Origin of the sequence: Flavobacterium cellulosilyticum (genome assembly GCF_004349355.1) — a bacterium.
Lineage (GTDB): Bacteria > Bacteroidota > Bacteroidia > Flavobacteriales > Flavobacteriaceae > Flavobacterium > Flavobacterium cellulosilyticum.
In genome coordinates this window covers 1-57,671 of sequence record NZ_SMFK01000004.1, presented here as the reverse complement: position 1 = coordinate 57,671, position 57,671 = coordinate 1, and the positions used below count along the sequence as shown (strand labels likewise).

50 protein-coding genes, 2 tRNA genes, 3 rRNA genes and 1 pseudogene (1 of these 56 running past the window's edge) are annotated in these 57,671 nt (G+C 34.5%); 31 read left to right on the top strand and 25 right to left on the bottom strand.

Going from position 1 to position 57,671, the window contains the following annotated elements; genetic code table 11:
* Both E0F76_RS08380 and E0F76_RS08375 read right to left on the bottom strand, forming a co-directional pair.
* Window positions 1-233, bottom strand: partial view of a MerR family transcriptional regulator gene (locus E0F76_RS08380; protein WP_132004169.1) — the 5' end (the start) only. The gene continues 664 nt to the left of window position 1, outside the view; only the first 233 of its 897 coding nucleotides appear in the window; the start codon lies at window positions 231-233; its stop codon lies beyond the left edge, outside the window.
* Between the two features lie 55 nt (window positions 234-288).
* Window positions 289-1,248, bottom strand: coding sequence for an ion channel (locus tag E0F76_RS08375; RefSeq protein WP_132004166.1), 960 nt, complete (start codon window positions 1,246-1,248; stop codon window positions 289-291).
* A 206-nt stretch (window positions 1,249-1,454) separates the two neighbouring features.
* Here E0F76_RS08375 and E0F76_RS08370 point away from each other — a divergent pair, with 206 nt between their 5' ends.
* The 10 genes from E0F76_RS08370 to E0F76_RS08330 all read left to right on the top strand — a co-directional run bounded on the left by E0F76_RS08370 (window position 1,455) and on the right by E0F76_RS08330 (window position 8,973).
* Window positions 1,455-2,795: a TIGR00341 family protein gene (locus tag E0F76_RS08370; protein ID WP_181954036.1), complete on the top strand. Its 1,341-nt coding sequence runs from the start codon at window positions 1,455-1,457 to the stop codon at window positions 2,793-2,795.
* 96 nt (window positions 2,796-2,891) lie between these two features.
* Window positions 2,892-3,500, top strand: a complete 609-nt coding sequence (locus E0F76_RS08365; RefSeq protein WP_132004163.1) for a YkgJ family cysteine cluster protein — start codon at window positions 2,892-2,894, stop codon at window positions 3,498-3,500.
* A gap of 114 nt (window positions 3,501-3,614) precedes the next feature.
* Window positions 3,615-4,508, top strand: a complete 894-nt coding sequence (locus E0F76_RS08360; protein ID WP_132004160.1) for a dienelactone hydrolase family protein — start codon at window positions 3,615-3,617, stop codon at window positions 4,506-4,508.
* Window positions 4,509-4,538: 30 nt separating this feature from the next.
* The gene (locus tag E0F76_RS08355; RefSeq protein ID WP_132004157.1) at window positions 4,539-5,222 is read left to right on the top strand and encodes a nitroreductase family protein; all 684 of its coding nucleotides are present in this window, start codon (window positions 4,539-4,541) and stop codon (window positions 5,220-5,222) included.
* A gap of 144 nt (window positions 5,223-5,366) precedes the next feature.
* Window positions 5,367-6,257 carry an AbiTii domain-containing protein gene (locus E0F76_RS08350; protein ID WP_132004154.1) on the top strand — a complete coding sequence of 297 codons (891 nt, stop codon included), beginning with the start codon at window positions 5,367-5,369 and terminating at the stop codon, window positions 6,255-6,257.
* Window positions 6,258-6,418: 161 nt separating this feature from the next.
* Window positions 6,419-7,417, top strand: coding sequence for a hypothetical protein (locus E0F76_RS08345; RefSeq protein WP_132004151.1), 999 nt, complete (start codon window positions 6,419-6,421; stop codon window positions 7,415-7,417).
* 157 nt (window positions 7,418-7,574) lie between these two features.
* Window positions 7,575-7,745, top strand: a complete 171-nt coding sequence (locus E0F76_RS19285) for a hypothetical protein (RefSeq protein ID WP_165932667.1) — start codon at window positions 7,575-7,577, stop codon at window positions 7,743-7,745.
* A gap of 36 nt (window positions 7,746-7,781) precedes the next feature.
* Window positions 7,782-8,105 carry a hypothetical protein gene (locus E0F76_RS08340; RefSeq protein ID WP_132004148.1) on the top strand — a complete coding sequence of 108 codons (324 nt, stop codon included), beginning with the start codon at window positions 7,782-7,784 and terminating at the stop codon, window positions 8,103-8,105.
* A 204-nt stretch (window positions 8,106-8,309) separates the two neighbouring features.
* Complete coding sequence (locus tag E0F76_RS08335; RefSeq protein ID WP_132004145.1) at window positions 8,310-8,669, top strand: type II toxin-antitoxin system RelE/ParE family toxin; 360 nt, start codon at window positions 8,310-8,312, stop codon at window positions 8,667-8,669.
* Entirely contained in the window at window positions 8,662-8,973 is a 312-nt protein-coding gene (locus E0F76_RS08330; RefSeq protein ID WP_132004142.1) for a helix-turn-helix domain-containing protein, read from the top strand. The genes E0F76_RS08335 and E0F76_RS08330 overlap by 8 nt, the downstream gene beginning before the upstream one ends.
* A gap of 197 nt (window positions 8,974-9,170) precedes the next feature.
* On the opposite strand, the gene E0F76_RS08325 is transcribed toward E0F76_RS08330, so the two are convergent.
* A complete protein-coding gene (locus E0F76_RS08325; RefSeq protein ID WP_132004139.1) occupies window positions 9,171-9,638 on the bottom strand; it encodes an Lrp/AsnC family transcriptional regulator in 468 nt (155 codons plus the stop codon).
* 173 nt (window positions 9,639-9,811) lie between these two features.
* Here E0F76_RS08325 and E0F76_RS08320 point away from each other — a divergent pair, with 173 nt between their 5' ends.
* The 13 genes and pseudogenes from E0F76_RS08320 (at window position 9,812) to E0F76_RS08260 (ending at window position 27,794) form a co-directional block, all read left to right on the top strand.
* Window positions 9,812-11,065, top strand: coding sequence for a Glu/Leu/Phe/Val dehydrogenase dimerization domain-containing protein (locus E0F76_RS08320; protein ID WP_132004136.1), 1,254 nt, complete (start codon window positions 9,812-9,814; stop codon window positions 11,063-11,065).
* A gap of 17 nt (window positions 11,066-11,082) precedes the next feature.
* Window positions 11,083-12,249: a homogentisate 1,2-dioxygenase gene (locus E0F76_RS08315; protein ID WP_132004133.1), complete on the top strand. Its 1,167-nt coding sequence runs from the start codon at window positions 11,083-11,085 to the stop codon at window positions 12,247-12,249.
* A gap of 18 nt (window positions 12,250-12,267) precedes the next feature.
* The gene (gene hppD, locus E0F76_RS08310) at window positions 12,268-13,428 is read left to right on the top strand and encodes a 4-hydroxyphenylpyruvate dioxygenase (protein WP_132004130.1); all 1,161 of its coding nucleotides are present in this window, start codon (window positions 12,268-12,270) and stop codon (window positions 13,426-13,428) included.
* 17 nt (window positions 13,429-13,445) lie between these two features.
* Window positions 13,446-15,215: an aromatic amino acid hydroxylase gene (locus tag E0F76_RS08305; protein ID WP_132004127.1), complete on the top strand. Its 1,770-nt coding sequence runs from the start codon at window positions 13,446-13,448 to the stop codon at window positions 15,213-15,215.
* Window positions 15,216-15,290: 75 nt separating this feature from the next.
* Window positions 15,291-16,526, top strand: coding sequence for a fumarylacetoacetase (fahA, locus tag E0F76_RS08300; RefSeq protein WP_132004124.1), 1,236 nt, complete (start codon window positions 15,291-15,293; stop codon window positions 16,524-16,526).
* A 9-nt stretch (window positions 16,527-16,535) separates the two neighbouring features.
* A pseudogene (locus tag E0F76_RS08295) lies at window positions 16,536-17,431 on the top strand (flavin reductase family protein).
* 595 nt (window positions 17,432-18,026) lie between these two features.
* Window positions 18,027-19,343 (top strand): aspartate aminotransferase family protein, encoded by a 1,317-nt coding sequence (locus tag E0F76_RS08290; RefSeq protein ID WP_132004121.1) that lies wholly within the window; start codon window positions 18,027-18,029, stop codon window positions 19,341-19,343.
* A gap of 82 nt (window positions 19,344-19,425) precedes the next feature.
* Window positions 19,426-20,367 carry a carbon-nitrogen hydrolase family protein gene (locus tag E0F76_RS08285; protein ID WP_132004118.1) on the top strand — a complete coding sequence of 314 codons (942 nt, stop codon included), beginning with the start codon at window positions 19,426-19,428 and terminating at the stop codon, window positions 20,365-20,367.
* A gap of 12 nt (window positions 20,368-20,379) precedes the next feature.
* A complete protein-coding gene (locus E0F76_RS08280; protein WP_132004115.1) occupies window positions 20,380-20,787 on the top strand; it encodes a VOC family protein in 408 nt (135 codons plus the stop codon).
* Between the two features lie 4 nt (window positions 20,788-20,791).
* On the top strand, window positions 20,792-23,533 hold the full coding sequence (locus E0F76_RS08275; protein ID WP_132004112.1) for an aminotransferase class I/II-fold pyridoxal phosphate-dependent enzyme: 2,742 nt from the start codon (window positions 20,792-20,794) through the stop codon (window positions 23,531-23,533).
* Between the two features lie 22 nt (window positions 23,534-23,555).
* Window positions 23,556-25,094, top strand: a complete 1,539-nt coding sequence (locus E0F76_RS08270; RefSeq protein ID WP_132004109.1) for a biotin carboxylase — start codon at window positions 23,556-23,558, stop codon at window positions 25,092-25,094.
* 84 nt (window positions 25,095-25,178) lie between these two features.
* Entirely contained in the window at window positions 25,179-26,195 is a 1,017-nt protein-coding gene (locus E0F76_RS08265; protein WP_132004106.1) for a C45 family autoproteolytic acyltransferase/hydolase, read from the top strand.
* Window positions 26,196-26,438: 243 nt separating this feature from the next.
* Window positions 26,439-27,794, top strand: coding sequence for an NAD-dependent succinate-semialdehyde dehydrogenase (locus E0F76_RS08260; protein WP_132004103.1), 1,356 nt, complete (start codon window positions 26,439-26,441; stop codon window positions 27,792-27,794).
* Between the two features lie 175 nt (window positions 27,795-27,969).
* Here E0F76_RS08260 and carB read toward each other — a convergent pair whose 3' ends face one another.
* Window positions 27,970-30,822, bottom strand: a complete 2,853-nt coding sequence (gene carB, locus E0F76_RS08255) for a carbamoyl-phosphate synthase large subunit (RefSeq protein ID WP_132004100.1) — start codon at window positions 30,820-30,822, stop codon at window positions 27,970-27,972.
* Window positions 30,823-30,966: 144 nt separating this feature from the next.
* Window positions 30,967-31,128: a 50S ribosomal protein L34 gene (rpmH, locus tag E0F76_RS08250; protein WP_007136275.1), complete on the bottom strand. Its 162-nt coding sequence runs from the start codon at window positions 31,126-31,128 to the stop codon at window positions 30,967-30,969.
* A 164-nt stretch (window positions 31,129-31,292) separates the two neighbouring features.
* Between rpmH and E0F76_RS08245 the strand changes: the two genes are divergently transcribed.
* The gene (locus tag E0F76_RS08245) at window positions 31,293-31,808 is read left to right on the top strand and encodes a DUF2892 domain-containing protein (RefSeq protein WP_132004097.1); all 516 of its coding nucleotides are present in this window, start codon (window positions 31,293-31,295) and stop codon (window positions 31,806-31,808) included.
* A 79-nt stretch (window positions 31,809-31,887) separates the two neighbouring features.
* On the opposite strand, the gene E0F76_RS08240 is transcribed toward E0F76_RS08245, so the two are convergent.
* Window positions 31,888-32,544 (bottom strand): alpha/beta hydrolase family protein, encoded by a 657-nt coding sequence (locus E0F76_RS08240; RefSeq protein ID WP_132004094.1) that lies wholly within the window; start codon window positions 32,542-32,544, stop codon window positions 31,888-31,890.
* Between the two features lie 114 nt (window positions 32,545-32,658).
* On the opposite strand from E0F76_RS08240, the gene E0F76_RS08235 reads away from it, so the two are divergent.
* The gene (locus E0F76_RS08235) at window positions 32,659-33,375 is read left to right on the top strand and encodes a pirin family protein (protein WP_132004091.1); all 717 of its coding nucleotides are present in this window, start codon (window positions 32,659-32,661) and stop codon (window positions 33,373-33,375) included.
* Window positions 33,376-33,386: 11 nt separating this feature from the next.
* Entirely contained in the window at window positions 33,387-33,689 is a 303-nt protein-coding gene (locus E0F76_RS08230) for a GNAT family N-acetyltransferase (protein ID WP_246022015.1), read from the top strand.
* Window positions 33,690-33,741: 52 nt separating this feature from the next.
* On the opposite strand, the gene E0F76_RS08225 is transcribed toward E0F76_RS08230, so the two are convergent.
* The 13 genes from E0F76_RS08225 to E0F76_RS08165 form a co-directional block, all read right to left on the bottom strand.
* Window positions 33,742-35,376, bottom strand: a complete 1,635-nt coding sequence (locus E0F76_RS08225; protein WP_132004088.1) for an ABC-F family ATP-binding cassette domain-containing protein — start codon at window positions 35,374-35,376, stop codon at window positions 33,742-33,744.
* Between the two features lie 172 nt (window positions 35,377-35,548).
* Window positions 35,549-37,015 carry an alanine/glycine:cation symporter family protein gene (locus tag E0F76_RS08220; RefSeq protein ID WP_132004085.1) on the bottom strand — a complete coding sequence of 489 codons (1,467 nt, stop codon included), beginning with the start codon at window positions 37,013-37,015 and terminating at the stop codon, window positions 35,549-35,551.
* 221 nt (window positions 37,016-37,236) lie between these two features.
* Complete coding sequence (locus tag E0F76_RS08215; RefSeq protein ID WP_132004082.1) at window positions 37,237-38,040, bottom strand: Cof-type HAD-IIB family hydrolase; 804 nt, start codon at window positions 38,038-38,040, stop codon at window positions 37,237-37,239.
* Window positions 38,041-38,363: 323 nt separating this feature from the next.
* Window positions 38,364-38,672 (bottom strand): type II toxin-antitoxin system RelE/ParE family toxin, encoded by a 309-nt coding sequence (locus E0F76_RS08210; protein WP_132004079.1) that lies wholly within the window; start codon window positions 38,670-38,672, stop codon window positions 38,364-38,366.
* Window position 38,673: 1 nt separating this feature from the next.
* Window positions 38,674-38,919 (bottom strand): hypothetical protein, encoded by a 246-nt coding sequence (locus E0F76_RS08205; protein WP_132004076.1) that lies wholly within the window; start codon window positions 38,917-38,919, stop codon window positions 38,674-38,676.
* 35 nt (window positions 38,920-38,954) lie between these two features.
* Complete coding sequence (locus tag E0F76_RS08200) at window positions 38,955-39,170, bottom strand: putative signal transducing protein (RefSeq protein WP_132004074.1); 216 nt, start codon at window positions 39,168-39,170, stop codon at window positions 38,955-38,957.
* A gap of 55 nt (window positions 39,171-39,225) precedes the next feature.
* Complete coding sequence (locus E0F76_RS08195; protein WP_132004071.1) at window positions 39,226-39,873, bottom strand: DEAD/DEAH box helicase; 648 nt, start codon at window positions 39,871-39,873, stop codon at window positions 39,226-39,228.
* Window positions 39,874-39,972: 99 nt separating this feature from the next.
* Window positions 39,973-41,136: a sigma-54-dependent transcriptional regulator gene (locus E0F76_RS08190; RefSeq protein ID WP_132004068.1), complete on the bottom strand. Its 1,164-nt coding sequence runs from the start codon at window positions 41,134-41,136 to the stop codon at window positions 39,973-39,975.
* A gap of 65 nt (window positions 41,137-41,201) precedes the next feature.
* Window positions 41,202-42,509, bottom strand: a complete 1,308-nt coding sequence (locus E0F76_RS08185) for an ABC transporter permease (protein ID WP_132004065.1) — start codon at window positions 42,507-42,509, stop codon at window positions 41,202-41,204.
* A gap of 49 nt (window positions 42,510-42,558) precedes the next feature.
* A complete protein-coding gene (locus E0F76_RS08180; RefSeq protein ID WP_132004062.1) occupies window positions 42,559-43,482 on the bottom strand; it encodes an ABC transporter ATP-binding protein in 924 nt (307 codons plus the stop codon).
* 144 nt (window positions 43,483-43,626) lie between these two features.
* The gene (gene dnaJ / locus E0F76_RS08175; protein ID WP_132004059.1) at window positions 43,627-44,748 is read right to left on the bottom strand and encodes a molecular chaperone DnaJ; all 1,122 of its coding nucleotides are present in this window, start codon (window positions 44,746-44,748) and stop codon (window positions 43,627-43,629) included.
* Window positions 44,749-44,788: 40 nt separating this feature from the next.
* A complete protein-coding gene (locus E0F76_RS08170; protein ID WP_407920983.1) occupies window positions 44,789-45,352 on the bottom strand; it encodes a nucleotide exchange factor GrpE in 564 nt (187 codons plus the stop codon).
* Between the two features lie 362 nt (window positions 45,353-45,714).
* On the bottom strand, window positions 45,715-46,179 hold the full coding sequence (locus tag E0F76_RS08165; protein WP_132004053.1) for a DUF4442 domain-containing protein: 465 nt from the start codon (window positions 46,177-46,179) through the stop codon (window positions 45,715-45,717).
* A gap of 231 nt (window positions 46,180-46,410) precedes the next feature.
* Between E0F76_RS08165 and E0F76_RS08160 the strand changes: the two genes are divergently transcribed.
* The 5 genes from E0F76_RS08160 (at window position 46,411) to E0F76_RS08140 (ending at window position 50,890) form a co-directional block, all read left to right on the top strand.
* Window positions 46,411-46,866: a DUF4870 domain-containing protein gene (locus tag E0F76_RS08160; RefSeq protein ID WP_132004051.1), complete on the top strand. Its 456-nt coding sequence runs from the start codon at window positions 46,411-46,413 to the stop codon at window positions 46,864-46,866.
* Between the two features lie 311 nt (window positions 46,867-47,177).
* On the top strand, window positions 47,178-47,510 hold the full coding sequence (locus E0F76_RS08155) for a PadR family transcriptional regulator (protein ID WP_132004048.1): 333 nt from the start codon (window positions 47,178-47,180) through the stop codon (window positions 47,508-47,510).
* Window positions 47,511-47,512: 2 nt separating this feature from the next.
* Window positions 47,513-49,228 carry a PspC domain-containing protein gene (locus tag E0F76_RS08150; protein ID WP_132004045.1) on the top strand — a complete coding sequence of 572 codons (1,716 nt, stop codon included), beginning with the start codon at window positions 47,513-47,515 and terminating at the stop codon, window positions 49,226-49,228.
* Window positions 49,229-49,230: 2 nt separating this feature from the next.
* Window positions 49,231-49,971, top strand: coding sequence for a head GIN domain-containing protein (locus E0F76_RS08145; RefSeq protein ID WP_132004042.1), 741 nt, complete (start codon window positions 49,231-49,233; stop codon window positions 49,969-49,971).
* Between the two features lie 82 nt (window positions 49,972-50,053).
* Window positions 50,054-50,890: a GIN domain-containing protein gene (locus tag E0F76_RS08140; RefSeq protein ID WP_132004039.1), complete on the top strand. Its 837-nt coding sequence runs from the start codon at window positions 50,054-50,056 to the stop codon at window positions 50,888-50,890.
* A 68-nt stretch (window positions 50,891-50,958) separates the two neighbouring features.
* Here E0F76_RS08140 and trxB read toward each other — a convergent pair whose 3' ends face one another.
* From trxB to E0F76_RS08110, 6 genes are all read right to left on the bottom strand, one after another.
* Window positions 50,959-51,903: a thioredoxin-disulfide reductase gene (gene trxB / locus E0F76_RS08135; protein WP_132004036.1), complete on the bottom strand. Its 945-nt coding sequence runs from the start codon at window positions 51,901-51,903 to the stop codon at window positions 50,959-50,961.
* 173 nt (window positions 51,904-52,076) lie between these two features.
* Window positions 52,077-52,186 (bottom strand): 5S ribosomal RNA (rrf, locus tag E0F76_RS08130).
* Between the two features lie 132 nt (window positions 52,187-52,318).
* A 23S ribosomal RNA gene (locus E0F76_RS08125) occupies window positions 52,319-55,206 on the bottom strand.
* 209 nt (window positions 55,207-55,415) lie between these two features.
* Window positions 55,416-55,489: transfer RNA gene (locus tag E0F76_RS08120), tRNA-Ala, on the bottom strand.
* Between the two features lie 156 nt (window positions 55,490-55,645).
* Window positions 55,646-55,719, bottom strand: a tRNA-Ile gene (locus tag E0F76_RS08115).
* Between the two features lie 188 nt (window positions 55,720-55,907).
* Window positions 55,908-57,421 (bottom strand): 16S ribosomal RNA (locus tag E0F76_RS08110).
* The 16S, 23S and 5S rRNA genes sit together here with 2 tRNA genes alongside, the layout of an rRNA operon.
* Window positions 57,422-57,671 lie beyond the last annotated feature (250 nt).

Below are 57,671 nucleotides of genomic sequence, written 5' to 3'. Positions count from 1 at the left end.
ATTTTATCTACAGGAAATTCAGCTATTCTAGATATCTTATACCCATAGTTATTTAACAAAACAACATTTAAAAGCTTTTGTAAATTAATTGAATCATAGGTTCTGATATTGGTTTCCGTTCGTAAAGGTTCTAAAATATTGTATCTTTTTTCCCAAATCCGAATCGTATGTGCTTTTATACCAGAAAGATTTTCTAAATCTTTTATACTAAAGACAGTTTTAATATTGTTCATTGTTTTTTAATATTTAATGAACAAATATAATAAATATTTTTTGAAACTGTAAATTTTATAATTGAACCAATTCAAAATCGTTTAATTTATCCAGATGTAAAATCGTTATAGTATTGGTATCGTTTCTTGAATACATTGGATTAAATTTGGCTCCGTAAACTACCTCTTCAAAAGTATACGAAGTTCGAATAGCAACTATATTACTAAACATATCATCAAAAGTTTTGATATAAACTAAAATCTCACCGTTTAGTGTCTCAAAATCATCTTTTGTAAATTGATATAATGGACTACTTTCATTTATAGGATGTACCAAGGTCCAGCTTAAGGTAAGTGCATTAATTTTCTCCATCTCAAGGTCTAATGAATAAAATTTATTACTCATTTTTCCGTTTTCTTCAACACTCATTCCTAAAGTTATTTTAGCTTCAGCATCCGTAAGATTGGTGTTTTTAAAAGGAGTAAGACGAATCATCAAAGCAGTACTATCACCATAAGGAGCGATTAGTGCGTTATGAGAAAACTTTAAAAAAGCAACTGGTTTGCTGAAACGTCCGAAGAACAAACCAGTAGCAATAGCAAAACTCAACAAACCAATTAAGGCTTCTAAGGTAGAAACAGCACTTGCCATAAAACCTGAAGGACTAATATGTCCATACCCTACAGTGGTAAATGTCTGCGCACTAAAAAAATAAGTTTGACCAAATTGTACCCATTCAGAACCTGATGAGTCTATACCATGCAAGTTTTCAATCCCAATAGAAAAATAAATAAAGGCAAAAACAAAATTGATACTTATATAAAAAGACAAAATAATCAATAAAAATTTCCAAGCATCCATATCAATAAGGGTATGAAACCAACTGGTTCGCATCCAGATATGCATGCCCCGTTTTTCAACATTGGCAGTGCCATTTTTATTAACAAAACGACCACCATAATTACTTGTATTTGATCCAAAACCGGAACTTAAATAAGACTTCGCCTTTTCATTTATCCTTTTTAATAATGCCATTTGGTACGTTTTAATTTGAAAGTAAAATTAACTAAAAAACAAGCTTTAGATTGGATCTCAATAAAAAAACAGCAAAATCTATACTAATTTTAATGTATATTTATAAATCAATATAGATAAGGACTAATTAATACCAATAATTTGTTTTCCTTTATCTATTTTTAAATTTTCAGAACTAATAATTACAATACTTTAAAACAGAATTAATGATAAACAAGGTAACTTCATTTATAGACCTTCATCAAGGAGAAGAAAACAAGAAAAAGGTATTGGAAAACGTAAAATCCAATATTTCTTTCAGAGGTTCTAATTTATGGATTTTGGCTTGTGCTATTGTCATTGCTTCTGTTGGATTAAATATGAATTCAACTGCCGTAATTATAGGCGCGATGCTTATTTCACCTTTAATGGGACCAATCGTTGGTGCTGGTTTTGGTTTAGGAATTTTTGACTTTGAACTTCTTAAAAAAGCGCTTAAAAACTTAGCCATAGCAACAATTGTTGGCTTGGTAGTTTCTGGTATATATTTTTACATCAGTCCTTTTAAGGATACTCAATCTGAATTATTATCAAGAACTTCCCCTAATATTTACGATATATTAATTGCTTTTTTTGGTGGTTTAGTAGGCGTTGTTGCCATTACCAGAGTCGAAAAAGGAAATCCAATTCCTGGAGTTGCAATTGCTACCGCCTTGATGCCTCCATTATGTACTGCGGGTTATGGCCTTGCAATAGGTAATTTTAGATTTTTTCTTGGTGCTATGTTTCTATACACTATAAATTGTGTTTTCATATGTATTGCTACCTTTTTCATTGTCAAATATTTAAAATACCCTTCAAAAAAACAGGTGGATGAAAAAAGTGAAAAACAAGTAAAATATGCGATAACAGTACTAACTTTGGCATTAATGCTGCCTAGCATTTATTTTGCTTATCAACTAATTAATCAAAAAAAATACATTCAAAATGTGGATTTTTTCATAAATAATGAATTTACAAGCAAAGGTTACGCACTTCTTTACAACAAAACAACATTAAACACCAATCCCAAAAAAATAGACCTTGCTTTTTTAAGTAAAAAATTCACACCAGAGGAAATAAAGCAACTCAATAAAAAATTAAATGTTTACAATATTCCAAACACCCAATTAATAATTAAACAAGACACCACTGACATTAAGAAATTCATTTTAAATGAAATCAATTTCGGAAAAACCGGAATCAATAAAAAAGACCTTCAGATTGCCAATTTAGAAAATCAAATCAAATTGGATCACTATGATAATAATTCGATATTATCCGAAGTACGAATATTGTTTCCAGAAGTTGAAGACATTTCTATTTCTAACCATACTTATTACAACAATACCGATAGTTCAAAAGTAGTTCCAGTGCTTGTTTATCGTAGCAAAGAGATACTACAGAAAACTTCAAAACAAAAAATGATTTTATGGCTAGAACAAAAACTATCAAAGAAAAACATTGAGATATACAAACAAGAAGAAATAAAAAACAAAGCTGTTTTAAATCCAAAAAAACGCAAATAAAATCAATTTAAATGCCAATTCCATTTAAAATAAAAACATCTTGTAAAGACAATTTAGCTTTAGTATTTTATAATAGACTACCTTTCACAAAAAATAATGGCAATAGAGCACAAGGTTCGGCAGGTTGAAGAATTATTTGACCGTCTTGATTTTGAAATTTCAAATTTCAAATCCGAAACCAAATTACATTGCCTAACTGGTTGTGGCAAATGCTGTTCGAATCCTGAAATCGACGCATCTCCTTTAGAATTTTTACCTTGGGCATTGCATTTATTTTTGAATGGCAAAGCCGAAGAAACTTTGTTAGAATTAAACAATACTTCTATTACTACCTGCCATATTTACCGACCTCTAGCCCTTTTAGAAGAGTACAACGGAAGCTGTAGCAACTATCGTTACCGCGGATTAATATGCCGCCTTTTTGGCTATGCCGCCAATAGAGATAAATACGGAAAACTACGATTGGCCACCTGCAAAATCATAAAAGAGGACCAATCAGAAAACTTCAATAATACCGAAGAAGCCATCAGCAAAGGCCTTTATGTTCCTATTTTTACGGATTATTATATGCAACTCACTCAAATCGATTATCACTTGGCATCTATTATACTCCCAATAAACCAGGCCCTAAAAATGGCAATTGAAGAAGTATTGCAATACTATGCTTACAGACCGTTTCCAGATGGAATGGCAAATATCGCTTAATCAAATTGAACTAAAAAAAAGGCTTTTTGTTGAGGATTTATACACATCAGACTAATTTCAAGCTGTAAAACAAGTATAATATTTCTTATATTGGTATCTTCAAAAAATACCATTATGAAAGAAATCACAAAAGAAGATATTCCACAAGCGCTTTTTGATCTTTACGACGACTACGCCCATAATAAAATTGAAAGAAGGCAATTCATAGAAAAACTATCCTTTTTTGCAGTAGGAAGTCTTACACTTCCTGCACTTCTGAGTTTTATGACTCCAAATTATGAGGACTCCATTTTAATAAAACCAGACGATCCAAGGCTGCAATCGGAATTCACAATTTTTGAATCTCCTGAAGGTGGCGGAGCGATTAAAGCACTATTGTCTCAACCCATAGCAACCAATGAAAAGTTACCTGGAATTATTGTGGTTCATGAAAATCGAGGACTTAATCCTTATATTGAAGATGTAGGACGAAGAGCCGCTATCGAAGGATTTATCACTTTGGCTCCAGATGCTTTATCGCCATTGGGTGGTTATCCCGGAAATGATGATGACGGAAGAGAAATGCAAAAAAAGCGCACCCGTGAAGAAATGCTCGAAGATTTTATTGCCGCCTACGAATTCCTAAAAAAACACAAAGATTGTAACGGAAATGTTGGGGTAGTCGGATTTTGTTTTGGAGGTTGGATTGCCAATATGATGGCTGTTAAAATTCCAACTTTAGCTGCTGCAGTTCCTTACTATGGTGGACAGCCCACTACTGAAGATGCCGAAAAAGTACGCACACCTTTACTATTACAATATGCCAGTTTAGATACTAGAGTAAACGAAGGTTGGCCCGCTTATGAAAGCATTCTAAAAAAGAACAAAGTCGAGCATACTGCTTATTTTTATGAAGGCGTCAATCATGGTTTTCACAACAATACCACACCCAGATATGATGAAAAAGCTGCTACTTTATCTTGGATACGTACAATAGCTTTTTTTAAAGAAAAATTAAATAAGATATAAAATATTCCTATTGTTACTTACAACTACACTATGTCTGAAAAAAAATTGATTGAAGAGTACCCTTATATATCGTATCAAAAACCGATAATTTCTGAAGAAGAAATGCTGGATCGAGCTGCTACTTTCTACAATAAAATGGATGAAAGACGTTCGGTTCGTGAGTTCTCAGACCAACCCATTCCATTAGAAGTAATAGAAAACTTGATAAAAACCGCTTCAACCGCTCCATCTGTAGCACACAAACAACCCTGGACCTTTTGCATTGTTGAAAACCCAGAAATCAAAAAACAAATCCGCATTGCCGCTGAAGCCGAAGAGCTAGAAGGTTATGAATCTCGAATGTCGAGTGAATGGCTGGTAGATTTAAAACCTCTCGGGACTGGTTGGCACAAGCCCTTTCTTGAAACCGCTCCCTACCTCATCATCATCTTTAAACACAGCTACGAATTGGGTTCAAACGGCCAAAAGAAAAACAATTATTATGTTCAGGAAAGTGTGGGGATTGCTACAGGATTTTTACTCGCGGCCATTCATAATGCAGGTCTTGTCGCTTTGACTCATACACCAAATCCTATGGGCTTTTTGAGTAAAATTCTGAATCGTCCCGAAAACGAAAAACCTTTTTTATTGATCCCTGTCGGTTATCCCGCTTCTGAATGTTGGGTTCCCGATATTAAGCGAAAAGAGTTGGATGAAATTGCTGTTTTTTATTAAATTTTTACGATTAATCAAAGTAGAAATTTGATTATATTTGTTAGATAAACGCTACGCAATAGCGGTAATCTACCTCATTTTGGGTAGATATGCGAATGTTTATTGCGTATATAAATGAGTTGTAAGTAAGCTTAAAAAAAACGAATGATACACGAATTAATAACCGACATAGCATACGACCGAATCACCGTTGCTCAAGGTTTAACCAGAGCAAAATTGATAGCAAATCAAATTAAAAATGACACTTTTAAAAATTGGCTATCGAAAGAATTGAATGGATATAATATCGATGATGAAATTTTACCTGAATACAGAAAAGTTTGGTCAGAAATAGAACTAACAGCTGAATTCCCGTACGCACAAATAAGAACATTTCCTGTTGTCCTTCCAGATGAGGCAGATGAAAGCATGAAAGATTCAATTTACCATCATAGATTTATTGAACCAATTTATATCGTAGAACAGAATATAGCGGAAATGGAAGGAAGTTCAGGTTCGATAAGTTTACCAGGCGGAATGGTAAGGATCCTTGCCGAATTTTATGGTTCAATTAAAAAACAACATGGGCAAATTAGAAGCGCACATAGGACTGTTGGAAAGTCACATCTTCAAAACATTGTTCAAATAACAAAACAAAAACTATTGGACACTTTACAAGAACTTGAAAACCAATTTCCTCAAATAGACAAAAACTATGTTTTGAACGAAGATAATAAAGAAAAAGCTCAAAATATTATCACCAATAACATCTATGGCAACAATAATCCATTAAATGTAGCTGCAGGAGAAAATATTAAACAAGGTGATATTAATGTAACTATTAACGAAGAGCAAAAAAACAAGTTAAGGGAATTAGGGGTTGAAGAGGATTCATTAAAAGAATTAGAAATAATTGATATTGAAAATCCAAAGGGAACACCTAATAGAAAAGAAAAAATAATGAGTTGGCTCGGTAAAATTACAGTCTCCCTAGCCTCAAGAGGTATTTACGACACTATCCCTAAATTGATTGAATTTATTGGAACTCTAACATAGAAAAGCCTACTTACAACAGCCATTTTGAACTAGCTGGAATTTAGTGGAATTATCGTTTCGCATCAAGTTTTCGTTAAGCCGAAAACTGAAAGGTTACGAACTTCCAGCCATCTCAAAGTGGCATAACGTTAGGTGACATACGACAAAAACCGAAGAAAATAATGACAAAAGAATATGAAAATGAAATTAAAACTGTTTTAGATGAAACAGACTTTAAAAGTGAAGAAATTTTCGATTTTACTGATTCTCCATATGCAGAAGAATTGTCAAAAGTCTTTGATTTTTATAAAACTACCTTAACAAATAATAGTTCAAGATTTAATTTAAAGAAGAGTTATATTTTCTATTTGAATAATAGAAGTGTAAATGCCAAAGCTGGTACTACAGACAAATATAATTTAATTTGTATTAACGCTGGATTAATGATTTTCCTTATCCAAAACATTTTTGAAAAAAATGAAATTCACGAATTACTTCATTCAGACTACAACAAAATTTATAATTTTCTAGACAATCCAATTCATATTTTAATGTATCAAGTTGCACTTCATTTTACATTTTATCACGAATTAGGTCATTTAGTTCAAAACTCTGAAAGTTTAAAATCATTTATATTTGAAAGACCAACTGAAGTTCAAGAATACGATTTAAAAAAGCATAAACTAGAATTTGATGCTGACACTTTTAGCGCAACTTTTATTTCTGCACATATACATCAATATGCTTTTAAAATTTTTGGAGAAGAATTGACATCTTATCAAGTTGAATCAGTAATCGAAGTTTTCAGCAGTAGCATATTATTATATTTTCTATCGTTTGAAGCATATAAAGATGAAATATATTATGAAGAAAGTACACATCCTCATCCCATCATTAGAATTTTAAATGTAATTCTAACAATATCTAATTATTGTAAAAATAGTCCAAGACTTAAAGAAAAAGGAATTGAAATAAACCATAATAAAATTTATGATTTAACAATTCGAAATGCAATAAAAATAGAAAGTCAGATTATAAATTCTACAAAAGCAAAAAATTTTAATAAAATGTTGGTTGACAATAAAGTAGGGATTTTAACCCATTACAAAAAAATAATTGATTATAAACCAGATGATTTTGTATCTGCACTTGATAGGTGGAACGAAACAATAAACAAATAGTACGTCGCCTAACACACGTCTTGCGCCATTTGCGAATTACCGTTTTTATTCGTAAGTCGCAAACGGCGCAAGGTGCGAGAACGTTGGCAGACAGTTTGGACGAACTGGAAAAATAGAAATATATCGAAAATCAAAAAAATAACAAAACAATTTTATTATGAAAAATTATTTAAGTGACCCAAATGATGAATTAGACAAAGAAAACAATCAACACTACGGAGAAGACAGTATGTACAACGGAAGTGATGATGAAGAAAGTGGAGACTTTAACGAAAGTTATAATGAAGGATTTTACGGGGATTTTGATGACAATAATAATGACGATTAGAAATTAATGATTTAAACAATCAAACTAAACTTAAAAATGACAGAAAAAAAATTTGACTTGACTACAAAAGAAGGTTTTAAAAAAGCAATCGATTTTGTTAAAAGCGATGATTTATTACTATTGGTAAATCCAATAAGTTGGTTGATTATGAAAACATTTTCACCAGAAAAAACAACAGAGAAACAACTTGAAGCTATTAAAGAAATAATCAAAGAAGGGAAAAACCAGAACGTCAAAAAAATGAAAATTAAAGTTAGTCATAATTCTGGAATTGATATTGCATCGAGTTTGAAAGAACTACCTATTAAGGTTAAATTTGGAAACGAAGCTTGTTCAGAAATTGAAATTGAATATATCTAAAAATAGAAAACCGATCTGCCAACAGCTGTTTTGATATAGCTGGATTTTAGTGGAATTATCGTTTCGCATCAAGTTTTCGTTAAGCCGAAAATTGAGCGGTTACGAAATCCCCACCATCTCAAAGCGCCAGAACGTTATATGCGATTTTGGAAACCCGAAATACATAAATAACACTACTTCAATAGTTGTACTTTAGAACAACTTATTTATCTTTACACAAGTGACAATAAGCAGAAGCTACGAACAATTATATTTTACAAAGATTACTTTGAAGAATTCTTTGTAAAGCAACGTGAAAAAGTCAAGGCAAAAATTATCTGGACATTAGAATTAATTGAAGAATTAGAAAGGATTCCAGAAACATATTTGAAACATCTTGAAAATACAGATGGATTATATGAAATCAGAGTTCAACAAGGAAGTGATATTTTTAGAATCTTCTGTTTTTTTGATCAAGGTCAATTAATAATTCTGACAAATGGATTTCAAAAGAAAACACTGAAAACACCAAAGAAGGAAATTGAAAAGGCTTTAAAAATTAAAAACGAATATGAAAATGAATAATAATAATAATAATAACAATATTAAAACACTTAGTCAATTTAAAGATAAGCAATACGGAAAAGTTGGAACATCAAAACGTGACGACCTTGATGCTGGTTATGAAAACTTTAAAATTGGAGCAATGATTCATGATGCGAGACTTGAAAAAGGTTTGACGCAGGAACAACTTGCGGAAAAAACTGGAACAACAAAATCGTATATTTCAAAAATTGAGAATAATGTAAAAGAAGCCAGATTCTCTACTTTACAAAAAATAGTTGAACTTGGTTTAGGCGGACATCTGGAATTGTCAATTAAGTTTTAAATAAGAAAAACCGCTTAAAATCAAGTAGACGGCTCCACTATAAACTAATGGAATGCGCCTCTCACCCCACTCCCGCAATTTGATAGTCTTTTTGATTTAGTACTTTCAAAATTATGATTGCTTCTAAAATAAGACTTTGCTAATTGACCAAACACCAAAGGTCCTAGATTTTTACTTTGATAAAAAACAATCGAACACTATTTTAATTTAACTTTAGTCGAGTTTTTCGCTTCAGAAAGGGCAATATGACTTTGTACATTTCCAAGATTTGCAAGCAACGACAGTTTTGTTAAAATGAAAGTCTCGTAACTTTCGATATCCTCTACCAAAACTTTTATTAGAAAGTCAAAATTCCCAGTAATTCGATAACATTCTATAACCTCGGGGAATTCCTTTACTTCTTTTACAAACTTTTCCAGATAACTCCTGTTGTGTTCTTTCAACGTTAAATTGATAAATATTACTTGTTTCAAACCCAATTTACGTTCGTTTAGTAAAGCTACATATTTTTTTATGTAGCCGTTTTTCTCTAATTTCTTTATTCTTTCAAAAATAGGAGTTGCTGTAAGCTTTAAAATTTCCGACATACTTTTTATAGTAATGCGTCCATCTTCTTGTAATAAACCAAGAATTTGAAGATCTATTGTATCTAATTGTGGATTCATTTTAAGTGAGAATAAAAGTTGTGTTAAATTTATGAAACATTTTTAGATTAATATTCTACTAAAACAAATTATTTAGGAATAAAACACCAATATTAAACATTTTTATCAGCATTATGTTCTTACTACTTCTTTGTTGAATTAATTTTGTTAGTAACAAAACTAAATACAAAGAGATGTCGAATCTAATTGAAATTTTCGAACGTAGTGCGCCAGAAATTGTTTTTGAATGGACTGACAAAGAGACAGAAGCCAAAGGATGGGTTGTTATCAATTCATTGCGAGGTGGTGCCGCCGGTGGTGGTACTAGAATGCGAAAAGGATTGAACCGAGACGAAGTACAATCCTTGGCAAAAACCATGGAGATAAAATTTACGGTGTCTGGTCCTCAAATTGGGGGCGCCAAATCAGGTATTAATTTTGATCCAGAAGACCCAAGAAAACAAGGGGTTTTAGAAAGATGGTATAAAGCCATACTTCCATTGTTAAAAAGTTATTATGGAACCGGAGGTGATTTAAATGTAGATGAATTGCATGAAGTAATCCCTATTACAAAAAGTTTTGGATTAGCACATCCACAAGAAGGTGTTGTCAATGGTTATTTTAATATTGAAAGAGGTGAAAACCAACAGAAAATAGAACGATTGCAATATGGAGTATCTAAAATTGTCACAGACAATAAATACATTCCATCGGGCATAGTTCATTATAAAGTAGCCGATTTAATTACCGGATATGGTGTAGCTGAAGCTATCAAGCATTATTATACTATTTGGGGCGGCACTATTAAAGGAAAAAGAGCCATTATTCAAGGTTGGGGAAATGTAGGTGCTGCGGCAGGTTTTTATTTATCCAAGTATGGAGTTTCAATTGTTGGAATCCTTAATCGCAATGGCGGTTTTGTAAAAACGGAAGGATATAATCTGGAAGAAATACAACAATTGTTATTTAAAAAAGCTAACTTAGAGTCAGAATTGTGCTTTCTTCCTTATGAAGAAGTAATGCAAAAAATATGGTCAGTTGGAGCCGAAATTTTCATCCCTGCAGCTGGATCAAGAATGGTTGAAAAATCGCAGTTGGATACTTTGATTCAAAACGGTTTAGAAGTTGTTAGTTGTGGCGCTAATGTACCTTTTAATGACAAAGAAATATTTATGGGACCTATTTTATCCGAAATAGATAGTAAAGTTTCCATTATTCCTGACTTCATTGCCAATTGCGGGATGGCCCGAGTTTTCTCCTATTTGATGGAAAATGAGGGAGAAATAACTGATGAAATACTATTTGAAGACACCTCTTCAATTATTAAACAAGCACTATTAAAAACCTTTGAACTAAGCCAAAATGGTCTTCATCTAACGGAAAATTCACTCCATTTAGCCATACAGAAATTACAAAATAAAGATGAAAAGCTAATTCCAATATTTTAATTTAAATTAAAAAAATTATGCCCTTCTATCAAAAACTAGGGAATATCCCTGACAAAAAACACACTGTTTATAAAAGTGAGAAAGGAGAATTCTATTACGAAGAACTCTTTGGCACTATCGGTTTTGAAGGTATGTCGTCATTGTTATATCATACCCAACGTCCAACGCAAGTAAAGGACATTCTAAAATCGTATGATGTTTCGCCAAAAATTGCAGTTGATAAAAATATGAAATCTTTGAATCTCAATGGATTTAATATTACGCCAACAGCAGATTATTTAGAAAGTCGAAAGATTGTTTTAGCCAATAGTGATTGTTATATTGTGCTAGCTGCTCCTAAAAAATCATTAAGAGATTATTTTTATAAAAATACCGATTCAGACGAAGTAATTTTCGTTCATGTAGGTAGCGGTAAATTAAGAACTCATTTAGGTAATATCGACTTTAAATATGGCGATTATATTGTAATTCCCCGAGGAATCATTTATCAAATAGATTTTGACACAGAAGACAATCGCCTTTTTATTGTAGAATCAAAAAGCCCTGTTTATACTCCAAAACGTTATCGCAATTGGTTTGGACAGCTATTAGAACATGCTCCCTATTGTGAGCGTGATATGCATCCACCGACCGAATTAGAAACCCATAATGAGAAAGGTGATTTTATAATCAAAGTAAAAAAACAGGACACAATACACGAATATCTATATGCTGCGCATCCTTTTAGTGTGGTTGGTTGGGATGGCTATAATTTTCCTTATAAATTTTCAATTCATGATTTTGAACCTATAACAGGAAGAATCCATCAGCCGCCTCCAGTACACCAAACTTTCGAAACAAAGGCATTTGTAATCTGTTCTTTTGTACCTCGATTATATGATTATCATCCCAATGCAATACCTGCACCCTATCATCATAGTAACATTGATTCTGATGAAGTTTTGTATTATGTCGCTGGGGATTTTATGAGTAGAAATCATGTGGATAAAGGCCAAATAACATTACATCCTGCCGGAATCCCTCATGGGCCACATCCTGGAGCCATGGAAAAAAGCATTGGTAAAAAGGAAACTCAGGAATTAGCGGTAATGATAGATACTTTTAAACCTTTGATGGTTACAGAAGAAGCTATGAAGATTTGTGATAAAACCTATTATCAATCCTGGTTAGACACTAATAAATAAAGAATAAAACCGAAAGCAATGGCAACTATTTCAAAATTAAAAGATTTACAAAACACAGCATACGGAATAAAAAAGCTGTATTCAGAGGCTGAAGATTTTCTTCCATTATTAGGAACAGATTATGTGGAGCTCTATGTGGGCAACGCCAAGCAAAGTGCTCACTTTTATAAAACAGCATTTGGATTTCAATCCTATGCTTTTGCTGGTTTAGAAACAGGATTGAAAGACCGTGTTTCTTACGTCTTAAAACAGGACAAAATGACCCTCGTTTTAACCACTCCGCTAATAAAAGACTCACCAATTTTCGAACACATCAATACGCATGGTGATGGTGTAAAAGTAATCGCTTTATGGGTAGACGATGCTACAAAAGCGTTTGAAGAAACAACCAAAAGAGGTGCAAAACCATTTATGGAGCCAACAATAGAAACTGACGAAAATGGATCTGTTGTTCGGTCTGGCATTTACACTTATGGCGAAACCGTGCATGTTTTTGTAGAACGAAAAAATTACAAGGGTTTGTTTTTACCTGGCTTTAAAAAATGGGAATCGCATTATAATCCAACAGCTATTGGATTAAAATTTATAGACCACATGGTAGGCAATGTTGGCTGGGGCGAAATGAACACTTGGTGTGATTTTTATGCTCAAATTATGGGATTTGCTCAAATTATTTCTTTTACAGATGATGACATTTCAACGGAATATACCGCTTTAATGAGCAAGGTAATGAGTAATGGAAATGGTAGAATAAAATTTCCCATAAATGAACCAGCCAAGGGCAAGAAAAAATCCCAAATAGAAGAATATTTAGATTTTTATGGTGGTCCAGGAGTACAACATATTGCTGTGGCGACAGATGATATTGTAGCGACAGTATCAGCTATGAGAGATAGAGGTGTAGAATTTTTATATGTTCCCGATGCCTATTATGATGATTTAATTGAACGTGTTGGAGAGATTGATGAAAATGTAGAAACACTTAAAGAACACGGAATATTAATTGATCGGGATGAAGAAGGCTACTTATTGCAATTATTTACCAAGCCAGTTGTCGATCGTCCCACGCTGTTTTTTGAAGTGATACAAAGAAAAGGAGCGCAATCTTTTGGAGTTGGAAATTTCAAATCTCTATTTGAAGCAATCGAAAGAGAACAACAAAATAGAGGTACTCTTTAAATTATAATTAGACAAAAATGGAAACTAGTGAAAGTCAAGAATTGAATTGGAATGCGGTAACAAAAAGGTTGCCCAAGCACTTACACAAGTTTATTGTAAAACAACCGTATGAGCAATATACTGCCCAGAACCAAGCCGTTTGGCGTTATGTAATGCGCTTAAACACCAATTATTTACCTAATGTGGCACATAGTTATTACCTTGAAGGGATTGCCAAAACTGGGATTTCTATAGACCGAATTCCAGAAATGGAAGGCATGAATAGAATCCTAAAAGACATTGGTTGGGCAGCAGTTTCAGTAGATGGTTTTATTCCCCCAAATGCATTTATGGAGTTTCAAGGGTATAATGTTCTCGTAATTGCATCCGACATTCGCACCATAGATCATATTGCTTATACACCCGCTCCAGATATTATTCATGAAGCTGCGGGTCATGCTCCAATTATTGCCAATCCAGAATATGCAGAATATTTAAGACGATTTGGTGAAATTGGCAGTAAATCCATTGCTTCTGCCAAAGATTATGATTTATATGAAGCGGTTCGAAAAGTATCTATTTTAAAAGAAGATCCCAATACGGAAGCACAAGAAATTGAGGAAGCGCTTGCCGTTTTAAATGATATTCAAAACAATATGGGGGAATTGTCCGAAATGGCCCAAATTAGAAATCTGCATTGGTGGACAGTGGAATATGGGTTAATTGGCACTTTAGACAATCCCCGAATTTATGGAGCTGGATTATTATCATCCATTGGAGAAAGTGAAATGTGTTTGAAAGAAGGTGTCAAAAAAACACCTTTCTCCATTGATGCTGCAAAAGTAAGTTTTGACATTACCAAACAACAACCCCAGCTTTTTGTAACACCCGATTTTGCCTATCTAAGTTTTGTGTTGGAGAAATTTGCCAACAAAATGGCTTTGAGAACAGGAGGTCTTTCTGGAGTTGAAAAATTAATTCAATCTAAAAACATAGGGACTATTGAACTGAGTACTGGAATTCAAATTTCTGGACTGTTTTCAAAAGTTATAAGTATTGATAATAAAGTAGCTTACATCCAAACTAAAGGAGAAAGTGCATTAGCTTCTAGAGACAAAGAACTTATTGGTCATGGAACAAATTATCATGCTGCTGGTTTTGGAAGTCCCATAGGGAAATTGGAGGGAATTAATTTGGCAATAGAAGATATGTCACCACGCGATTTGGAAATTTATGGCATTTATGAAGGAAAACAAACTACCTTATACTTTGAAAGCGGAGTAAAAGTTGAAGGCCAAATTATAACGGGAAAAAGAGATTTAAGAGGAAAAATAATTCTAATCTCTTTCCAAGATTGCACAGTAACTTATAATAATGAAATTCTCTTTAAACCCGAATGGGGTACTTATGATATGGCCATCGGAAAAGAGATAATTTCTGCTTTTGCAGGGCCTGCTGATTCCGAATCCTTTCAGAATTTAACTGAAGTTTCTACAACTAAAACGCATAAAATAAAATATTCGGAATCAGAAATCAATTTGCACGATCTCTATCAAAAAGTGAGAGACATGCGAGAAAACAAAAAGTTGGATTTTGAATTGTTAGCCAGAATCGCAAATGAATTAAAAGATAAATACCAAAATGATTGGCTTTTAGCCTTAGAAATTTATGAGTTAATTTACAATTATAATACCCCTCTAAAAGAAGTTGTTTACAATCATTTAACCAACTTAAAGTCTATTGAAAATTACACTAAATTAATTACTGACGGCATGCAATTAGTTGCCAAAGAGGAAATACTACTATAATTAGAATCCAAAAAAGAGAAATATATACAATCTATTTTGGCCAATTTCTAAATAATTTTAAAAAAAAACAAAATTATGAAAACTTGGGTGACAATACCAAATCAATCCGATTTTACAATAGATAACATTCCTTTTGGAATTTATTCTACTCATTCGACAAAACCGACGGTTTGTATTGCGATTGGCGATCAAATTTTAGATTTGGTTGTTACTCGAAAACTGGGGATTTTTAAAGGATTAAAAATCAAAAAGAGGGTTTTAAAAAACAACTTTTTAAATGACTTTATTGCTTTAGGGAAAGAAAAAACTAATGCTATTCGGGAAATTATTCAAAAGGAATTGTGTGACGAAGATTCTAAAATGAGAAATGTAAAAAAACTTTTTTCATTGCAAAGTGAGGTTCAAATGCATTTGCCTATAGCCATTGGAGATTATACCGATTTTTATTCTAGTATAGAACATGCTACCAATGTAGGTATGATGTTTCGCGATCCAGCAAACGCCCTTTTACCCAATTGGAAACATTTACCGGTGGGCTATCATGGGAGAGCGTCGTCTATTATAGTCAGTGGCGAAAACATACACCGTCCTATGGGTCAAGTTATGCCACCAGATGTAGATTTTCCTGTATTTAAAGCCTCTTCTCGAGTAGACTTTGAATTAGAAATGGGTTTTATTATTGGCAAGAACACGAATCTCGGAGAAAAAATAAACACGATTGATGCCGAGAACTATATTTTTGGCCAAGTTTTATTTAATGATTGGTCAGCTAGAGACATTCAAAAATGGGAATACGTTCCGCTAGGACCTTTTTTGGCTAAAAGCTTTGCATCCTCTATGTCTCCTTGGGTAGTAACCATGGAAGCTTTAGTCCCTTTTAAAGTAAAAGGTCCTGAACAAGAACCCAAAGTTTTGCCTTATTTAGAATACGAAGGATTAAAAAACTATGACATTGAATTAGCAGTTGCCATTCAACCCAAAGACCAGACTGAAACAATTGTATCCAATTCTAATTTCAAATACATGTATTGGAATATGTCACAGCAACTAGCGCATCATACTAGTAATGGCTGTAATGTAAAAATTGGTGACCTAATGGCTTCTGGAACTATAAGTGGAAAAGAGCCTAATAGTTATGGTTCGATGTTAGAACTCAGCTGGGGCGGAAAAAACCCAATACTTTTAGAAAACGGCGAAAAAAGAACTTTTATAGAAGACTTCGACACCGTAATAATGAGAGGTTATTGCGAAAAAGGAGCGATTCGTGTTGGCTTTGGCGAAGTCAGATCACAACTATTACCCCCATTATAATGAATCAAAATGAAAGATACCACTACAACCATAGACCCAAAATCCATTTCAACAACAGAGTTGCATCAACTTTTATTGACAGCTGTTGCACCTAGACCAATTGCTCTAGCAAGTACCATAGATAAAAATGGAAAGGTAAATTTGAGTCCCTTTAGTTTTTTCAATGTTTTCAGTGCCAACCCACCTCTTCTGATCTTTTCGCCTGCAAGAAGAGGAAAAGACAACACCACAAAACACTCTTACGAAAACATAAAAGAAGTGAAAGAGGTCGTTATCAATATTGTCAATTTTGCTATTGTGGAACAAATGTCGCTATCAAGCACCGAGTATGCAAAAGGCGTCAATGAATTTATAAAATCGGGCTTAACTCCTATTCCTTCCGATAAAATAAAACCACCAAGAGTTGCTGAAGCACCTGTTTCTTTTGAATGTATAGTAGATGACATTATCGAATTAGGCACAGAAGGTGGTGCGGAAATTTAATTTTATCTCGAGTGGTAAACATTCACATTAGAAATGAATATAAAGGAATTGACGGAAACTTGGATACAGAAAAACTAGATTTGGTCGCACGTATGGGAGGAAATTGGTACACTAGAGCGAGCAAAGATTCCTTATTTGAAATTCCAAAACCCATTTATAGTACTGGAATTGGAGTGGATAGTTTGCCCTTGCATGCCAGAAACAGCAAAGTATTGACCGGAAATGATTTGGGTAGACTCGGAAATATGGCCGAGAAACCTTCGCTTGAGTCCATTGAAAAATGTAAAAAAACAACCGAAGTTATTGAAGCATTAAAAACAACTACTATAGAAGATCGATTCCAAAAACTAAATGATATTGTAAAAAATCATTTGGATAATTCAAATGTAGAACAAGCATTAAATAGTTTGTTTTGCATTTAATTTTCAGTATTAAAATGACTTAAATATAATTTTTATATTTTACCAATAAATGCTTTGAAATTTGCACTTCCCCAAAAAGTTGGGACAAATATATTAAGTTGAGTACATTATTCTTCTAGAATACATTTCATAGCATTGGCATTTTCCTATTGTCGGTCTTTGCTCACTTTAAATCAAGAGTTTAAACTTTTATTTTGGTATTCTTAGGCGATGCTTTTTACCTGTATTTAACCTAGTTCTATCCCTTTTAAATTGCTAAACGCTTGGAAATTGGATATTTTTTTATTATCTTTAACGTAATCTTTAAATAGATTGTATCGAATTGATAATAATACCACGGGGTTTTTTCCCTTCTAGATATATGTGCAACTGATGCTTTATAGGCGTCTTTATTTATGTTTTTTAACTCCATAAATAGTATAAGTTCATTAATTTGCTTTCCGCATTTTTATTCATAAGACTATTTCGATAACAGAATTTTTTAAGGTAAAAATAAACTATTTTCACCTTAAACATTGCTTTGTATCATTCAGATGGAAAGCAACTAAAAACACTTATTTTATATTAACAAAAACAGTCTTAGAAAGATTTTTACATGACAAAAGAAAACACAAAATCCCTTGAATTACTTGAGAGAAGAAAAAACATAGTTGCTAATGGTGTAGGCGTTTTTAATACTGCTACGGTAATGGATGCAAAAGGAGCAATGATTATTGATGCCGATGGGAATGAGCTTATTGATTTTGCTGGTGGAATTGGAGTTGTAAACGCAGGACACTGTCCAGAACCTGTAGTTGCAGCAATAAGAGAACAAGCAGGTAAATATTTACATACCAGTTTTAATGTAGTTACTTATGAACCTTACATTGAATTATGTGAGGAATTGGCTGAAATTCTGCCTCATGGAGAGAAAACAAAGGTTATGCTTGTAAGCACTGGTGCAGAAGCGGTAGAGAATGCTATAAAAATTGCAAGACAAGCTACAAAACGACCAGCAGTTCTTTGTTATACAGGCGCCTATCACGGACGTACTATGATGGCAATGACTTTGACCAGTAAGATAGGTTATAAATCGGGTTGTGGCCCGTTTGCTCCAGAAGTGTATCGACTTCCTTTCCCAGACTTTTATCATTATAGAGGACTTAAAAGTATGGCTGCTTTTGTAAAAGACGAACTCAAACGACTGCATGAAAGCGCTCTTAATTTAGTCGACGTAAAAAATGTTGCTGCAATTATTTTAGAACCAATTCAAGGTGAAGGTGGATTTACCCCAATACCAAAGAAATATTTACTAGGACTTAGAGCGTTTTGTGACGAACATGGAATAATGTTAATAATGGACGAAGTACAAAGTGGTTTCTGTAGAACAGGACATTGGGCAAGTTGGCAACATTATGGAGTACAACCTGACATAAGCACGTATGCAAAATCTATGGGATCTGGGCTTCCAATAGCAGCTGTTGTAGGACGTGCCGAAGTCATGGATGCTGCTGCTTCAGGAACTATTGGTGGAACTTATATTGGTAGTCCTGTATGTTGTGCTGCTGCATTGGCCACCATCAAATACATGAAAGCTATTGATTTAAATCAAAAAGCTAAAAAAGTGGGATCCACTATTTTGGGACGATTAAAAAAAATCAAAAAAGTTTGCCCTGAAATTGGAGATGTAAGAGGAATTGGTGCAATGATAGCTGTTGAATTTGTAAAAGATAATGACCCTAGCCAACCTGACACTGAAACGTGCTCAAAAATAGTAGATGGCTGTTCGGATAATGGTTTAATTATGTTGAATGCCGGAATACATAAAAACATTATTAGAATCCTCTGCCCATTAGTAATAACACCTCAACAATTAGACAAAGGACTAACAATTCTAGAAAATGAAATAATGAAAGCTTACAACAAATCATAAAGCACTTCTTGTTAATCATTTACAAACAGGCTTACAATCTGTCTCAATGAGCATTACAATTAATAATAATTAAAATAAATATATGAAACCATTCGCAATTGCAGGAATACAAATGAAAGTATCAGCTGTCGCTTCTAACGTGGAAATGATGAAGTTAAAAATTGATATTACAATGAATCTTTATCCATGGATCGAGATGATTGTGTTTAGCGAACTGTGCGCTTTTGGACCATTATCACATACAGCACAACCCATTCCCAATAATTTTGAAGCAGAAATGCAGGCCAAAGCCAAACAATATGGAATATGGTTGCTTCCAGGTTCTATTTTCGAAAAAACAGATGGTAATATATACAATACGGCTACCGTTATAAATCCTGCAGGAGAAATTGTAACGCGTTACCGCAAAATGTTTCCATTTTATCCGTATGAAACTGGAGTGACACCGGGAGTACATTATTGCGTGTTTGACGTGCCAAATGTAGGACGTTTTGGAGTATCTATTTGTTATGATATGTGGTTTCCAGAAACCATTAGAACTTTAGTAACTATGGGTGCAGAAGTTATTTTACACCCTACCTTAACTGGAACTATCGATAGAGAAATCGAACTATCAATAGTAAGAGCAATGGCATCTATTAACCAATGTTTTATGTTTGATATAAATGGATTAGATACTGGAGGCTGTGGTCGTTCTATAATCTGTGGACCAGATGGAAGAGTGTTATATCAATCTGAAGGTACCGAAGAAATTATACCGTTAGAATTAGATATTGAAAGAGTAAAAAGAAGTCGTGAATTAGGAATTTTGCGATTAGGTCAACCACTTAAAAGCTTTCGAGATCATCTTAAGTCAAGTCAATTTGGCATTTACCAACCTAATTTAGACACTCCATATTTAGATTCATTAGGTCCATTGATAAAACCTTCCCGACTTGATACAATTACAGAATTGAAGATAAAAGAAAATCAATTGGAAATAGAATCCTCACCTGCCCACTACAAAGGGGATGGTTTAATTTAAAAAACAGAAAACATGGGTGGAACACCTAAAAGTAAAAAGAAAAATCTTGAAGCAATATTAAATCATGTGAGTTGGTTTGAAATACCTGCCAATGATTTTAATCAAGCAGTTCGTTTCTATAACCACATTTTTGGAATTGAAATGGAGCAAAATAGTACGGAAGAGAATTCAATGGCCTTTTTTCCATCGACATCAGGTATTGGTGGAGCTATAATTGCTGGACCTAATTCAGTACCATCTGATAAAGGACTATTAGTCTATTTAAATGGTGGAAACGACCTAAGCAATGTACTAAACAAAGTAGAAGAAGTAGGTGGACGGATTGTAATGCAAAAAACACTTATCAATTCAGAAGCAGGCTATTTTGCCATATTTATCGATTCCCAAGGAAACAAATTGGCTTTACATTCAAAAAATTAAAACAGTGAATAAAAATAAAACAAAAAGCGCACCTTATTACAACATCGGACAGCTTCGGGTAGATTATTGGAATAAATTAAAAATTGAAACCACAGAACTAACTCGTTGCTTGAAGGGGTCTGAGGAAGAAATATCGCACATACTAAATGTCAAAGAGTTACTAAAAGATTTAAAAGTAGTGGAATGTTTTTTTGCATTTCCAGGCAAAGAAAGATTACAAAAACTCGAAAACGCCTTTGCTAGTAATGAATACGCCTCTCTATCCCATTTAGTAGCTGCAACTACAAGACAATTGTTAGGAGATAGTTACAAAAACAATCCTGACTCTATTAATTCTAATGAAAACAAATTAGAATTAATAGATGAAAATGAACCACAGCAAAATATTAGAAAAAACCATTTTGAGGTATTATTTGTTGACAATATTACCCAGGAGGAAGAAGGTAAATTAAAACATAATTTAAGAACGCTACAGACTCCAAATGACAATTTTAGTTATGGAGTAGTAGTCCAACGTTCTTTTCAAGATGCAATGATTACCTTACTTTTCAATCATAATATACAAGCAGTTGTAGTGCGTTATGCACCACCATATCATTCTAAACTGATAACTCCTCTTATATTACCCTATATTGAAGAAGTTACAAATCTAGATTATTCATCACAACCGGAAACTGACCTTGGTCCTATTATTGGAGAGTTAATCAAGCAACTACGCCCAGAATTAGACACTTACTATGTTACTGATTCTTCGCTTGGACATTTAAAGGACAATACTATTAAAGGTTTCAGACGTATCTTTTATCAATCAGAAGACATACAGGAACTTCATTTAACTATTATGCATGGTATCGCAGAACGTTATAGTACTCCTTTCTTTTCTGCCTTGGTAGAATACAGTCAAAAACCAACAGGAGTCTTTCATGCCATGCCAATATCGCGCGGAAATTCAGTGTTTAAATCGAGATGGATCCATGATTTTGGTGATTTTTATGGTCGCAATATGTTTTTGGCAGAAACATCTGCTACAACAGGTGGCCTTGATTCCCTATTACAACCGACAGGTCCACTAAAAAAAGCGCAAGAGATGGCGCGTGATGCGTATGGCTCACTAAACACCTATTTTGTTACTAACGGAACATCAACAGCTAATAAAATAGTGATGCAGGCTTTGGTGAAGCCTCAAGATGTGGTACTTGTGGATAGAGATTGCCATAAATCGCATCATTACGGATTAGTTTTGGCAGGTGCTTATCCGGTATATTTGGATTCATACCCTATTGAGGAGTATTCAATGTATGGAGCTGTTCCTTTGCAACAAATAAAATCCAAGTTGCTGCAATTAAAAGAAACAGGAAGTCTGGACAAAGTAAAAATGTTACTCTTGACCAATTGCACTTTTGACGGTATTGTTTATAATGTAGAGCGCGTGATGGAAGAGGTTCTTGCTATCAAACCCGATATGGTTTTTTTATGGGATGAGGCTTGGTTTGCTTTTGCAGGATTTGCAAATAATTATAGACAACGTACAGGTATGTTCAGTGCTAAAAAGCTTTATGAAAAATACAAGAGCACTACTTATAGAAAACAATACAACGAACATATTAATGGTTTGAAAGAGGATGAACAATCCATACTACCCAATCCAGATTTGGTTCGAATTCGAGTATATGCAACCCAAAGTACCCACAAGACTTTAAGTAGTTTTAGACAAGGATCTATGATTCATATTTGGGATGAGGATTTCCGCAGAAAAACGGAGAACACCTTTCTCGAAGCGTACATGACTCACACTTCTACTTCACCAAACTATCAGATGTTAGCATCTCTTGATGTTGGCAGACGACAAGTACAATTGGAAGGATTTGAATTGGTTGAAAAAAGCATCGAAATGGCTATGGTTTTGAGAGCCAAAGTGAATGACAATCAACAATTGAGTAAATACTTTGATGTATTGACTGTACATGATTTTATTCCTGATGAATTTCGTCAAACGGGTATAAATGAATACTACACCAAACAAGAAGGATGGAATCGTATGAATGAAGCTTGGGAGAAAGATGAGTTTGTTCTAGATCCAACCAAAATTACCTTATATATTGGAAAAACTGGGGTTGATGGTGATACTTTCAAAAACAAGTATTTAATGGATAAATTCAATATCCAAATCAACAAAACTTCTCGCAACACGGTGTTATTTATGACCAACATAGGTACTACTAGAGGAAGCATCACTTATCTTATCAATGCGCTTTTAAAAATTGCTGATGAATTAGATGATGAATTCAAAGCGTTGAATGATAAGGAAAGGGAAATTAGAGCTGCAAAAATTCATTCCTTAACTAAAGAATTCCCACCATTGCCAGATTTCAGTTATTTCCATCATTCCTTTCAGTCATTACCAGGAGTTTCAGGAGGTAATTTACGAGAAGCCTATTTCTTAGCGTACGATGAAGAAAATTATGAATACATTCCATTAAATGACTGTTTGTCTTTAATTGACACAGGAAGAAAACTAGTTGCTTCAACCTTTGTAATACCCTACCCTCCAGGATTTCCTGTGTTAGTTCCAGGACAAGTAGTGAGTGAAGAAATCATCAATTTCATGACCGCTTTAGATGTCAGTGAAATCCATGGTTACCGAGCCGATTTAGGCTTAAGAGTGTTCAAGGAAAAAGTATTGGACAGACATAAGATTACCACATCAATAGGCGGAATGTCTATTGATAATATAAAAACCGATTAAACTAATAAGAAAAAGAATATCTATGACAACGATAAAAACAACACGTACAAATAAAGTAGCTAAACCAATTAATAATAAAAAAGTGTCTGAGAAAAAGATCCCTAATTCTGAGATGCTTAATGGCGTATCTGATATAAGAAGGTTTTTTTACAAAAACGAAACGCCGCTTTATTTTATAAGTGCCACTAATTTCAATATGTTGGGTGCGGATGAATGGATTAAAGGATTTAAATTTATTTGTCATATCGAATGTTTTGATGGCCAGCATCCTAATGTATTTTCTCCAAAAGAAGAAATTCCACATGATGAATTCACTAGTATTGAAGACATCAATAATTATCTATTACAACATCCAGAAGTTAAATCGTATTTGAACCTGAGAAAAAAAGGAGAATCTACCGGAAAAGCAATGTTTCTAATGTTTGATGAAACGACTGAAAAACTTGCCAAAAAATTAGACCTTGAAATTATGTTCCCTCCAGCTAAAATGAGAACTTTACTGGACAACAAAGTAAATACCAATCGTATTGCTGAAAAAGCGGGTGTGCCTTGCGTGCCTTATGTACTTTCAAATGTTACAGATTATGAACAATTATGCAAAGTTTCTAAAGTTCTTGGAACTGATTTAGTAATTCAAACCCCATTTGGAGATTCAGGTCATACTACTTTCTTTATTACTAATGAAGAAGAATTTAAAAAATATGAAGAAGAAATCATCAAAGAAGAAGAAGTTAAAATAATGAAACGCATCAATTGCAAGGGTTCTGCTATTGAAGCCTGTGTAACAAGACACGGTACAATTGTTGCTCCATTGATGACAGAACTTGTAGGATTTAAAGAATTGACTCCTTACAAAGGCGGTTGGTGTGGAAACGAAATATATCCTAATGCGTTTACTCCAGAAATTAGAGAAAAAGCGGCTAAATACACCCAACTTTTCGGTAATCAATTAAGAAAAGAAGGATACAAAGGCTATTTTGAATTGGACTTTTTGATTGATCAAGATAATGGTGAAGTGTATCTAGGGGAATTAAATCCCAGGGTAACTGGAGCAAGCTCTATTACCAACCATGCAGTTTTTGCCTTGGCAGATGCACCTCTTTTTATGTTTCATATATTGGAATGGATGAATGTAGATTACAACCTAGACGTCAAAGAAATAAATGATAGATGGGCTCTTCCAGAAAACTGTGACGGGTGGAGCCAATTGATTGTTAAACATACCGAAGATACAATTGAGTATGTTTCTGAAGCTCCTAACTCAGGAATTTGGAAAATGTTCGATAATGGTCATATTCAATTTGATAGGATGGATACGCACAGAAGAGCAGTTGAGTCTGAAAATGAAGCGTTTTTTATACATATTTCCAAAGCAGGTGATTATTTGTATGAAGGAGCAGATATGGGAATTTTGGTTTCAAGAGGCCGCATGATGACAGATGATTTCAAAGTCAACGATCGTGCAAAAAATTGGATCAATGCCATTCGAGGTAAATATGTCACACAATTGGTGGAAGATAAAAGAGAAAAAATAGTACTTTCAGGTACTTTAACTAAATAATTCCAGTATTATAAAGAAGAACAAATATTTAATATTTTTTTTTTGGACGCCTTTATAACACCTATTTTCTTTAATTAAAAAACAATGCAATTACATTACAACACCATTTCTGAGCCCGATGTTCCAGGTTTAAAATGGAAAAAATTATTTGATACTTTCTGGCCTGCCTATCATGCCTGGTTGGTCTCTAAAGATGCTGCTTATTTTCCGGATTTGCATGCCTCACAGGAAGCACTTAAGAAATATATGCCTAAAATGTGGCCAACATATTTACGTTTATGCAAATTGAGCAATGGAGATCAAATAGTAGCTAATTTTCTAACAGGTTTTAACCCACCTGCCTATATTTGTGCTTGCTCTCAGGCAGTAATGACGAAAAACACTGTACAACTAGTTCGCAATTATGATTATCATCCAAATCTTTTTGAAGGAAACTTAGTATTGAGTTCATGGAATGGAAAAAAAGTGATTGCTACAAGTGATTGTCTAATTGGTGCAATAGATGGAATGAATGAAGATGGATTGGCAATTTCGCTAACTTTTGGTGGAAGTAAAGTAGTAGGAATGGGTTTTGGTATCCCTTTTATTTTAAGGTATGTACTCGAATTTTGTAGTAATGTGGAAGAAGCGGTAGAAGAGTTAATGGTTATTCCTGCCCATATGTCCTGTAATGTGACTGTTATTGATAAAAGCGGGAATTTTAAAACTATCCTTTTATCTCCTGAAAGAGATCCTATTGTTACTGATGACTCTTTTACGACAAACCATCAGGAAACTATAGATTGGCCAGAAAATGCCAAGTTCAATAAGACAATCGAACGATCCGTTTTTATAAAAAATTTATTATTAGAAAAAAACCTTTCAGCAAATAAAATGACAAATGCTTTTCTGAAACCTCCTTTGTACAATACGCTTTTCAACCAAGGTTTTGGAACACTTTATACGGCAGTATATAATCCTATTGAAGGAAGCGTGCAAATACGATGGCCTCAGGATAAAATAGTAGTTAGCTTTAATGACTTTACGGAAGAATACAAACATATTGAATTCAATTTACATTCAAATGAACAAATAAATAGATCAAAACATAATAACATTTAAGAAATATAGATGAATTAGAAAAAGGTGAAACCAATGTTTTGGTAAATTACAAAAACAACGAATAAGTTTACCTATAACATCATTGCATTAGACATATAGATTACTGAGCTAATATAATTATAGTAGAAATGATAAAATTAATTTTATTAATTACCAATCATATTAACCTTTTATAACCTATTAAGCTAAATTAAAATTTAAAATAATTCCTAGAATTATAACAATATAAAAGAAACATCAATTATGGAATTTAAAAGTATTAACCCTTATAATGCAGAGCAAGTTGGATTATATACTGCACTCACTCAAGAAGAATTAGCTGAAAAGCTCAACCAAAACAAGGCTGTATTTGAATCATGGAAAATGGTACCACTTGCTGAACGCTGCAAGCTACTTAAAAATGCTGGACAAGTGTTACGTGATAATGTGGAGGAGTATGCCAAAATGATTACTTTGGAAATGGGAAAACCAATTTCGGAGTCTAGATCGGAAGTAAACAAATGTGCTTGGATATGTGATTATTATGCAGAGAATGCAGAGAATTTCCTAGCCGATGAACTCATTCCCACAGACGCTCAGCAGAGCTTTGTGAGACACGATCCAATAGGGAGTGTTCTTGCTATTATGCCTTGGAATTTTCCGTTTTGGCAAGTTTTTCGATTTGCAGCACCGACATTGACTGCCGGCAATACTGGATTATTAAAACATGCCCCAAATGTATTTGGATGTGGTAAACTAATAGAAGAAGTCTTTATTAAAGCAGGATATCCAGCAAATGTATTCCAAACCTTAATAGTACATCACGATCAAACAGAGTCAATTATTGCTCATCAAAGTATACGGGCCATTACGCTAACTGGAAGCGAAAAAGCGGGTGCTGCAGTGGCAACATTAGCGGGTAAATACATTAAAAAATCTGTTTTAGAACTTGGAGGTAGCAATGCCTTTATTGTTTTGGAAGATGCTGATATCGATGTGGCAGTAAAAACTGCTTTTACTGCAAGAATGTTAAACTGTGGTCAAAGTTGTATTGCTGCAAAACGCTTTATTTTAGTAGAAAGTATCTACGACGAATTCGTTTCTAAATTTATCGAAGCGATTCGACTTTTAAAATCGGGAGATCCTTTAGCCGAAAGCACTACTATTGGCCCCATGGCTAGGATCGATCTTGCTGACCAATTGAATGCACAAGTAAAAGAATCTGTTGCACAAGGCGCTAAACTATTACTTGGTGGCCAACAAAAGGACTTCTATCACGAACCTACTATTTTGGGTGATGTAGAACCAGGCATGCCTGCTTTCGACCAGGAAACTTTTGGCCCATTAGCAGCCATGATAAAAGCTAAAGATATAGATCACGCATTCGAACTCTCGGAAAAATCCAATTATGGACTTGGAGTAACAATATGTACAATAAATACAGTGAAAGCCTTAAAATATGCCGACAAAGTAAGTGATGGTGCCTATTTTATTAATGAAATGGTAAAATCAGACCCGAGACTGCCTTTTGGAGGAACCAAACAATCGGGTTATGGACGTGAACTAGCTAAAGATGGAATGATGGAGTTTGTGAATCGCAAAACAGTTTACGTAAAATAAATAGGAATTAGTTCTAATCAATGAATCATTAGTTAAAGTTAATATATACCACATTTGTCCCTATTTTTTATTTAAACTAATTTTATATTGTTTTATTTTAAACCAATAATACTCAAATAAATCCTACAAAAAAAAGCTCCATTTCCGGAGCTTTTTCAATATACTAAATTCAAGTTTATTTACTCAAATACATTTTTCTTCTAGAATACAATTCGTAGAATTGATCGTCTTTCAAATCGTCAATAAACAAGATGCTCTCTCCAGTCGATTTCATTTCTGGTCCTAATGCTTTATTTACATTATGGAACTTGCTGAAAGAGAAAACAGGTTGTTTAATCGCAAATCCTTTTAATTGTGGATTGAATTTAAAGTCGGTAACTTTATTTTCTCCCAACATTACTTTAGTAGCATAATTTACATAAGGTTCGTTGTATGCTTTTGCAATAAAAGGTACTGTTCTTGATGCTCTTGGATTAGCCTCAATAATATAAACGATATCGTCTTTTATCGCAAACTGAATGTTAATTAAACCTACGGTTTGCAAAGCCAAAGCTATTTTCTTAGTATGATCCTTAATTTGTGTCATTACAAATTCACCCAAGTTAAACGGTGGTAAAGTAGCATTACTATCTCCAGAATGCACTCCACAAGGTTCGATGTGTTCCATTATTCCAATAATATACACATTTTCACCATCACAAATTGCATCAGCTTCTGCTTCAATCGCTCCATCTAAATAATGATCTAAAAGCAATTTATTTCCGGGAATTGTTTTCAATAAATTGATAACGTGTTCCTCTAATTCTTGTTTGTTGATTACAATTTTCATTCCTTGACCACCCAACACATAAGAAGGACGAATCAACAAAGGAAAATCTAAAGTGTCTGCCAAGGCAGAGGCTTCGTCAGCAGTTTCAGCAATTCCAAATTGTGGAAAAGGAATTTTTAATTCGGTTAATAAATCAGAGAAACGGCCTCTATCTTCAGCTAAATCCAAAGCATCAAAGCTCGTCCCAATAATTTTAATGCCGTATTTCGCCAATTTCTCAGCAATTTTCAAAGCAGTTTGTCCACCCAATTGCACGATTACACCTTCTGGTTTTTCGTGTTGAATGATGTCATATATATGTTCCCAAAATACAGGTTCAAAATATAACTTATCTGCTGTATCAAAATCGGTCGAAACTGTTTCTGGATTACAGTTAATCATTATCGTTTCGTAACCGCATTCTTTGGCCGCCAAAACACCGTGAACACAAGAATAATCAAATTCGATTCCTTGCCCGATTCTGTTTGGACCTGAACCCAATACAATTACTTTCTTTTTTGGAGTTACAATACTTTCGTTGTGAACGTAACGTTCTCCGTTTGCTTTTTCTATTTCAGCCTCAAAAGTCGAGTAATAATAAGGGGTTAAAGCTTTAAATTCTGCAGCACAAGTATCCACTAATTTGAAGACGCGGTTGATGTTCATCGTCATACGCAAAGCATGTACTTCACTTTCCAGACAATTAATCATGTGAGCAATTTGTCTGTCGGCAAACCCTTTTTGTTTTGCTTCAAGCAACAATTCTTTTGGCAATTCTTCCAGTTTAAAGTTGGAGATTTCTTTTTCTAAAGTATATAATTCCTCATATTGTTTCAAGAACCACATATCAATTTTAGTAATTTCATGAATACGACTCAATGGAATTCCCAAAGCGATAGCATCATAAATCACAAAAACACGATCCCAACTTGCAAAAGTTAGTTTTTCGATTATTTGTTCGTAATTTGTATATCCTTTTCCGTCGGCTCCTAAACCATTTCTCTTTATTTCCAATGATTGTGTGGCTTTATGTAAGGCTTCTTGGAATGAACGTCCAATTCCCATAACCTCACCCACTGATTTCATTTGAAGTCCTAAAGTTCTATCAGCACCTTCGAATTTATCGAAATTCCAACGTGGTATTTTCACAATCACATAATCCAAGGTCGGTTCAAATAAGGCCGAAGTAGATTTGGTGATTTGGTTTTGTAATTCATCTAAATTGTATCCCAAAGCTAGTTTTGAGGCTATTTTTGCAATTGGATACCCTGTTGCTTTTGAAGCCAAAGCGGAAGAACGTGACACACGAGGATTAATTTCGATGGCAACAATATCTTCTTTTTCGTCTGGCGAAACGGCAAACTGCACATTACAACCTCCTGCAAAATTTCCAATACTACGCATCATCAGGATGGCATAATCACGCATTCTTTGGAAAGTAGTGTCCGATAAAGTCATTGCTGGAGCAACAGTAATGGAATCCCCAGTGTGAATCCCCATTGGATCCATATTTTCAATTGAACAGATAATTACAACATTATCGTTTTTATCTCTCAAAAGCTCCAATTCGTATTCTTTCCAACCCATTAAAGCTTTATCAATCAACACTTCGTGTATTGGAGAAGCTTCTAATCCTCTAGTCAAAAGTTCGTCGAAATCCTCTTTTTTATAAACAATTGCAGCTCCTGTTCCACCTAATGTAAAGGAGGGACGAATAACCAATGGAAAACCATATTCTTGAGCAATTTCTTTTCCTCTAAGGTATGAGGTGCAAATTTCAGCAGGTGCTGATGGCACGTTGATTTTCTTCAACAATTGTTTAAATTGCTCTCTGTCTTCAGTAATATTGATAGCATTAACATCAACACCAATTAATCGTACTCCAAAATCTGTCCAAATTCCTTTTTCATCAGCTTCAAGACATAAGTTCAGTGCCGTTTGACCACCCATAGTTGGCAAAACAGCATCAATTTGTGGATGCTCTTTCAGGATTTGAATTATTGATTTCGTTGTTAAAGGCAATAAATAAATATGATCTGCCATCGATGGATCAGTCATAATAGTTGCAGGATTCGAGTTAATTAAGATAACTTCAATTCCTTCTTCACGAATAGAACGAGCTGATTGTGAACCTGCGTAATCAAATTCACATGCTTGACCTATAACGATTGGACCTGAACCTATTATTAATACTGATTTTATGGAGTTGTCTTTTGGCATTTTTTTTGTTTTATTTGTTTAAAGTTCAAAGATTTAAAGTTAATTATAGTACAATAAATCGTAAACTTGAAATTATTTTAACGACAAGGTATAAAAAAAGGCGATACTAAAAAAAGTAACGCCTTTATGATGTTTATAAAAACATTATTTTTTGTGTCTTGGTTCGCAAGATACAGTCAATTTGTGTCTTCCTTTTGCTCTACGACGCGCTAGGACTTTTCTTCCATTTGCAGAAGCCATTCTGTCCATAAATCCGTGCTTATTTCTTCTTTTTCTTTTCGATGGTTGAAACGTTCTTTTGCTCATTGCTTTGTATCTTTAAAAAATGTATTTAAATGTCTTTAGTGGTTTTGAATTCTGTTATTCTCAAACCGAGTGCAAATATACAAAGACTTTTATTTCTGGCAAGTGGTTTTATAATTTTTTTTTTAATTCATTTTACTATCTTTGCTATTATAAATTTACACACTATGTTTCCTAAAGTTATCAAGCTTATTCTCGCCGGACTTATTATCATTACTGGCATTTGGCAATTTACTGAATCGAATATCGGTAATGGAATATTCCTTATATTATTGTCTGCAATTCCAATTTTTCTTTATTTCAAAAATGAATTTATTTTATTAGCCTTCTTAAAACTGAGAAAACAAGATTTTGAAGGCGCCAAAAAATGGTTGGCTTACATCAAAAAGCCAGAATCAGCTTTAGTAAGAAAACAACAAGGCTATTTCAACTATCTGCATGGAATTATGCTTTCGCAAACAAACATCAATCAATCTGAGAAATTTTTCAAGAAAGCAATCGAATTAGGTTTGTCTATGGATATGGACCTGGCTGTGGCCAAATTAAACCTAGCAGGAGTTGCGATGACTAGAAGAAGAAAACTAGAAGCAACTAATTTATTAAACGAAGCTAGAAAATTAGACAAACAAAACATGCTTTCCGATCAGATAAAAATGATGAAAGACCAAATGAAGAAAATATAAACTTCATTTGAAATTTGTAAAGTAAAAAGTCGTAAAGTAAAAATATAATAGTTTTTACTTTACGACTTTTTTTTAAAATCTATTTCATTATAATCTTAGGCAAATTTTCATTAAGCCACTTGTATTTATTCAATACCATTATATGAGTTCCGCCTTTTACAACTACGCAATTATGAATGTTTTTTATCGGAAAAACATCATCTTCATCCCCGTGAATGTGAATTACTTTTTTATCCTCAACCGTTCTTTCCCATAAAACAACTTGCTCCACAGCCCAGTCCAAATAGTTCTTATCTCTAACACAAAGAAACTTTTCATATAATTTGAGTCGAGTATTTATTTTTGTACCAAAAGAAAATTGTGCTAAACCTTCTAAATTGGCCAATAAAGCCGTTGGAATTAGTTTATAGGCCTTTGTGGATTTTGCCAATTTCATTCTCATGGGAAATTCCAAATTACTTTTGACACTCGAAATAATAATCACTTTTCTGGTATCAATAAACGCTGCCATTTCCTGAACCAAAATCCCTCCAAAAGAAACACCTATTAAAACTGGATTTGGATGTGTAATCTTTTTTGTCATTCGTTTTGCATACGCTGCTAAAGATTCTTTTTCCAATGGTATTTCCCACTCCAAAAGCAGCATTTCAAATAAATTTTCCGGAAGAACTATTCGCTCAAAAATAGCGGCACTTGCGGCCAATCCAGGCATAAAATAAACGGGAATCTTACTCATAATGGGATTTTAACTATTTTACAACAGTATTCGAATTTATAATCACGAAATTTATAAAATTAATTCATTTAATTGAATCCTGTTTAATTCCAACTTATTATTATCAAATAAAGTATGAAAACTAAACTATATCATGCAAATACAAGAGGAAAAGCTGATTATGGTTGGCTTAAAGCCAATTTCTCCTTTTCTTTTGGAAATTATTACAATCCTAATCGGGAACAATTTGGAATGCTTCGGGTATTAAACGATGATACTATTGATGGTGGAACTGGTTTTGGGACCCATTCACACGCCAACATGGAAATTATTACAATTCCGCTTGAAGGAGGTCTAAAACACAAAGATAGTATGGGAAACGAAGGCATAATTCGTTTTGGTGAAGTACAAGTAATGAGTGCCGGAAAAGGAATTGAACATTCAGAAATGAATGCAAGCCAAAATGACCCTGCAAAAACCCTGCAGTTATGGGTATTTCCTGAAAAAGAAGGGGTAAAACCAAGATACGACCAAAAATCGTTTGATATTGAAAATCAAATCAATACCTTTGTAAACATAGTTTCTCCAAAAAACAAGAATGACGGAAATGCATTATGGGTTTACCAACAAACTTTTTTTAATTTAGGAATTTTCGAAAAGGACAAAACCAGTACTTATAAAATAAACATTCCAGAAAACGGAGTTTATCTTTTCTTGATTGATGGTGAGATTGAAATTGAGAACCAAATATTAAAAAAAAGAGATGCTATAGGAATAATTGATTTTGAGCACTTTGACTTCAAAATCATTTCAACAGCAAAAATACTTTTGGTCGAAGTGCCAATGCATTAATATGAATAATTATGGAAACAGCAGTCAATATTGAAATCAAGGACAACACTTTTGCTCGACAATTTGAAACTATAGTAGATGAAGGATTAGTTACAGTAGAATATTCATTTCAGGAGAAGAAAATATTTTTGACAAAAATTAATGTTCCTGATGACTTTGATGATGAAATTTTCATTTCCAACTTACTCAAAAACATAATGGCAATTGCTATTGAAAGAAAATTTAAAGTAGTTCCAATTCTTCCCAAAATAGTAGTTTTTTTCAAAAAGAATCCTGTTTACAAAGAATTACTTCCACCTGGAATTAGACTTTAAAAAAAACTGGCTGCTTCAATTAGCAGCCAGTTTTTTTTTATAAATGAAAGATTTATTTCTCAATTTCTTTCATGCTATCCATTTTTTTGTGCGCTAAGAATCCGCTAATATCTTCAAAATGCTCTACAACTCGTTTGTTTCCAAATTCGAAAACTTTAGTAGCCAAACCATCTAAGAAATCACGATCGTGAGAAACTAAAATTAGCGTTCCATCAAAGTCACGTAAGGCATCTTTGATAATGTCTTTGGTTTTCATATCCAAATGATTGGAAGGCTCATCCAAAATCAACAAATTAACGGGTTCCAATAGTAATTTAATCATTGCTAAACGTGTTTTCTCTCCACCAGAGAGCACTTTTACCTTCTTGGTTACATCATCACCGTGAAACATAAAAGCACCTAAAATATCTTTGATCTTAGTACGAACATCTCCAACAGCAATATCGTCAATAGTTTCAAAAATGGTTGCATTTTCATCCAATAAAGACGCTTGGTTTTGGGCAAAATACCCAATTTGAGCATTGTGACCAATTTCGACAGAACCATCATCAACACCAATTTCCTTCATAATGGCTTTGATCATCGTCGATTTACCTTCCCCATTTTTCCCAACAAAAGCTACTTTCTGACCTCTTTCGATAACAATATTAGCATCCTTAAACACCACATGGTCGCCATAAGACTTTGACATTTCCTTTACAATAACAGGATATTGTCCAGAACGCACTGCAGGTGGGAATTTTAATTTTAATGCTGATGTATCGACTTCATCAACCTGAACAATTACTAGTTTTTCAAGCATTTTAACTCGAGACTGAACGGCATCTGTTTTAGAAAATGTTCCTTTAAAACGATCAATAAAAGTTCGATTATCCGCAATCATTCGTTGTTGCTCATCGTATGCCTTTTGTTGGTGCATGCGACGGTCTTTTCGAAGTTCTAAATAATGTGAATACTTGGCTTTGTAATCATAAATACGTCCCATAGTCACCTCGATAGTACGATTGGTAATATTATCTACAAAAGCTCTATCGTGAGAAATCACCACAACTGCTTTGGCCGAATTGATTAAGAAATCTTCCAACCATTGAATACTTTCAATATCCATGTGATTCGTAGGTTCATCCAGTAAAATCAAATCTGGTTTTTGCAAAAGGATTTTAGCCAATTCAATTCGCATTCTCCAACCACCAGAAAACTCCTTTGTTTGACGGCCGAAATCTTCGCGAACAAATCCTAAACCTATCAAAATTTTCTCGATTTCAGCTTCGTAATTCACTTCCTCAATGGCGTAAAACTTCTCGCTTAAATCTGAAACTCGTTCAATCAATTTCATGTAGGCATCACTTTCATAATCCGTACGAATAGTTAACTGCTCATTGATTTCGTCGATTTCTGCTTTCATACTAAAGATTTCGCCATACGCTTTGGAAGTTTCTTCCATAACAGTTGCTCCATCTGTTGTTAATAAATGCTGGGGTAAATAAGCTATTACAGCTTCTTTTGGTGCCGAAATACTTCCTGTTGAAGGTTTACTTTGACCTGCAATAATTTTCAAAAGGGTTGATTTTCCTGCTCCATTTTTACCCATTAGGGCTATTTTATCGTTTTCGTTTATGGCAAAAGAAACATCACTAAATAAAGAGGTTCCACCAAATTGAACCGAGATATCGTTGACTGTAATCATTAAATTTTTGTTTAAAGTTTAATGTTCAAAAGTTTAAAGTTGTATAAATCATGAACATTTTTTTGAAAGTGGCAAAGATAGATTAATTAAACAATTAGTCTATAAAAAAATAAAGCTTCTAAAATCAGATCGCTTTTTCTGATTTTAGAAGCTTTAATGGAACGGTAAAAATTTATTTATCGTCTTTGTGTTTGAGTAATGTAGTCCAAATATGAGCGTTCATTACTCCAATATCCTCTGGATTAAAAGTGGGATCTTTACCTTCTTTTTTCTGTTTTTCATAATCTTTTAAGGCGGCCAAAGCTGGTTTTTGCAATAGTAGAATAGCAATTATATTAAACCAAGCCATTAGACCTACCCCAATATCTCCAATAGCCCAAGCCAATTGGGCCTGATTAACCGACCCATATATAACCACCATAATCATGATTATTTTTAAAATATGATAAAAAAGAGGGGATTCTATTTTTCGGGTGATATAGGAAATATTTGTTTCGGCAATATAATAGTAGGCTACAATAGTGGTAAAAGCAAAGAAAAACAAGGCGACAGCTACAAAATAACCACCCAATCCCGGAAAAATAGTATCCATCGCACTTTGGGTATATCCAGGTCCTGAAGCAATATTTTTTGCTCCTTCATATAAAAATTGTTGAGCTCCATCTGCTCCAGCGGCTGGATTTATTACATTGTATTTCCCTGTTATTAATAACATAAAACCGGTAGCAGAACACACTAACAAAGTATCAATATAAACGGAGAAGGATTGTACCAAACCTTGTTTAGTAGGATGCGAAACGTTGGCAGCAGCAGCAATATGAGGGGCGGTTCCTTGACCAGCTTCATTAGAATAAATCCCTCTTTTTACACCCCACTGAATGGCTAAACCAAAAACGGCTCCAAATCCAGCTTCCATATTAAAAGCACTTTTAAATACTAATGAAATCAATTCTGGCAATCTATTAATATCAATTATGATGATGATCAATGCTATAATTATATAAGTAATTGCCATAAAAGGAACAATATACTCAGTAAATTTTGCAATTCTTTTTACTCCGCCAAAAACTATAGCTGCGAATAATAGTGCAACACCAATTCCCGTATACAAAGTATTGATTTGAAAGGCATTTTGCAATCCTTCGGCGATTGAATTGGCTTGTACTCCAGGCAATAAAATTCCAGCTGAAATCACTGAAACAATGGCAAATAAAACGCCAAACCATTTTACTCCTAAGCCTCTTTCGATATAAAAAGCAGGACCTCCACGAAATTCACCTAGATGTTTTTCTTTATAAATTTGTGCTAATGTTGCTTCAACAAATGCAGTACTTGCTCCCAAAAAAGCCACCATCCACATCCAAAACATCGCTCCCGGTCCACCAAAAGCAATTGCAGTAGCTACACCCGCAATATTTCCTGTCCCTACTCTTCCTGCCAAAGACATCGATAACGCTTGAAAAGAGGAAACACCTGAATCAGTACTTTCGCCATCAAATAGTAAACGGAACATTTCTTTGAAATGACGTACTTGTAAGAATCGAGTACGCATCGAAAAATAAAGCCCTGTGCCTAAACATAAAATAATTAAAGCATTACTCCAAATAATATTATTTAACATTCCAACAAATTCTTCCATAAACTCGGTTTAGTTAGTAATTCTTATTAAAAACCAAATTAAAGTTTTTTTAAGCTAGGAAACAAGTTTCATGGAAATTGAAATGAAAAAGCCGAAGATGTTATTTTCTAAAAATAATTTAAAATACAACTGTTTCTCTTTCGAAAAAACTAAATCAATTTTCAAAAAAAAAAACCTCAAAATCAAAATTTTGAGGCATATTTAAAAAAATCATATATTATTTATTCTAATATAAACCGTCGAACAACTTCGGCAACACCGTGTTCGTTATTCGAAGCCACAATAACATCTCCAAATTCTCTTAATTCTGGGTCTACATTATCAACCCAAACACCTAATCCGGCATATTGCACCATTGTTAGGTCATTACCTGCGTTACCAATAGCAATAATCTCGCTTTGATGAATATTGAGTTTATTGGCCAAAAATTGCAATGCAGCTCCTTTGTCAACACCAGTTGGTGCAGCTTCTAGGAAAAAAGGTTTCGACATACAAACACTTAATTCCGGTTGTTCTAATTTCAATTTTGGCTCGACTGTTTTAAGGTATACAGGTTCTTCCAACAATAGGCATTTAACGGCAGAAGTTGTTACTGCATCTTTAAAATTTGGAACAATAACTAATTCTAATCCAGTGATTGTACTTTCAAGATCTATATATTCCGAATGTCTTTCACTGATTATTTTCCCATCCAAATAGGTAATAATATGAGTGTTGTTTTCTAGACTAAAATCATAAAGGGAATGAATTTGTTCTTTGGATAATGAATGTTCAAACAACACCTTATCTTCTTTTAAATCCGTAATTGTAGATCCGTTAAAAGAAATCATATAGGAATTATTGATGTCACATTGCAAATATCTGGCATAATCAATCATTGCCGAAGTTGGTCGACCCGAAGCCAAAACAACATAAACACCCAATTCTTGTGCTTTTAAAAGCATTGCTGTATTCTCGTCTGAAATGATATGATTATCGTTTAATAAGGTGTCGTCCATATCAACAACCAACATTTTGTATTTCATTGTTTAAATTTAATTTTTTCTGTTTTTAATCCCACATATCACTTCCTTCAAATCTAGAATACTTAGTATATTTTAAAGATTCCTTTTCAAATAAATACAAACTTCCAAAATAACACCCAATTACATAAAAAGAAACTGATTTTTCATTTTTAGAAATTTCAATTTCAAAATTATTTAAAACCTTTATATTTTGAAATTGAGAAATTGGATCTCCTATATAAATTCCTTTTTCAAATTCCCATATGCCATTTAATCTACCTCATCAAAAGAAAAATCTAGCACCAACAATCATTAAGAATACAATCAAAATTACTTTAGATAATTTATTCATTTTGCTTATTTAGCTTTATTGGGTTTTGGCGAGTGTCAAAAATTTGAAGAATACGGATTTCTGTTTCAGAATGAATCTTGTAAATTATCTTATAATTTCTTACTATAATTCTACGATAAGGTTCTTCTAAAAATTCATCTACCTGATATTGTTCTACAAAATGAATATTCTTACTTTGAAGAACAATATCTCTAAGGACGTTTTTCGCTCCTTGAGGAGATTTTAATTTGATCAATTCAAAAATTAGTTTTAAATCAGATTTTGCTTTATTATCCCAAAGAATTTTGATTGGCTTTTGCATATTACCAATTCTCGATTTCTTTCTCTAAATCTTCAATAGTAGTATATTTTCCTGATGCAATTCGCTCATCAGCTTCTTTAATCATATTGATATATTCTTCTTTATCTACCGGATATCCACTTATGGTATGAGCCACAACTTCTTTATCTAAAACAGATTTTAAAGCTATTATTTTTTTAATTTTACTTTCATCATCAATACGAAGTAACCAATCAACTAATTCCATTTTTCTTGCTGCTATATCCATCTTACTGAGTTATTTGAATAACAAATATACAAATTTTAAATACTCAATCTGAACTCTTCAATTATCTCATTTGCTTTAGAGAAATCAGTTTCTTGAATAAATAACTCTACTGGTTTAATAGTACTTATACTTGGCAAAACATTAGCCTGATTGTTATTTCGAATAACAGTATTAACTCCTATTTCTTCAATTTTTGTTTGTAAAGCCAATGCCAAAATTTCATTTCCTGAAAACACTTTCATTAATCCCATAATACTGTTTTTTGTTTATTTTTTCTTTTTATAAATTACTACAAACTGCGAGTGATTACAATTCTTCTTCTGATTCTTCTGATTCTTCTGATTCTTCAAAATCAAATTCAAAAGGCTCCATTAACATTTTATCGGCTAGAATTTCTACTCTTTCGGTAAATTGTTCTGTAAAAATAATGCGCTGCGTTTTAGCAACGCTATTGGAAATTCGCATGATTTTGGTTTCATGACGCAGTTTCAAAATGGGATCGGCATCATCCAGAATGAACATTTTTAATCGGTTGACATTGTATCCTGCTGTAGTAAACATTTCACTCAACTTATTTGGAGTTCCAATCAAAACATCAATACCTGTGGAAATATAATTCTTGTCATATTCCATATCCCCTTTGTCATGTACGCCATAGACTTCAAGTTCTGAGTTTTTTCCGTATTTTTCGAAAAGTTCTTCCATTTCTAAAACTTTAGCTTTGTCTTCTACAATAATCAAAGCACGTGGCGACTCTTCGTTTGTACCTGCTAATTTTTGAATTACATTAATGACAATAGTTGTTGACTTTCCGGTACCTTTTGGCGCAATAATAATACAATCGGCACCGCTTTTAAGAGTCGAAAAAGTCTCTTTTTGCATTTCATTGGCCTCAATTAGTCCGTTTTGGACAAGGTTTTCTTGAAGGATTTCGTTTATTTTTTTTAGTTTCATTTTTTTAAAGTAATTAGGCAAAAGGCAATAGCCAAAAGCTAAAATTATTAAATAATCACTGCGTAACTTTTGCCTATTAGCTATTGCCTTATGGCAAATTTATTTACTAGCGAACATTTTGACATCACTTTCGGAAATTTCACTTCCACCAAGAATAATCAATCGTTCGACTACATTTCGCAATTCTCGGATATTTCCTGTCCAATCGTATTCTTGAAGTAATTTTATAGCTGCTTTCGAAAAAAGTTTTACCCCATTGCCTTGTTCTGAAGCAATTTTATCTGCAAAATGGGCTATCAGCATCGGAATATCTTCCCTTCTGTCATTTAAGGAAGGAACATTGATTAAAATAACTGCCAATCGATGGTATAAATCCTCACGGAAGCGACCTTCGGCAATTTCTTTTTTCAAATCTTTATTGGTAGCGGCAATCACTCGTACATCCACTTTGATATCTTTATCAGCACCAACTCTTGTAATGATATTTTCTTGAAGAGCACGCAATACTTTGGCTTGAGCCGAAAGACTCATGTCTCCAATTTCATCCAAGAAAATGGTTCCTTTATCTGCCGCTTCAAATTTTCCAGCTCGGTCTTTCACAGCTGATGTAAAAGCTCCTTTCACATGTCCGAACAATTCGCTTTCTATCAATTCACTTGGAATTGCGGCACAATTTACTTCAATCAACGGAAAATCTGCTCTTTGACTTTTTTCGTGCAATTGATGTGCTACTAATTCTTTTCCAGTTCCATTTGGTCCCGTAATTAATACTCTGGCTTCGGTTTGTGCTACCTTGTCAATCATCAATTTAATGTGATTTATAGGTTCACTTTCACCAATCATTTCGTAGTTCTTGCTGACTTTCTTTTTTAGAATTTTATTCTCGACTACGAGTTGTTTTCTGTCCAATGCATTGCGAACGGTATTCAGTAACCGATTTAAATCTGGTGGTTTTGAGATATAATCAAAAGCCCCCAAACGCATGGTTTGAATGGCGGTTTCCATATCACCGTGACCAGAAATCATCACCATCGGAATTTCAGGTTTTATTTTTTTGACTGCTTCGAGTACTTCTACTCCGTCCATTTTTGGCATTTTGATATCGCACAAAACGAGGTCGTAGTCGTTGTTTTTTATTTTCTCCAATCCTACAAGTCCATCTTCGGCATCTTCTACAACATAAGTCTCGTTCTCTTCGGAAAGTATTTTTGAAAGTACTCGTCGAATGGATGCTTCGTCTTCTATAATTAGTATTTTACTCATTTTTTTTGGGTTAATCGGTTAATTGTTTATTTGTTTAACCGATTAAACAGTTAAACAATTAAACTTTAATATTTCAACCATTTGTATAATTCTTTCCAACTTGGTTTTTTACCATACATTAATATTCCTACTCGGTATATTTTTGCGGCAAACCAAACCACAAAAAGGAAAGTTGCAAAAAGTATCGATATTGAAATAGCCAATTGCCACCACGGCACGCCAAACGGAATTCGCATTAACATTACGATAGGTGATGTAAGTGGAATCATCGAGAAAACGGTGGCAACAGTTCCGTGAGGATCATTGATAACTGTGAAAAAACCGATGTAAACAGCTAAAATTAACGGCATAATAATGGGCAAAAGGAATTGTTGGGAGTCGGTTTCGCTATCAACTGCGGCTCCAATTGCGGCATAAAAGGAACTGTACAAAAAGTAACCTCCAATGAAATAGATTACAAAACTAAAAAGGATCGTTGCGATAGGCAAACCCCATAAATCTTGAATATATATAGATGCCATTCCTCCAAATTCTTGATGAGCAGACTTTACAATTGATGGCGGAATATTTGCTGCTGGACTGGCATCGATTCCTAAAAGAGCAGACGCAACAAACATTAATCCAAGTCCAATTATTGCCCAAATAAAGAACTGCAGCAATCCTGCCAATGAGGTTCCAATAATTTTTCCCATCATTAATTGGAATGGTTTTACCGATGAAATAATAATTTCGACGATACGATTGGTCTTTTCTTCGATAACGCTTCGCATGACCATATTGCCATAAATAATGATAAACATCATTATTAGATAACCAAATGCACCGCCAATTGCGATCTTGATTTCATTAATGCCCCTTAGACTTTTTTCTCCTGATGCCTTAGCCAGATTGATATTGACTTTGGCTTGCGCTTTTTGTATGGCAATAGTATCAAGGTTTGAATTTTTAAAATTCTCCTTGGTTAATTTTTTTGATATTACTTCTTGCAATTTTTCGATAAAGGAAATACTGGGACTTTCATTTGAAATGAATTCAATTTTATTTTCTAAATCCGCATTATTAGAGACTTTAGGTATGTAAAGTACCCCTTCGTAACTTTCGTAGGTGATACTATCTTTAAGGAATTTCATATCCACCATTGATAAATCCTGAAAAACATATTCATCATTCAAGGCTTTAAATTCATTGACAAATAATCCTGTTTCATCATGAATGGCAACCTTTTTATTATCTGGTTTCATCGTACTTAAATAACCCACAAATACAGCTATTCCCACAAAAAGAAAAGGACTTAAAAAAGTCATTACAATGAACGATTTGTTGCGTACTTTGGCCACAAACTCTCTTTTTATTATAAGGGATATTATGCTCATTTGAAAGTTTGTAAGTTTAGAATGGTTATAAGTTTAGAGATCATAATAATTACTTTTCACTAACCGTTTTAATAAAAATATCATTAACACTAGGGATTTTTTCCACAAAATGGGTCACTTGCCCTCTTTGGGTTAAAAGATTCAGTAAATCATTTGGAGTTGCATTCCCCAGTTGAATTTCTAGTTTCAGTTCGTTATTGAGCGATTTGAAATTCGTTTGACTCACTATGAATTTTTGAGTAATGTCATGCATTAATCCTTCAATGTTATCCGATAAAATCCCCACTTCAAAACTATTCGTTCTAAATTGGCGTTTTACATCATCCAATTTGCCTTCAATCAATTTGTTTGATTTATGAATTAAGGCAATAGTATCACATATTTCCTCGACGCTTTCCATTCGATGAGTAGAAAAAATTATAGTCGATCCTTGATTTCTCAATTCCAAAATTTCTTCTTTAATAACATTTGCATTTACAGGATCAAAACCTGAAAACGGTTCATCAAAAATCAATAATTTGGGTTTGTGCAAAACACAAACAACAAATTGCACTTTTTGCGCCATTCCTTTTGAAAGTTCTTGAATTTTTTTGTTCCACCAACCTTGAATGCCTAATCTATCAAACCAATATTCTAATTGTTTTTTGGCTTCAGCTTTTGAGAGTCCTTTCATTTGAGCCAAATACAAACATTGCTCCCCCACTTTCATAGACTTGTATAATCCTCTTTCTTCTGGTAAGTAGCCAATGTATTGAACGTGTTGGGGACTAAGTTTTTCGCCATCAAAAATAATAGCTCCAGTATCAGGCATTGTGATTTGATTGATAATCCGAATTAGGGTTGTTTTCCCTGCTCCATTTGGACCTAGCAGCCCATAAATACTTCCTTTGGGTATCGTAAGGGAAACTTCATTAAGTGCAACATAATCACCATATTTCTTGACTACATTTTTTACTTCAAGTATATTACTCATGCTTTTATTTTGATTTACCACCTTTATTTTGGCAATTGGCTTATGGTTTGTAAAAATAGTTAAATGACTATAATAAGGTGTTAAATAAAATGAAAAATCCCATCTTCGAAAAACAAAGATGGGAGATTTTGATAAATTTACAGCTTATGAAAACATGTCTTTTACTTTTTCGAAAAAGGATTTATCACTTTTTTCTGGATTTGGAATAAAATTTTCATCATCGATGTTTTTCTCAAAAAAATGTTTTTGATCTTTATTCAGCGTTTTAGGTGTCCAGACATTGACATGAACTAACAGGTCTCCAGTTCCGTATCCGTTGATACTTGGTACTCCTTTGCCTTTTAATCGTAGAATTTTTCCAGATTGAATTCCATCCTCTAGTTTTATTCTCACTTTTCCGTTTACTGCTTCGATATCTTTTGAAATTCCTAAAACAGCTTCGGCAAAACTGATATACAAATCATAATGTAAATTTTCGCCTTCACGTTTCAAAAACTCATGCTCTATTTCTTCAATTGCTACAATTAAATCTCCTGGAATACTGTTCCCTGGCGCATCATTTCCTTTATTGGAAACTTTTAATTGCATTCCATCTACAACTCCCGCAGGAATTTTAATAGTAACCGTTTCGTCTTCCAAAACCATTCCTTGGGAATCTGCTTCAGTTGGTTTTTTATCCAATATTTGACCCGAACCACCACAAGTTGGACAAGTTGATGCAGATTGCATACGACCCAAAATAGTATTTGTAACTCGCATTACTTGCCCTTGACCATTACAAGTAGAACAAGTTTTATACGATACCCCTTGAGCTTGAACTTTTCGTTTTACTTTTACTTTTTTCTCAACTCCATTGGTAATTTCTTCAAGAGTCAATTTTACTTTGATTCGAAGGTTGCTTCCTTTCACTCGACGTGATCCTCCGCCTCCGCCTCCAAAACCACCACCGCCTCCAAAGGCGCTACCAAAAATATCTCCAAATTGACTGAAGATATCATCCATATTCATATGACCGCCACCGCCATAACCGCCGCCGCCGCCATTATCAAAGGCTTGATGACCGTATTGATCGTATTTGGCTTTTTTATTAGGGTCACTTAGAATCTCGTATGCTTCAGCAGCTAATTTGAATTTCTCTTCGGCTTCTGCATTTCCAGGATTCTTGTCAGGGTGAAATTCAAGTGCTTTTTTTCGATATGCTTTTTTTATTTCAGCAGTATTGGCACTTTTGGTAATACCCAGTATTTCGTAAAAATCTTTTTTCATTTTTATTTTTTATTTGATACAGACGCATCTAAATGTGTCTCTACTGTCCTATTACCACTTTTGGAAAACGAATAATTTTATCCCCCAATTTGTAACCTTTTTCTAAAACGTCAACAATTTTACCTTTCATTTTTGCAGATGGAGCAGGAATTTGTGTAATTGCTTCAGCAAAATCAGCATCAAAAGTATCACCAGCACGAACTTCAACTTCTTCAAGACCTTTAGAAACTAAAGTACTTTTAAGTTTGTCAACGATTAGTGCCACTCCTTTTGTTAATAATTCATCATCCGATTTATTGATTTCTACCATTGCTCTATCAAAATCGTCTAATACAGGAAGCATGGCTAGCAACACTTCTTGATTTGCGGTTTTGAATAATTCAATACGCTCTTTTGTAGTTCTTCTTTTGTAATTTTCAAATTCTGCAAACAATCTTAAAAATTTATCTTTTTCAGAAGCTAAATCTTGTGACAATTGTTCTTCTCTTGTTATTTCTTCTACTCTTTCTTCTATAGTTGAATCCAAAATGTCCGAATTTATTTCGCTGTTTTCTACTGGAGTTTTATCAACAATTTCGTCATTTAGCGTGTTTTCTGTTGTCATGCTTGTATCGTTTTTAAAAATATTTTTAAACTTCATTTTATTATTTTTTTTTAATGCAAAAGTACTGCCAAATCTTCTATAATGTCAAATTGTCACACACTTATTATTAATTACTGACTTCTGAAATTGATTGTTTTTTGTAAATAAATAGCAAATCCATTTTTAAGGGGAGAAATTTTAATATAATTTTAAGACTATCACCATTTAGTTTGTATAAATTTGTAGAAATTGAGTTCCAACTAAGAAAATTAAAACAAACTTTAAGGTTAGCAAAAGCTTCTAAAAAATTATTAATTCACTTTACCTTATATTAAAAAAAGCTTCGATAATTATCGAAGCTTTTTTTTTGATCCAGTTTGTCCTTATTTTTTATTCGATTTTGTCCTGACACTCCATTCAAAATCCATTTCTGACACTTGTTCTCCTTTTTCGTTTGTTCCAATGGATTTCATCCAAAATGTTTGACCTTCACCATTGGTTATTGCTTTTTGAACAGCATCTTCAGCAATTTTACCATCAATACACTTAAAAGTGATGAGACCAGTTGCTTTTTTGGAGAAATTGCTTTTGTTATTAGCAACCAACATAGATATTGACATCCCACTTTTTTGAGTTTGAATCATTACCAAAGCTCCTGTTGATAGTTCTGCTGCCATCGCTTGAACTGCAAAATACATAGAGCTAAACGGATTTTGATTTATCCAGCGATGTTTAACAGCTACCAAACATTTCTCATCATCAATATGTTGTACTCTCACACCACAAATATAGGCTGATGGCAATTTAAAAAACAAAAATTTATTAAGTCTGCCTACTGATATTTTCATTATGAATTATTTTATATGGTAAAAATACTGAAAATGAAGCTACTAATTTATGTTTTAAATTTATTTGTTTAAACACTAATTTTTACTGTATTTACTACTAATTCAATCGAATACAGAAATAATAGACAAAACTAATATCTTAATTTTAAGTTAATTTTTATTACTATGCTATACAAGATACTGTCTTTTAGCTATATATTTGTATAAGAAATTACTATATACTTTTAAATTATGGAAACAACTAGAGAAATTAATACCGGAACATTTATTCATTTAAGCACTTTAAGTCAGTTTTTTATCCCTTTTGGAAATTTTATTTTTCCAATAATAATTTGGACCTCTAAAAAAGACAAATCAGAATTTATTGATTATAACGGAAAGCAGGTGATTAATTTCCAATTGAGTATAATGTTATACACTTTGGTACTTGCCATGATTGCTATTCCAATATTTATACTTGCTGTTTTTAACAACATTCCATTCCACTCTATTGTCAATAATCATGACATTATTTTTGAATGTATAAATAACAAAAACATCATTGGAATTGCAATTGTTGCCTTAATCTCCATTCTTATATTTATTAGTTTGAAAGTTGCTGAATTTTTATTGATAATTTACGCTTCATTAAAAACAGCAAATGGAGAAAAATACAAGTATCCATTGAGTATCTCGTTCATAAAATAGACATCAAACAATCTAAAAAAAAAGAATTAGTAATCCCATAATTTTTGGTTGCAATCACAACCAAATTATTTGCACAACAAATCACAATAATTGAAATGATAAAAACAGCCGAGAATCAATTTAAAATTGTGCAAATGAAAAAATGGAAGAAAGAGTACAATCTAATTAAAATTAATTAGCAAAAAACCAATCAAATTAGTTACTGCAACTTATACCGAAAATTAATCATCATCACCCGAGCCAAAAGCGAACTGGCGAAGCAATCAAAAAATGAACAGTTTTATTAAATCAAAAAAACTAAAAACAACATCATGAACATTGAAAACACAAAAGCCCAAATGCGTAAAGGTGTTTTAGAGTTTTGCATTTTGTCAGTACTAAAAGACAAAGAGGCATATACTTCAGAAATATTAGAAACCTTAAAAAGCGCCAAATTATTGGTTGTGGAAGGAACGGTTTATCCGCTACTTACCAGATTGAAAAACGACGGATTACTCAATTATCGTTGGGAAGAATCTTTGTCAGGTCCACCAAGAAAATATTATGGATTAACCGAAATTGGACATACCTTTTTAGACGAATTAAATAGTACTTGGACTGAATTGTCTGATGCTGTAAACTTAATCACAACACAAAAACAATAGTCATGAACAAAACTGTAAACATAAATTTAGGTGGAATGTTCTTCCATATTGATGAAGATGCATACCAAAAACTAACCCGCTATTTTGACGCAATTAAAAGATCTTTATCAAACTCCTCTGGACAAGACGAAATCATTAAAGATATTGAAATGCGTGTCTCTGAATTATTAACAGAGAAACAAAAAACAGAAAAGCATGTTGTAAGCATAAAAGAAGTCGATGAAGTAATTACAATAATGGGACAACCGGAAGATTATCGAATTGATGACGAAGGAACTGAGTATACTTCAACAAATTATTCCTATTCAAAAACAAGAAAATTGTACCGCGATAAAGAAAACGGCATGATTGGAGGCGTTTTGGCTGGTTTAGGTCATTATTTTGGAATTGACAAAGTTTGGCTAAGAATTTTCTTTTTGATACTGTTTTTTGCATGGGGAACTGGAGTTATAGCCTACATAATCCTTTGGATTGTTATGCCAGAAGCAACAACAACTGCTGAAAAATTGGAAATGACTGGTGAACCAGTGAACATATCAAATATAGAACGAAAAGTGAGAGAGGAATTTGAGAATGTATCGGAAAAAATTAAAAACACCAATTATGATGAACTCGGTAATCGTGTTAAATCTGGAGCCGAAAGAGTGGGGAGTTCATTTGGGGATTTTATTATAGCCGTACTTAGAGTTTTTTCTAAATTTCTTGGGGTAATTTTGATCATGATTGGTCTATTTATTTTGGCGGCTTTATTCATAGGTGTATTTACTTTAGGTTCATCTTCATTTATCGATGTGCCTTGGCAAAATTTTATTGAAGCTGGTAATTTTACCGATTATCCTATTTGGACTTTTGGATTATTGATGTTCTTTGCTGTTGGAATTCCTTTCTTTTTCTTATCTCTATTGGGATTCAAATTATTGTCTCCAAAATTAAAATCAATAGGACCTATTGCAAAATACACCTTATTGGCCATTTGGTTAATATCGGTTTCACTTGCAATCTCAATAGGAATAAAACAGGCAACAGCTTTTTCAGTTGATGGAAGAGTGGTTCAAAAAACAACCATCAATATAAAACCAACCGATACAATTTTTATTAAATTCAAATACAATGAAAATTTTTCTAAAGATATTGACGAAAATAACAATTTTAAAATCAAGTTGGATTCTGCAGGAAATGATGTAATTTATTCAAACAATATCCAATTTAAAATAGTACAAACTGATCAAGAATTGCCCTATATTCAAATTGAAAAAGAGGCAAAAGGAAAAACTCTTTTCGAAGCCAAACAAAGAGCTGAGAAAATTAAATATAAATTTGCAATAGACGGTAATCATTTAATTTTGGACAATTACTTACTATCTGATTTAAAAGACAAATTTCGCAATCAAGAGATAGAAATTACTTTATACTTACCAATAGGAAGCTTATTAAAAGTGGATAAATCATTAGTAAATTATGACAGAACTGATGGCGAATACTTTTTGTGGAACCCTAAGCAAATTGATGCTGTTTACAAAGTAGATACTAACAAAATACGTTGTACTAATTGTCCAAATGACGAAAAGAACAATGATGAATTAGACAATGGTCAGGAAAACGATAGTATTGTTACAACAACGGTAACAGTTAATGGGGAAGTTGTAAAGGTAAAAGAAAAGGTTAATAAAAGGGGATTATCGATTAATAAAGACGGAATAATAATCAAAACAAAATAGTTATGATTAAACTAATCACAATAATTACAAAATTTATAATAGCGACATTAATTGCTTTGCTATTTGCTTCCTGTAATTTTTTTGTAAATTCTAATTCTAGAATAAAAGGAAATGGAAACATTACTACAGAAAACAGATCGGTATCTCAATATTTCAAAAGTATCGAGGTGAAAAATGGGATAAAGGTTATTGTAGAACAATCAGACAACAAATCCATAACAGTTGAAACGGATGAGAATTTACAAAAAAATATTATCACCAAAGTAGAAAATGGGGTTCTGATAATTGAGTCTGATAAAAGCTATAATTCTGAAGAAACACCAGTTGTAAGAGTAGAACTGCCCATAATAAAAGGTTTGGCGGCCAGCAGCGGTTCTGAAATCACAAGTAAGGGTACTTTAATTACCGATGACATTAATGTAAAATCAAGTAGTGGAAGTGCGATTAGCATTAAAGTAGAAGCCGATGCTATTACAGTAGAAAGCTCCAGTGGAAGCACAATTGAAGTTAACGGAAAAGCATTAAAATTAGAAACATCCGCTTCTAGTGGAAGTGAAATTAATACCAAAACCCTTTTGACAAACGAAGTGATATCAAAAACATCCAGTGGTAGTAGCACATCTGTATATCCTATAGTAAAACTAGAAGCAAAAGCATCAAGCGGAAGTTCTATAAATTATTATACAACACCAAAAATACTTACAAAAGAAGAAAGTTCTGGAGGAAGCATTAATCAAGAATAATTCTTTCTTAATGCCATAAATCAATTAAATCATCTGACAAAAACGGATGATTTTTTTTATATTTGTAAAAACAGTACTTGAAATGAAAAAACAAAACTTCCTCATACTACTTCTACTAGTAAACACATTAGTATTGGCACAAAAAAAAGAAAAAATAAAAGGTTCTAATATTGTTACTATAGAACAAAGGGAAATCGGCAATTTTGATTCAATTGAAGTGAGTGACAATATTGAAGTTTACTTACACAGAGGTGAAAAATCGGAATTAAAAATTGAAGCTGATGATATTCTTCACAGTATTATTAGTATTGATTTACTTGGAAATACACTTCGCTTAACCACCTCTAAAACTGCCTATCGTTATAAAAAGCTTAGCGTTAGAGTTACCTATACCAAGGATTTAAAGATGATCACCGCTAAAGATGATTCAAAAATAAATGCCATTCAAGAAATTCAATTAAACGACATTACGATAAATGCCCTCGATAATTCAGAATTTAATTTGAATGTTAATACAACCAATTTTATTTTAAAATCCGATGACAAATCTAAAGCGGAACTCAATTTAAAATCGGAAAACGCAACTTTTCAAATAAGTAAAAAAGCAACTTTAAAAGCCTTAGTTTCTTCTTTAAATTTAAAATGTGACCTCTATGAAAAATCTATAGCAACACTTGAAGGTGATATCACCAATGCCAACATTCGATTGGATAATAATTCCGAATTAACTGCAAAAAATCTTGTGATAAAAAATATCGATTTACTAACTGAAAGTTATTCAAAAGGCAGCGTCAATTCTAATACTAATATTACTATTGATGCTTCAGGTAATTCTGAAATTCTTCTTTATGGAGATCCAAAAATAGAAATAAAAAGATTTGTAGACAGTGCTAGTATTAACAAACAACCTTCAAAATAGCTCAAAATAAAAAAGTCTCAAATTTGAATTTGAGACTTTTTTTTATCAATAAATTGAAAGGCTATTTTTTATAAAGCAGCCAAATATCTTTCAGCATCCAATGCAGCCATACAACCGGTACCAGCAGCAGTAATTGCCTGACGATACACATGATCAGCAGCATCACCAGCAACAAATACACCAGCAACATTCGTTTTTGAAGTCCCAGGAATATTAATTATATATCCTGTTTCATCAAGAGTTAAATAATCTTTAAAAATATCTGTATTCGGTTTATGACCAATAGCAGCAAAGAATCCTGTGACTGGAATGTCATAAATTTTATCAGCACTTTTGTCTTTTACTTTTACACCAGTAACAACTTGTCCATCTCCTAAAACTTCAACAGTATCATGATTCAATAAAATTTCAATGTTTTCCGTTTTACGAACACGTTCTTCCATGATTTTAGAAGCTCTAAATTTTTCACTTCTAACTAACATGGTTACTTTTTTACAAAGTTTTGACAGATAATGTGCTTCTTCACAAGCTGAGTCACCAGCTCCTACAATAACAACATCTTGATTTCTATAGAAAAATCCATCACAAACAGCACAAGCCGAAACTCCACCACCAATTTTCAAGTAATGTTGTTCTGATTCAATACCTAAATATTTTGCAGATGCCCCCGTCGAAATAATTACAGTTTCGCAATGTAATTCGATCGTATCATTAATCCAAACTTTATGCACCCCGTTTGAAAAATCAACCTTAGTTGCCCAACCATCGCGTATTTCAGCTCCAAAGCGTTCTGCTTGTTGCTGCAATTGTATCATCATTTCTGGACCAGTAACACCATCAACATAACCTGGGAAATTTTCAACTTCATTAGTTGTCGTTAATTGACCTCCAGGTTGCATTCCTTGATACATTACGGGATACATATTTGCTCTAGCAGCATAAATGGCTGCGGTATAACCTGCAGGCCCTGAACCAATAATAAGACATTTTATTTTCTCGATAGTAGTAGACATAATAGTATTTAATTTATTTAAAGACGCAAAAATAAGTCATAAATAGCGCATAATTAAATTTGCCAAGCCTTTTTTATCATAATTCAAGTATAAATGTAAAATACAAATTAAAATAGCTTAGCAATGCAAGAAAACAAAAAACCCTGTTTCGTAAGAAACAGGGTTTTTCAAAAGAAAGGCGACGACATACTCTCCCACATAACTGCAGTACCATCTGCGCAGGCGGGCTTAACTACTCTGTTCGGGATGGGAAGAGGTGAGCCCCGCCGCAATAACCACCCCTAGGACACTTTCGACTTTTGACTTTTGACTTTCAGACTGTCCGCGCGGCGGACAAATATCTTAACATACTGAGATAAAGAAAAAAGTATTGAATTAGAAAGTTTCTTCCCTGAGTTGCCCCAGGGAAAAGGGTGTACATAAGCTTACGGATTATTAGTACTACTCGACTATGACATTACTGCCTTTACATCTATAGCCTATCAACGTGGTCATCTCCCACGATCCTTAAAAGAAATCTCATCTTGTGGTGGGTTTCGCGCTTATATGCTTTCAGCGCTTATCCCTTCCAAACGTAGCTACTCTGCGATGCTCCTGGCGGAACAACAGATACACTAGAGGTTTGTCCAATTCGGTCCTCTCGTACTAGAATCAGATCCACTCAAATTTCTTGCGCCCACAGTAGATAGAGACCGAACTGTCTCACGACGTTCTGAACCCAGCTCGCGTGCCACTTTAATGGGCGAACAGCCCAACCCTTGGGACCTTCTCCAGCCCCAGGATGTGACGAGCCGACATCGAGGTGCCAAACCCCCCCGTCGATATGAGCTCTTGGGGGAGATCAGCCTGTTATCCCCGGCGTACCTTTTATCCTTTGAGCGATGGCCCTTCCATGCGGAACCACCGGATCACTATGCTCTACTTTCGTACCTGATCGACCTGTATGTCTCTCAGTCAAGCTCCCTTATGCCATTGCACTCTACGCACGGTTACCAAGCGTACTGAGGGAACCTTTAGAAGCCTCCGTTACTCTTTTGGAGGCGACCACCCCAGTCAAACTACCCACCAAGCAATGTCCCCCGCAAACGCGGGGTTAGGCCCTAGATAAACAAAGGGTTGTATTTCAACAATGACTCCACAACGCCTAGCGACGCCACTTCAMAGTCTCCAACCTATCCTACACATCATTTATCCAAGGTCAATACTAAGCTATAGTAAAGGTGCACAGGGTCTTTTCGTCCCACTGCGGGTAAACGGCATCTTCACCGTTACTACAATTTCACCGAGCTCATGGCTGAGACAGTGTCCAGATCGTTACACCATTCGTGCAGGTCGGAACTTACCCGACAAGGAATTTCGCTACCTTAGGACCGTTATAGTTACGGCCGCCGTTTACTGGGGCTTCATTTCAATGCTTCTTCTTGCGAATAACATCTCCACTTAACCTTCCAGCACCGGGCAGGTGTCAGGCCCTATACTTCATCTTACGATTTTGCAGAGCCCTGTGTTTTTGATAAACAGTCGCCTGGACCTCTTCACTGCGGCCAGCATTGCTGCTGGCGACCCTTCTCCCGAAGTTACGGGTCTATTTTGCCTAATTCCTTAGCCATGAATCTCTCGAGCACCTTAGGATTCTCTCCTCGACTACCTGTGTCGGTTTGCGGTACGGGTACTTATAATCTGAAGTTTAGAGGTTTTTCTTGGAAGCCCTTAGGCGCACTATCACTTCAACCGAAGTCTCCGTGTACTATCGTATTTCCCCAAGCCGCGTGGATTTGCCTGCGCAGCTTATAGGTAGGTACTTCAACGAACTATTCCGTCAGTTCGCGGCGCTTTCATCACTCCGTCACCCCATCACAATTATAACTAGTACGGGAATATTAACCCGTTGTCCATCGACTGTCCCTTTCGGGTTCGCCTTAGGTCCCGACTAACCCACAGCTGATTAGCATAGCTGTGGAAACCTTAGTCTTTCGGTGTGCGGGTTTCTCGCCCGCATTATCGTTACTTATGCCTACATTTTCTTTTCTCACCGGTCCAGCATGCTTTACAACACACCTTCTACCCTGTGAGAATGCTCCCCTACCACGTATAAATTTAATTATACATCCATAGCTTCGGTAATATGTTTATGCCCGATTATTATCCATGCTCGTCCGCTCGACTAGTGAGCTGTTACGCACTCTTTAAATGAATGGCTGCTTCCAAGCCAACATCCTAGCTGTCTGGGCAGACAAACCTCGTTCTTTCAACTTAACATATATTTGGGGACCTTAGCTGATGGTCTGGGTTCTTTCCCTCTCGGACTTGGACCTTAGCACCCAAGCCCTCACTGCTGGTAAACATTATATAGCATTCGGAGTTTGTCAGGAATTGGTAGGCGGTGAAGCCCCCGCATCCAATCAGTAGCTCTACCTCTATATAACTTATAACCAACGCTGCACCTAAATGCATTTCGGGGAGTACGAGCTATTTCCGAGTTTGATTGGCCTTTCACCCCTACCCACAGATCATCCCAAGACTTTTCAACGTCAACGGGTTCGGACCTCCACTTTGGGTTAACAAAGCTTCATCCTGTCCATGGGTAGATCACACGGTTTCGCGTCTAACACTACTGACTAAAGCGCCCTATTCAGACTCGCTTTCGCTACGGATCCGTGGCTTAACCACTTATCCTTGCCAGCAACGTTAACTCGTAGGCTCATTATGCAAAAGGCACGCCGTCACCCCACGAAAGGGCTCCGACCGCTTGTAAGCGTATGGTTTCAGGATCTATTTCACTCCGTTATTCACGGTTCTTTTCACCTTTCCCTCACGGTACTGGTTCACTATCGGTCTCTCAGGAGTATTTAGCCTTAGCGGATGGTCCCGCCAAATTCAGACAGGATTTCTCGTGTCCCGCCCTACTCAGGATACCACTATCGTTATCTTCTATTACTTATACAGGGCTATCACCTTCTTTGGCTCTACTTTCCAGTAGATTCTAATTCTATCCGCAACAAATGTCGTGGTCCTACAACCCCAATATTGCCGTAACAACATTGGTTTGGGCTAATCCGCGTTCGCTCGCCACTACTTACGGAATCACTTTTGTTTTCTTCTCCTCCGCCTACTTAGATGTTTCAGTTCAGCGGGTTTGCCCACCTATCGGTGTACTAGATCTTCAATCTAGTGGGTTGCCCCATTCAGGTATTTACGGATCGTATCGTGTGTGCCAATCCCCGTAACTTTTCGCAGCTTATCACGCCTTTCATCGCCTCTGAGAGCCAAGGCATCCCCCATACGCCCTTATTTTGCTTATTGTACCAATCATAAATTTAATTATGACCGTTTTTGTTTGTTCTTTACTACTAATAGTAAAAAACACTTTCTACTTGTAATATTTTTCTTATCTCAATATGTCAATGAACTTTTCTCTAGGCAATAGTTAATAGCCATAAGGCATTACTATTGCTTCGTGTGTCTAGTTTTTAAACTTTTGCCTATTGGCTTTTGCCTAATTACTAAACTAGTGGAGAATAACGGAGTCGAACCGTTGACCTCCTGCGTGCAAGGCAGGCGCTCTAGCCAGCTGAGCTAATCCCCCAATATAGATATTAGATTTTTTGAATTCAGATTTTAGATTTTGAATTGTAGTTCTAATTTCTTTTGGTTGAATTCTCAACTTCTAAAATTTCCTTTGTTTTAATGAACGTGTTTATGCTTTTTTTTAATCTAAAATCTTAAATCTTAAATTAAATAGTTGTCTCGGACAGACTCGAACTGTCGACCCCTACATTATCAGTGTAGTACTCTAACCAGCTGAGCTACGAGACATCAGTATTGTAGATTTTTTGATTTCTGATTTTAGACTTATACTCTATACGAGTAATCTAAAATCTTAATTCTAAAATCTTAAATTAATATGAACTAACAGCGAGAGTAATTAAATCTTGGACTCTTTCCAATAAAATCTTCGTCTTCTTTCCTAAAAGTGTTGCAAGCAACTAACATTTAGGCTCTAGAAAGGAGGTGTTCCAGCCGCACCTTCCGGTACGGCTACCTTGTTACGACTTAGCCCTAGTTACCAGTTTTACCCTAGGCAGCTCCTTGCGGTCACCGACTTCAGGCACCCCCAGCTTCCATGGCTTGACGGGCGGTGTGTACAAGGCCCGGGAACGTATTCACCGGATCATGGCTGATATCCGATTACTAGCGATTCCAGCTTCACGGAGTCGAGTTGCAGACTCCGATCCGAACTGTGACCGGTTTTGTAGATTCGCTCCTGGTCACCCAGTGGCTGCTCTCTGTACCGGCCATTGTAGCACGTGTGTAGCCCAAGGCGTAAGGGCCGTGATGATTTGACGTCATCCCCACCTTCCTCTCAGTTTGCACTGGCAGTCTCGTTAGAGTTCCCGACATGACTCGCTGGCAACTAACAACAGGGGTTGCGCTCGTTATAGGACTTAACCTGACACCTCACGGCACGAGCTGACGACAACCATGCAGCACCTTGTAAATTGTCTTGCGAAAAGTCTGTTTCCAAACCGGTCAATCTACATTTAAGCCTTGGTAAGGTTCCTCGCGTATCATCGAATTAAACCACATGCTCCACCGCTTGTGCGGGCCCCCGTCAATTCCTTTGAGTTTCAAACTTGCGTTCGTACTCCCCAGGTGGGATACTTATCACTTTCGCTTAGCCACTGAGATTGCTCCCAACAGCTAGTATCCATCGTTTACRGCGTGGACTACCAGGGTATCTAATCCTGTTCGCTACCCACGCTTTCGTCCATCAGCGTCAATCCATTAGTAGTAACCTGCCTTCGCAATTGGTATTCCATGTAATCTCTAAGCATTTCACCGCTACACTACATATTCTAGTTACTTCCTAATAATTCAAGCCCTACAGTATCAATGGCCATTTCCCGGTTGAGCCGGGAGATTTCACCACTGACTTATAAGGCCGCCTACGGACCCTTTAAACCCAATGATTCCGGATAACGCTTGGATCCTCCGTATTACCGCGGCTGCTGGCACGGAGTTAGCCGATCCTTATTCTCACAGTACCGTCAAGACATTACACGTAATGTTGTTTCTTCCTGTGCAAAAGCAGTTTACAATCCATAGGACCGTCATCCTGCACGCGGCATGGCTGGATCAGGCTTGCGCCCATTGTCCAATATTCCTCACTGCTGCCTCCCGTAGGAGTCTGGTCCGTGTCTCAGTACCAGTGTGGGGGATCTCCCTCTCAGGACCCCTACCCATCGTTGCCTTGGTAAGCCGTTACCTTACCAACTAGCTAATGGGACGCATGCTCATCTTTCACCGTTGTGACTTTAATAGTGGTTTCATGCGAAACTGCTATACTATGAGGTATTAATCCAAATTTCTCTGGGCTATCCCTCTGTGAAAGGTAGATTGCATACGCGTTACGCACCCGTGCGCCGGTCTCTAGTTCCGAAGAACTATACCCCTCGACTTGCATGTGTTAAGCCTGCCGCTAGCGTTCATCCTGAGCCAGGATCAAACTCTTCATCGTATATTGTACGCTTGATAAATCAAGCTATTGTTATTCGACTCAAATTCTAGTGGTTTTTTAAATCTTTCGACTCTCTTACTCTCTTATATTTGTTCTAAGATCTCTCTTAAAACGGCTGTCAATTCAATATGTCTAAGAACTTTCGTTTTTTTATTTCTTACGCTATTCTTTCGGTTAGCGGCTGCAAAAGTAACTATTCTTTTTTAACTGGCAAGACTTTTTGAAAATCTTTTGAAAAATATTTTTTTTC

Coding starts and splice junctions, on each gene's coding strand:
- E0F76_RS08375 (WP_132004166.1), bottom strand. CDS start 1,248: ATGGCATTATTAAAAAGGATAAATGAAAAGGCGAAGTCTTATTTAAGT.
- E0F76_RS08370 (WP_181954036.1), top strand. CDS start 1,455: ATGATAAACAAGGTAACTTCATTTATAGACCTTCATCAAGGAGAAGAA.
- E0F76_RS08365 (WP_132004163.1), top strand. CDS start 2,892: ATGGCAATAGAGCACAAGGTTCGGCAGGTTGAAGAATTATTTGACCGT.
- E0F76_RS08360 (WP_132004160.1), top strand. CDS start 3,615: ATGAAAGAAATCACAAAAGAAGATATTCCACAAGCGCTTTTTGATCTT.
- E0F76_RS08355 (WP_132004157.1), top strand. CDS start 4,539: ATGTCTGAAAAAAAATTGATTGAAGAGTACCCTTATATATCGTATCAA.
- E0F76_RS08350 (WP_132004154.1), top strand. CDS start 5,367: ATGATACACGAATTAATAACCGACATAGCATACGACCGAATCACCGTT.
- E0F76_RS08345 (WP_132004151.1), top strand. CDS start 6,419: ATGACAAAAGAATATGAAAATGAAATTAAAACTGTTTTAGATGAAACA.
- E0F76_RS19285 (WP_165932667.1), top strand. CDS start 7,575: ATGAAAAATTATTTAAGTGACCCAAATGATGAATTAGACAAAGAAAAC.
- E0F76_RS08340 (WP_132004148.1), top strand. CDS start 7,782: ATGACAGAAAAAAAATTTGACTTGACTACAAAAGAAGGTTTTAAAAAA.
- E0F76_RS08330 (WP_132004142.1), top strand. CDS start 8,662: ATGAATAATAATAATAATAATAACAATATTAAAACACTTAGTCAATTT.
- E0F76_RS08325 (WP_132004139.1), bottom strand. CDS start 9,638: ATGAATCCACAATTAGATACAATAGATCTTCAAATTCTTGGTTTATTA.
- E0F76_RS08320 (WP_132004136.1), top strand. CDS start 9,812: ATGTCGAATCTAATTGAAATTTTCGAACGTAGTGCGCCAGAAATTGTT.
- E0F76_RS08315 (WP_132004133.1), top strand. CDS start 11,083: ATGCCCTTCTATCAAAAACTAGGGAATATCCCTGACAAAAAACACACT.
- hppD (WP_132004130.1), top strand. CDS start 12,268: ATGGCAACTATTTCAAAATTAAAAGATTTACAAAACACAGCATACGGA.
- E0F76_RS08305 (WP_132004127.1), top strand. CDS start 13,446: ATGGAAACTAGTGAAAGTCAAGAATTGAATTGGAATGCGGTAACAAAA.
- fahA (WP_132004124.1), top strand. CDS start 15,291: ATGAAAACTTGGGTGACAATACCAAATCAATCCGATTTTACAATAGAT.
- E0F76_RS08290 (WP_132004121.1), top strand. CDS start 18,027: ATGACAAAAGAAAACACAAAATCCCTTGAATTACTTGAGAGAAGAAAA.
- E0F76_RS08285 (WP_132004118.1), top strand. CDS start 19,426: ATGAAACCATTCGCAATTGCAGGAATACAAATGAAAGTATCAGCTGTC.
- E0F76_RS08280 (WP_132004115.1), top strand. CDS start 20,380: ATGGGTGGAACACCTAAAAGTAAAAAGAAAAATCTTGAAGCAATATTA.
- E0F76_RS08270 (WP_132004109.1), top strand. CDS start 23,556: ATGACAACGATAAAAACAACACGTACAAATAAAGTAGCTAAACCAATT.
- E0F76_RS08265 (WP_132004106.1), top strand. CDS start 25,179: ATGCAATTACATTACAACACCATTTCTGAGCCCGATGTTCCAGGTTTA.
- E0F76_RS08260 (WP_132004103.1), top strand. CDS start 26,439: ATGGAATTTAAAAGTATTAACCCTTATAATGCAGAGCAAGTTGGATTA.
- carB (WP_132004100.1), bottom strand. CDS start 30,822: ATGCCAAAAGACAACTCCATAAAATCAGTATTAATAATAGGTTCAGGT.
- rpmH (WP_007136275.1), bottom strand. CDS start 31,128: ATGAGCAAAAGAACGTTTCAACCATCGAAAAGAAAAAGAAGAAATAAG.
- E0F76_RS08245 (WP_132004097.1), top strand. CDS start 31,293: ATGTTTCCTAAAGTTATCAAGCTTATTCTCGCCGGACTTATTATCATT.
- E0F76_RS08240 (WP_132004094.1), bottom strand. CDS start 32,544: ATGAGTAAGATTCCCGTTTATTTTATGCCTGGATTGGCCGCAAGTGCC.
- E0F76_RS08235 (WP_132004091.1), top strand. CDS start 32,659: ATGAAAACTAAACTATATCATGCAAATACAAGAGGAAAAGCTGATTAT.
- E0F76_RS08230 (WP_246022015.1), top strand. CDS start 33,387: ATGGAAACAGCAGTCAATATTGAAATCAAGGACAACACTTTTGCTCGA.
- E0F76_RS08225 (WP_132004088.1), bottom strand. CDS start 35,376: ATGATTACAGTCAACGATATCTCGGTTCAATTTGGTGGAACCTCTTTA.
- E0F76_RS08220 (WP_132004085.1), bottom strand. CDS start 37,015: ATGGAAGAATTTGTTGGAATGTTAAATAATATTATTTGGAGTAATGCT.
- E0F76_RS08215 (WP_132004082.1), bottom strand. CDS start 38,040: ATGAAATACAAAATGTTGGTTGTTGATATGGACGACACCTTATTAAAC.
- E0F76_RS08210 (WP_132004079.1), bottom strand. CDS start 38,672: ATGCAAAAGCCAATCAAAATTCTTTGGGATAATAAAGCAAAATCTGAT.
- E0F76_RS08205 (WP_132004076.1), bottom strand. CDS start 38,919: ATGGATATAGCAGCAAGAAAAATGGAATTAGTTGATTGGTTACTTCGT.
- E0F76_RS08200 (WP_132004074.1), bottom strand. CDS start 39,170: ATGGGATTAATGAAAGTGTTTTCAGGAAATGAAATTTTGGCATTGGCT.
- E0F76_RS08195 (WP_132004071.1), bottom strand. CDS start 39,873: ATGAAACTAAAAAAAATAAACGAAATCCTTCAAGAAAACCTTGTCCAA.
- E0F76_RS08190 (WP_132004068.1), bottom strand. CDS start 41,136: ATGAGTAAAATACTAATTATAGAAGACGAAGCATCCATTCGACGAGTA.
- E0F76_RS08185 (WP_132004065.1), bottom strand. CDS start 42,509: ATGAGCATAATATCCCTTATAATAAAAAGAGAGTTTGTGGCCAAAGTA.
- E0F76_RS08180 (WP_132004062.1), bottom strand. CDS start 43,482: ATGAGTAATATACTTGAAGTAAAAAATGTAGTCAAGAAATATGGTGAT.
- dnaJ (WP_132004059.1), bottom strand. CDS start 44,748: ATGAAAAAAGATTTTTACGAAATACTGGGTATTACCAAAAGTGCCAAT.
- E0F76_RS08170 (WP_407920983.1), bottom strand. CDS start 45,352: ATGACAACAGAAAACACGCTAAATGACGAAATTGTTGATAAAACTCCA.
- E0F76_RS08165 (WP_132004053.1), bottom strand. CDS start 46,179: ATGAAAATATCAGTAGGCAGACTTAATAAATTTTTGTTTTTTAAATTG.
- E0F76_RS08160 (WP_132004051.1), top strand. CDS start 46,411: ATGGAAACAACTAGAGAAATTAATACCGGAACATTTATTCATTTAAGC.
- E0F76_RS08155 (WP_132004048.1), top strand. CDS start 47,178: ATGAACATTGAAAACACAAAAGCCCAAATGCGTAAAGGTGTTTTAGAG.
- E0F76_RS08150 (WP_132004045.1), top strand. CDS start 47,513: ATGAACAAAACTGTAAACATAAATTTAGGTGGAATGTTCTTCCATATT.
- E0F76_RS08145 (WP_132004042.1), top strand. CDS start 49,231: ATGATTAAACTAATCACAATAATTACAAAATTTATAATAGCGACATTA.
- E0F76_RS08140 (WP_132004039.1), top strand. CDS start 50,054: ATGAAAAAACAAAACTTCCTCATACTACTTCTACTAGTAAACACATTA.
- trxB (WP_132004036.1), bottom strand. CDS start 51,903: ATGTCTACTACTATCGAGAAAATAAAATGTCTTATTATTGGTTCAGGG.